The sequence below is a fragment of the Hymenobacter sp. ISL-91 genome, from assembly GCF_018613725.1.
Classification (GTDB): Bacteria; Bacteroidota; Bacteroidia; order Cytophagales; family Hymenobacteraceae; genus Hymenobacter.
The window spans coordinates 1-55,149 of the sequence record NZ_JAGGPS010000037.1; the positions used below are offsets into that span (position 1 = coordinate 1).

Annotated in this window: 59 protein-coding genes, 4 tRNA genes and 2 pseudogenes (1 of these 65 only partly in view); 5 read left to right on the forward strand and 60 right to left on the reverse strand. The window is 56.4% G+C overall.

All coding sequences use genetic code 11. The annotated features are described in order from the left end of the window. A partial coding sequence (locus J7E24_RS14140; protein ID WP_215138803.1) for a hypothetical protein occupies positions 1-194 on the forward strand: 194 nt, incomplete at its 5' end. Between the two features lie 78 nt (positions 195-272). Here J7E24_RS14140 and J7E24_RS14145 read toward each other — a convergent pair. The 7 genes from J7E24_RS14145 to J7E24_RS14175 form a co-directional block, all read right to left on the reverse strand. After that, positions 273-1,130 carry a murein L,D-transpeptidase catalytic domain family protein gene (locus J7E24_RS14145; protein ID WP_215138804.1) on the reverse strand — a complete coding sequence of 286 codons (858 nt, stop codon included), beginning with the start codon at positions 1,128-1,130 and terminating at the stop codon, positions 273-275. A gap of 291 nt (positions 1,131-1,421) precedes the next feature. Next, on the reverse strand, positions 1,422-1,631 hold the full coding sequence (locus J7E24_RS14150; protein WP_215138805.1) for a hypothetical protein: 210 nt from the start codon (positions 1,629-1,631) through the stop codon (positions 1,422-1,424). Positions 1,632-1,742: 111 nt separating this feature from the next. After that, on the reverse strand, positions 1,743-4,025 hold the full coding sequence (locus J7E24_RS14155; RefSeq protein ID WP_215138806.1) for a TonB-dependent receptor: 2,283 nt from the start codon (positions 4,023-4,025) through the stop codon (positions 1,743-1,745). Between the two features lie 131 nt (positions 4,026-4,156). Continuing rightward, a complete protein-coding gene (locus J7E24_RS14160; protein WP_215138807.1) occupies positions 4,157-4,543 on the reverse strand; it encodes a hypothetical protein in 387 nt (128 codons plus the stop codon). Positions 4,544-4,752: 209 nt separating this feature from the next. Further along, entirely contained in the window at positions 4,753-5,418 is a 666-nt protein-coding gene (locus J7E24_RS14165; protein ID WP_215138808.1) for a HupE/UreJ family protein, read from the reverse strand. A 175-nt stretch (positions 5,419-5,593) separates the two neighbouring features. Further along, the gene (locus J7E24_RS14170) at positions 5,594-6,919 is read right to left on the reverse strand and encodes a tetratricopeptide repeat protein (protein WP_215138809.1); all 1,326 of its coding nucleotides are present in this window, start codon (positions 6,917-6,919) and stop codon (positions 5,594-5,596) included. A 179-nt stretch (positions 6,920-7,098) separates the two neighbouring features. Then, the gene (locus tag J7E24_RS14175; protein WP_215138810.1) at positions 7,099-9,189 is read right to left on the reverse strand and encodes a DUF4331 family protein; all 2,091 of its coding nucleotides are present in this window, start codon (positions 9,187-9,189) and stop codon (positions 7,099-7,101) included. 494 nt (positions 9,190-9,683) lie between these two features. Here J7E24_RS14175 and hscA point away from each other — a divergent pair, with 494 nt between their 5' ends. Both hscA and J7E24_RS14185 read left to right on the forward strand, forming a co-directional pair. Further along, a complete protein-coding gene (gene hscA / locus J7E24_RS14180) occupies positions 9,684-11,546 on the forward strand; it encodes a Fe-S protein assembly chaperone HscA (RefSeq protein WP_215138811.1) in 1,863 nt (620 codons plus the stop codon). Positions 11,547-11,704: 158 nt separating this feature from the next. Beyond that, the gene (locus J7E24_RS14185) at positions 11,705-12,916 is read left to right on the forward strand and encodes an anhydro-N-acetylmuramic acid kinase (protein ID WP_215138812.1); all 1,212 of its coding nucleotides are present in this window, start codon (positions 11,705-11,707) and stop codon (positions 12,914-12,916) included. Here the strand turns inward: J7E24_RS14185 and J7E24_RS14190 are convergent. From J7E24_RS14190 to J7E24_RS14450, 53 genes and pseudogenes are all read right to left on the reverse strand, one after another. Beyond that, a complete protein-coding gene (locus J7E24_RS14190; RefSeq protein WP_215138813.1) occupies positions 12,913-13,353 on the reverse strand; it encodes a hypothetical protein in 441 nt (146 codons plus the stop codon). The genes J7E24_RS14185 and J7E24_RS14190 overlap by 4 nt on opposite strands. A gap of 13 nt (positions 13,354-13,366) precedes the next feature. After that, positions 13,367-13,681, reverse strand: a complete 315-nt coding sequence (locus tag J7E24_RS14195; protein ID WP_215138814.1) for an FtsB family cell division protein — start codon at positions 13,679-13,681, stop codon at positions 13,367-13,369. 191 nt (positions 13,682-13,872) lie between these two features. Then, complete coding sequence (gene eno / locus J7E24_RS14200) at positions 13,873-15,144, reverse strand: phosphopyruvate hydratase (protein WP_215138815.1); 1,272 nt, start codon at positions 15,142-15,144, stop codon at positions 13,873-13,875. Positions 15,145-15,321: 177 nt separating this feature from the next. Next, positions 15,322-15,921, reverse strand: coding sequence for a 50S ribosomal protein L17 (gene rplQ, locus J7E24_RS14205; protein WP_176897685.1), 600 nt, complete (start codon positions 15,919-15,921; stop codon positions 15,322-15,324). A 211-nt stretch (positions 15,922-16,132) separates the two neighbouring features. Continuing rightward, entirely contained in the window at positions 16,133-17,122 is a 990-nt protein-coding gene (locus J7E24_RS14210) for a DNA-directed RNA polymerase subunit alpha (RefSeq protein ID WP_215138816.1), read from the reverse strand. Between the two features lie 148 nt (positions 17,123-17,270). After that, complete coding sequence (gene rpsD / locus J7E24_RS14215; RefSeq protein ID WP_176897690.1) at positions 17,271-17,876, reverse strand: 30S ribosomal protein S4; 606 nt, start codon at positions 17,874-17,876, stop codon at positions 17,271-17,273. 53 nt (positions 17,877-17,929) lie between these two features. Beyond that, on the reverse strand, positions 17,930-18,322 hold the full coding sequence (rpsK, locus tag J7E24_RS14220) for a 30S ribosomal protein S11 (protein WP_019946149.1): 393 nt from the start codon (positions 18,320-18,322) through the stop codon (positions 17,930-17,932). Between the two features lie 79 nt (positions 18,323-18,401). Then, positions 18,402-18,779 (reverse strand): 30S ribosomal protein S13, encoded by a 378-nt coding sequence (rpsM, locus tag J7E24_RS14225; RefSeq protein WP_019946150.1) that lies wholly within the window; start codon positions 18,777-18,779, stop codon positions 18,402-18,404. A gap of 114 nt (positions 18,780-18,893) precedes the next feature. Next, positions 18,894-19,010 carry a type B 50S ribosomal protein L36 gene (ykgO, locus tag J7E24_RS14230; RefSeq protein ID WP_092767990.1) on the reverse strand — a complete coding sequence of 39 codons (117 nt, stop codon included), beginning with the start codon at positions 19,008-19,010 and terminating at the stop codon, positions 18,894-18,896. A gap of 110 nt (positions 19,011-19,120) precedes the next feature. Beyond that, positions 19,121-19,339 (reverse strand): translation initiation factor IF-1, encoded by a 219-nt coding sequence (infA, locus tag J7E24_RS14235; RefSeq protein WP_019946152.1) that lies wholly within the window; start codon positions 19,337-19,339, stop codon positions 19,121-19,123. Positions 19,340-19,346: 7 nt separating this feature from the next. Beyond that, positions 19,347-20,129 carry a type I methionyl aminopeptidase gene (map, locus tag J7E24_RS14240; protein WP_215138817.1) on the reverse strand — a complete coding sequence of 261 codons (783 nt, stop codon included), beginning with the start codon at positions 20,127-20,129 and terminating at the stop codon, positions 19,347-19,349. 3 nt (positions 20,130-20,132) lie between these two features. Further along, on the reverse strand, positions 20,133-21,446 hold the full coding sequence (gene secY, locus J7E24_RS14245; protein WP_176910065.1) for a preprotein translocase subunit SecY: 1,314 nt from the start codon (positions 21,444-21,446) through the stop codon (positions 20,133-20,135). 14 nt (positions 21,447-21,460) lie between these two features. After that, the gene (rplO, locus tag J7E24_RS14250; protein WP_215138818.1) at positions 21,461-21,904 is read right to left on the reverse strand and encodes a 50S ribosomal protein L15; all 444 of its coding nucleotides are present in this window, start codon (positions 21,902-21,904) and stop codon (positions 21,461-21,463) included. Between the two features lie 13 nt (positions 21,905-21,917). Continuing rightward, the gene (gene rpmD, locus J7E24_RS14255; protein ID WP_215138819.1) at positions 21,918-22,097 is read right to left on the reverse strand and encodes a 50S ribosomal protein L30; all 180 of its coding nucleotides are present in this window, start codon (positions 22,095-22,097) and stop codon (positions 21,918-21,920) included. A gap of 6 nt (positions 22,098-22,103) precedes the next feature. Continuing rightward, positions 22,104-22,712 carry a 30S ribosomal protein S5 gene (gene rpsE / locus J7E24_RS14260; RefSeq protein WP_246285486.1) on the reverse strand — a complete coding sequence of 203 codons (609 nt, stop codon included), beginning with the start codon at positions 22,710-22,712 and terminating at the stop codon, positions 22,104-22,106. A 9-nt stretch (positions 22,713-22,721) separates the two neighbouring features. Then, positions 22,722-23,072, reverse strand: coding sequence for a 50S ribosomal protein L18 (rplR, locus tag J7E24_RS14265; protein ID WP_215138820.1), 351 nt, complete (start codon positions 23,070-23,072; stop codon positions 22,722-22,724). A gap of 9 nt (positions 23,073-23,081) precedes the next feature. Then, a complete protein-coding gene (gene rplF / locus J7E24_RS14270) occupies positions 23,082-23,636 on the reverse strand; it encodes a 50S ribosomal protein L6 (protein ID WP_215138821.1) in 555 nt (184 codons plus the stop codon). A gap of 20 nt (positions 23,637-23,656) precedes the next feature. Beyond that, positions 23,657-24,055 (reverse strand): 30S ribosomal protein S8, encoded by a 399-nt coding sequence (rpsH, locus tag J7E24_RS14275; RefSeq protein ID WP_088462454.1) that lies wholly within the window; start codon positions 24,053-24,055, stop codon positions 23,657-23,659. A 261-nt stretch (positions 24,056-24,316) separates the two neighbouring features. Next, the gene (rpsN, locus tag J7E24_RS14280) at positions 24,317-24,586 is read right to left on the reverse strand and encodes a 30S ribosomal protein S14 (RefSeq protein WP_092738469.1); all 270 of its coding nucleotides are present in this window, start codon (positions 24,584-24,586) and stop codon (positions 24,317-24,319) included. After that, entirely contained in the window at positions 24,579-25,139 is a 561-nt protein-coding gene (rplE, locus tag J7E24_RS14285) for a 50S ribosomal protein L5 (protein WP_116939098.1), read from the reverse strand. The genes rpsN and rplE overlap by 8 nt, the downstream gene beginning before the upstream one ends. A 26-nt stretch (positions 25,140-25,165) precedes the next feature. Further along, positions 25,166-25,411: pseudogene (rplX, locus tag J7E24_RS14290) on the reverse strand (50S ribosomal protein L24); the annotation flags it as partial. Positions 25,412-25,413: 2 nt separating this feature from the next. After that, positions 25,414-25,782, reverse strand: coding sequence for a 50S ribosomal protein L14 (gene rplN, locus J7E24_RS14295; protein WP_116939099.1), 369 nt, complete (start codon positions 25,780-25,782; stop codon positions 25,414-25,416). Between the two features lies 1 nt (position 25,783). Continuing rightward, positions 25,784-26,077, reverse strand: a complete 294-nt coding sequence (gene rpsQ / locus J7E24_RS14300) for a 30S ribosomal protein S17 (RefSeq protein WP_092767976.1) — start codon at positions 26,075-26,077, stop codon at positions 25,784-25,786. A 2-nt stretch (positions 26,078-26,079) separates the two neighbouring features. Then, positions 26,080-26,295, reverse strand: a complete 216-nt coding sequence (rpmC, locus tag J7E24_RS14305) for a 50S ribosomal protein L29 (RefSeq protein WP_317170909.1) — start codon at positions 26,293-26,295, stop codon at positions 26,080-26,082. Next, positions 26,295-26,720, reverse strand: a complete 426-nt coding sequence (gene rplP / locus J7E24_RS14310; RefSeq protein WP_116939101.1) for a 50S ribosomal protein L16 — start codon at positions 26,718-26,720, stop codon at positions 26,295-26,297. Before rplP ends, rpmC begins: the two co-directional genes overlap by 1 nt. A 39-nt stretch (positions 26,721-26,759) precedes the next feature. Then, positions 26,760-27,620, reverse strand: coding sequence for a 30S ribosomal protein S3 (gene rpsC, locus J7E24_RS14315; RefSeq protein WP_215138822.1), 861 nt, complete (start codon positions 27,618-27,620; stop codon positions 26,760-26,762). A gap of 152 nt (positions 27,621-27,772) precedes the next feature. Continuing rightward, positions 27,773-28,108: pseudogene (rplV, locus tag J7E24_RS14320) on the reverse strand (50S ribosomal protein L22); the annotation flags it as partial. A gap of 2 nt (positions 28,109-28,110) precedes the next feature. Next, on the reverse strand, positions 28,111-28,389 hold the full coding sequence (rpsS, locus tag J7E24_RS14325) for a 30S ribosomal protein S19 (protein ID WP_088462464.1): 279 nt from the start codon (positions 28,387-28,389) through the stop codon (positions 28,111-28,113). A 3-nt stretch (positions 28,390-28,392) separates the two neighbouring features. Continuing rightward, complete coding sequence (gene rplB, locus J7E24_RS14330; RefSeq protein WP_215138824.1) at positions 28,393-29,220, reverse strand: 50S ribosomal protein L2; 828 nt, start codon at positions 29,218-29,220, stop codon at positions 28,393-28,395. 37 nt (positions 29,221-29,257) lie between these two features. Further along, positions 29,258-29,545, reverse strand: coding sequence for a 50S ribosomal protein L23 (rplW, locus tag J7E24_RS14335; protein ID WP_019946172.1), 288 nt, complete (start codon positions 29,543-29,545; stop codon positions 29,258-29,260). Further along, the gene (gene rplD, locus J7E24_RS14340; RefSeq protein ID WP_116939105.1) at positions 29,545-30,183 is read right to left on the reverse strand and encodes a 50S ribosomal protein L4; all 639 of its coding nucleotides are present in this window, start codon (positions 30,181-30,183) and stop codon (positions 29,545-29,547) included. Before rplD ends, rplW begins: the two co-directional genes overlap by 1 nt. Positions 30,184-30,192: 9 nt before the next feature. Next, a complete protein-coding gene (gene rplC / locus J7E24_RS14345) occupies positions 30,193-30,813 on the reverse strand; it encodes a 50S ribosomal protein L3 (protein WP_019946174.1) in 621 nt (206 codons plus the stop codon). Between the two features lie 322 nt (positions 30,814-31,135). Next, complete coding sequence (rpsJ, locus tag J7E24_RS14350; protein ID WP_019946175.1) at positions 31,136-31,441, reverse strand: 30S ribosomal protein S10; 306 nt, start codon at positions 31,439-31,441, stop codon at positions 31,136-31,138. 20 nt (positions 31,442-31,461) lie between these two features. After that, on the reverse strand, positions 31,462-33,606 hold the full coding sequence (fusA, locus tag J7E24_RS14355; RefSeq protein WP_215138825.1) for an elongation factor G: 2,145 nt from the start codon (positions 33,604-33,606) through the stop codon (positions 31,462-31,464). A gap of 100 nt (positions 33,607-33,706) precedes the next feature. After that, on the reverse strand, positions 33,707-34,174 hold the full coding sequence (gene rpsG / locus J7E24_RS14360; RefSeq protein WP_019946177.1) for a 30S ribosomal protein S7: 468 nt from the start codon (positions 34,172-34,174) through the stop codon (positions 33,707-33,709). Between the two features lie 86 nt (positions 34,175-34,260). Then, on the reverse strand, positions 34,261-34,683 hold the full coding sequence (gene rpsL / locus J7E24_RS14365) for a 30S ribosomal protein S12 (protein ID WP_019946178.1): 423 nt from the start codon (positions 34,681-34,683) through the stop codon (positions 34,261-34,263). Between the two features lie 537 nt (positions 34,684-35,220). Continuing rightward, positions 35,221-35,568 carry a DUF3467 domain-containing protein gene (locus J7E24_RS14370; RefSeq protein WP_215138826.1) on the reverse strand — a complete coding sequence of 116 codons (348 nt, stop codon included), beginning with the start codon at positions 35,566-35,568 and terminating at the stop codon, positions 35,221-35,223. Positions 35,569-36,083: 515 nt separating this feature from the next. Next, the gene (gene rpoC / locus J7E24_RS14375; RefSeq protein WP_215138827.1) at positions 36,084-40,436 is read right to left on the reverse strand and encodes a DNA-directed RNA polymerase subunit beta'; all 4,353 of its coding nucleotides are present in this window, start codon (positions 40,434-40,436) and stop codon (positions 36,084-36,086) included. Positions 40,437-40,687: 251 nt separating this feature from the next. Further along, positions 40,688-40,957: a hypothetical protein gene (locus J7E24_RS14380; RefSeq protein WP_215138828.1), complete on the reverse strand. Its 270-nt coding sequence runs from the start codon at positions 40,955-40,957 to the stop codon at positions 40,688-40,690. A gap of 59 nt (positions 40,958-41,016) precedes the next feature. Next, entirely contained in the window at positions 41,017-41,595 is a 579-nt protein-coding gene (locus J7E24_RS14385; RefSeq protein WP_215138829.1) for a hypothetical protein, read from the reverse strand. Between the two features lie 67 nt (positions 41,596-41,662). Beyond that, entirely contained in the window at positions 41,663-45,538 is a 3,876-nt protein-coding gene (gene rpoB / locus J7E24_RS14390) for a DNA-directed RNA polymerase subunit beta (protein ID WP_215138857.1), read from the reverse strand. Positions 45,539-45,856: 318 nt separating this feature from the next. After that, complete coding sequence (rplL, locus tag J7E24_RS14395) at positions 45,857-46,234, reverse strand: 50S ribosomal protein L7/L12 (RefSeq protein WP_215138830.1); 378 nt, start codon at positions 46,232-46,234, stop codon at positions 45,857-45,859. A gap of 141 nt (positions 46,235-46,375) precedes the next feature. Then, the gene (gene rplJ / locus J7E24_RS14400; RefSeq protein WP_215138831.1) at positions 46,376-46,930 is read right to left on the reverse strand and encodes a 50S ribosomal protein L10; all 555 of its coding nucleotides are present in this window, start codon (positions 46,928-46,930) and stop codon (positions 46,376-46,378) included. 18 nt (positions 46,931-46,948) lie between these two features. After that, the gene (gene rplA, locus J7E24_RS14405) at positions 46,949-47,644 is read right to left on the reverse strand and encodes a 50S ribosomal protein L1 (RefSeq protein ID WP_215138832.1); all 696 of its coding nucleotides are present in this window, start codon (positions 47,642-47,644) and stop codon (positions 46,949-46,951) included. An 18-nt stretch (positions 47,645-47,662) separates the two neighbouring features. Further along, positions 47,663-48,106 (reverse strand): 50S ribosomal protein L11, encoded by a 444-nt coding sequence (gene rplK / locus J7E24_RS14410; protein WP_116939114.1) that lies wholly within the window; start codon positions 48,104-48,106, stop codon positions 47,663-47,665. Positions 48,107-48,292: 186 nt separating this feature from the next. Further along, complete coding sequence (gene nusG, locus J7E24_RS14415) at positions 48,293-48,862, reverse strand: transcription termination/antitermination protein NusG (protein ID WP_176897730.1); 570 nt, start codon at positions 48,860-48,862, stop codon at positions 48,293-48,295. A 20-nt stretch (positions 48,863-48,882) separates the two neighbouring features. Further along, entirely contained in the window at positions 48,883-49,077 is a 195-nt protein-coding gene (gene secE, locus J7E24_RS14420; protein WP_215138833.1) for a preprotein translocase subunit SecE, read from the reverse strand. Positions 49,078-49,140: 63 nt separating this feature from the next. Next, positions 49,141-49,214 (reverse strand) — tRNA-Trp (locus J7E24_RS14425). A 129-nt stretch (positions 49,215-49,343) separates the two neighbouring features. After that, positions 49,344-50,531, reverse strand: coding sequence for an elongation factor Tu (gene tuf, locus J7E24_RS14430; RefSeq protein ID WP_215138834.1), 1,188 nt, complete (start codon positions 50,529-50,531; stop codon positions 49,344-49,346). A 174-nt stretch (positions 50,532-50,705) separates the two neighbouring features. Beyond that, positions 50,706-50,777: transfer RNA gene (locus J7E24_RS14435), tRNA-Thr, on the reverse strand. A 109-nt stretch (positions 50,778-50,886) separates the two neighbouring features. Then, positions 50,887-50,959, reverse strand: a tRNA-Gly gene (locus J7E24_RS14440). A gap of 102 nt (positions 50,960-51,061) precedes the next feature. Beyond that, positions 51,062-51,141: transfer RNA gene (locus tag J7E24_RS14445), tRNA-Tyr, on the reverse strand. A 240-nt stretch (positions 51,142-51,381) separates the two neighbouring features. Next, a complete protein-coding gene (locus tag J7E24_RS14450) occupies positions 51,382-53,979 on the reverse strand; it encodes a M1 family metallopeptidase (protein ID WP_215138835.1) in 2,598 nt (865 codons plus the stop codon). A 98-nt stretch (positions 53,980-54,077) separates the two neighbouring features. On the opposite strand from J7E24_RS14450, the gene J7E24_RS14455 reads away from it, so the two are divergent. After that, positions 54,078-54,587 carry a biotin/lipoyl-containing protein gene (locus tag J7E24_RS14455; protein WP_215138836.1) on the forward strand — a complete coding sequence of 170 codons (510 nt, stop codon included), beginning with the start codon at positions 54,078-54,080 and terminating at the stop codon, positions 54,585-54,587. A 45-nt stretch (positions 54,588-54,632) separates the two neighbouring features. Then, positions 54,633-55,149 carry the 5' portion of a UMP kinase gene (pyrH, locus tag J7E24_RS14460; RefSeq protein WP_176909878.1) on the forward strand. 212 nt of this gene lie beyond the right edge of the window, so only the first 517 of its 729 coding nucleotides appear in the window; it begins with the start codon at positions 54,633-54,635; its stop codon lies off the right edge, out of view.

Consider the following 55,149-nt stretch of genomic DNA (forward strand, 5'->3'; position numbering starts at 1 on the left):
TACTTATGCAACACTACTTAACCGCCACCCTGCGCCTCGTCAACCTGACCGGACGCCTCGTGCACGAGCAGTCGGTGCGGCTATACCCTGGCTCCAACGAGCAGCGCCTGACCCCGGGCCGGGCCCTGCCCGCCGGCGTGTACCAGCTCAGCGTTCCAGAGCTGAACTTGAGCCGGAAAGTAGTAGTGCAGTAAGCTGACCCAATTTTCTACAAGCAAGAGGCCCGCTGGACTATTCCAACGGGCCTCTTGCCTGTAAAGAAGCGAAGCGCATCACAACCACCCCTGCGCCGCTAGCCGCTGAGCTGCACCGGCTCCGTCGAGCCACTGCGACTCCAGGCCGGGGCCGCTGAGGTAGAGGCAGCCACCTTCGCCCACGCTGCTGATTATGGCCCGGTACTGGTTGGGGGGCAGGGCGGGGCAGCCGCGGCTGTTGCCGGCCTGGCCGTGGCGCTCCAGATAAGCGGTGCTTACGTAATCGGCGCTGTGCAGCACCACATAGCGGCGCAGGGCGTTGTCGTTGAGGCCGGCATCGAGGCCGCGCAGGCGGCGCGAGAGGCCGTGCTTGCCCCGGTAGGTATCCTGGGTGCGGTAGAAGCCCAGCGAAGTGCAGGCCGATTTGATAGTGTTGGAGAAACGGCGGGCCCGCAGGCCCTCGCCCGAGCCACGGCCGTGGGCCACGGGGCTGCGGTGCAGCACCTGGCCGGCCCGCAAATCAAGCACCCACAGCCGGGGTTCAGAGGAAGGCAGATCCATGTCGACCACGGCCAATACGCCCGGACGGCTGATGCGGCCGGCCCGGCGCAGGTTCAGGTAGCCCACGCAAGCCCGCTCCAGCACCTCTGGGCGCAGGGCGGCGGCTTGCGGGCCCAGCCTCGTGCGCAACTCCGCTACGGCCGTGCGCAACTCCGGCGGCACATCGGGAAGCGGGGACAGCGGCGTGGGAGCCAGCGAATCGGCGGCTGGTGCTGGCATCGCCAAAGGCACTGGGGCCGCTACGGCTACTGCTGCACTTTGGCGGGCTGCGGCCACCTCGCCCCCGGCCGACTGGCACCCGGCCAGCAATCCGCCCATTCCTAGCAGGGCCAGCAGCAGAACAGGAAGACCGGGCAAAGAGGCGGGAAAAGTCATGGGCAGCGGCTGGTTGGAAAGCCAAAATTCGCATTTATGCCCCCGGATGCAAGTGCCATTCCTACCTCATCCGCCTTCGAGCCATAAAAAAGCCGCTTACCAGATCGGTAAGCGGCTTTTTCGTGATGCCTCAGGTTGTGCAGAACGGCGTAGGGGCGGGGCTTGTCCCCGACCACCATTAAACGGTTTCTACGCGGGTCGTTCAACGGTGCAGATAAGTCGTTCGACGGCGGGCGGGGACAAGCCCCGCCCCTACACCGTTCCAACACCTTGTTCCTCAACGCCAATCAGCTACCAGCGTTTCGCCGAGCTGTGGGGCGCGGAGCGGGCGTGCATGCGGCAGTGCGCCTGGGCCCGCTCTTCGCGGTGCCGACGTTGGGCGCCCAGCGGCAGCGGTGGCGGGGCTCCTGCGTCGAGTGTAGGTAGAAAGGTAGTGCCGGCCAGAGCCTGACGAACGGGCGAAGCTGGGCTGGCGGAAACTGGAAGGGAGAAGAAAGACATACGTCAGTTGAGTTGAAGTTGGGAAATAAGCCGGCAACGACTGGCTCGGCCAGTTGCGGATACGCGGGCCATCGGCTGGCAGAGGCCACGAGGCCGGCTCTCTAGGGAAGCCTAGAAAAACACGCTGGCGTTGAGCTTGGCGTAGAAGGGCGTGCCGGGTGTGAAGTGCAGTTCCGACACCGGCGCGGCCTCGTTGCGCAGCCGGGTGGTGGTGTCGAACTGGGCCTGGTTCCACTCCACGTTCAGCAGGTTTTCCACGGAGGCACCCACCTGAAAGCGGCTTTTGGTGTAGCTCAGCACGGCATCGAGCAGGAAGTAGCCTTTCGCCCGCACCGAGTTGTCCTCGTTGGCCGCTCGCGAATCGATGTGGCGATAGCGCAGGCTGGCCCCGAGGCCGCCGGGAGCCCGCAGCGTGAGGCCGCCAACGCTGGTGAGGCTGGGCGCCAGGGGAATCCGGTTGGCGCCTTCCGGCTCGTCTACCAGTCGGCCACGGCTCAGGTTCAGGTCTACATCAGCAAAGAGCAGACGCGTGAGCTGGTAGCGGGCCGAGAGGTCGAAGCCCAGGCGGCGGGTGCGGCCGGCGCTTTCCACTACGCCCTCGTCGCCTACGTACACCAGTTCGTCCTGAAGGTGCAGCGCCCACAGCGCGGCATTTACCACCAGCGCGGGCGCCGGCTTAAAGGTGCCGCCCACCTCGTAGCCGATGGCCCGGGGCAGCACGTTGGCCGTGGCGTTAGTCACTACGGCCCTTGCGTCGTTGGAGTGGAAGCCAAAGCCCGAGCGCACGAACAGCTGCACAGCCGGGTTCACGTCGTAGTACAGGTTCAGCTTGGGGCTTACGCGCCCCTTGCCCGCCCGGCCCGATACCGAATCGGCCGCTACCCGGTCTTCGCGAAAAGCAAAGCGAAAGTAGTCGGCCCGCAGCGCGGCGTTGAGCGTGAGCCGGTCGGTGAGGCCGAGTGTTCCTTCGAGGTAGCCGTTGAAGTTCTGCTCGTACACCCGGCCCGAGCGAATCGTATCGAGTACTGCGCGTTGCGCCGAGTTGCGCAGGGCGATGTGGGTGTCGTCGAGGCGGGTGCCCAGGCCGGCCACTGTGCGCAGCGTGCGGCTGCCCAGTTGCAGGTCGCGGCTGTAAGTGCCGGTGTAGCCGTATAGGTTTCGCGCGTCCGTCTGCCGGATTCCGTCGCCGTTTACCGGGTCGTTAAGGAAAAACGTGAAGTTGGAGTACAGGTTGAAATCGTAGCGTGTGTAGTACGCCTGCTGGCGCAGCACGGCGTTGTGGGGCAGGTCGGTGGTGAGCACGGCTGTGGCGTTGGTGCGGCTGGTCGAGCCGCCCTCGGTGGGGTCGATGCTGCCGAAGCGCGAAATCGTGCCGTCGTCTACACCACGCTCCGGAATCTGGCCCGAGGCATCCCACTTCGAGCCGAATTGCGAGCCGAGCACCATCAGCGAAGAGCGGTCGGAGAGCTGGCCGGTGTACTTGGCCAGCCCATTGAAGCGGCGGAAGTCCTGCTTGGCGTCGAAATACGAGTTGGTGAACATATACTCGCCGGCCACATAGGCGGCAGCCGCACGCTGGCCCGCGGCCCGCACCGGCAGCAGATTCAGCAGCGCCACTGCCCGGCGGGTGTCGAACTGTCCCACTTCCAGCTTCACCTGGCTTTGGTCGAGGCGGGTTTTGGTGGTGAACTCGCCCGCGCCGGCCGTGGCAAAATCGCCAAACCGGGCCGTGTAGGGGCCTTTGTACACCCGCAACTGGTCCACGGTTTCCGGTATCACAAAGTGGAAATCGGCGTAGCCCTGCCCGTGGGCGTGGCTGACCATATTCACGGGTAGCCCGTCAACGCTCACGTTGAAATCGGTGCCGTGGTCGGCGTCGAAGCCGCGCACGAAAATCTGCTCGGCCTTGCCGCCGCCTGCGTGCTGGGCAATTACTAGGCCCGGCACCAGCGGCAGCAGGTCCTGGGCCGAGTTCACGGGCCGCAGCAGCTTATCGATATTGGAAATAACAGCCAGCGACTGGTTGGGGTCGTAGGGCTGGGCCACAGTTACTTCGGAAAGCGCCAGGGCAGCAGTTGGCAGACGAAGGGACAGGGCGGCGGTTTCGCCGGCAGCTACGGTGGCCGTTTGCTGCCGCGCTGCCAGGCCCAGGCCGCTGGCCCGCACCACGTAGGTTCCGGCCGGCACCGCCAGCCGGAACCGGCCCAGCTCGTCGGCCACGGTGGCCTCGCTGCGGCCGGCCAGGCGTACGCTCACCCCACTCAGGGGTCGGCCGGAAACCGAATCGGCCACGGTTCCGCGCAGCACGGCGGTGTTCTGGGCGTGGGCTTCGGACCCGCTTCCCCACGCCACCAGAACCGTACCGGCAGCGGTTATCCAATAAAAAAGGCGCATATAGCCGCAATACAACACGCCGCGCCCGGCACAGGGGCCTTTTGGCGGCACGTCTAAGTCAAAAGATAAGTTGGCAACGGCCCGTGCCAACAGCACCGGCCCGCCTCCCTGGTTTGGGGAGGCGCATCCACTTATCCGCGACGGGGCGGCTGTTCCGGAATCGGGCGGTTTCCGGCTGCTATGGCCGGCTCGGTGGCCGGCTGGTACCCCACAAGCTGCCCGAACCACGCCGCTTGCAGGCAGGGCGTTTCGGGCAGGCAATGCAGGTCGATGCTCTTGGCCGATGCCAGCAGCTGGGCCGGCGTCGTGCGCTTAGTCTGTGCCTCTACCGCCGACTGGTTGCCGTTGCAGGTATCAAAGCAGTCGAGGCGCAGGTAGTTTTCGTGCTGGCAGGCGGCGCTATGTACGTAGGGGTGCGCCGCCGTGGGCCCCGGTGCCTCGGGCCGCCCCACCAGGCCCGCACCAATGCCTCCCAGGTAGGGTAGCAGCAGTAATAGCAGGAGCAGGTGGCGGAGCATTCAATTAAGGGCTTTAGGGCTTAGAAAAGTAACGTCATGCTGAGCGAAAGCGAAGTATCTCTGCCGCTTCGTTGCAGTAGTAGTAATGCAGCAATAGGGTTACCATTGCGGTAGAGATGCTTCGACTCCGGCTTGCGCCTTCGTTCAGCATGACGTTCTTTCTGTTCTGTTCTGTTCTGTTCTGTTCTGTTCTGTTTGATCCCGTTCATTCAACTCAATCGTTCGAAAGTCCAGTAGGCGGCCATAAGGGCAATAACCACCGAGGCAGGCACCAGAATGCGGCGCTTATACCAGGGTTTGCCGGCGGCCCAGCGGCCAATCAGCAGCCAGGCCAGCAGAATAACCGAAACCTGCCCCAATTCTACCCCAATATTAAAGGCTACCAACGACTCCACGAACATGTTGGGCGGCAGGCCCAGGCCCGTAAGCGCCCCGGCAAAGCCCAGCCCGTGCAGCAGCCCGAACCCGAACACCACCACAATGCGCCACGGATTCAGGTGCTCGACCACGATGTTCTCAAGGGCCACAAACAGAATCGACAGCGCAATGAGCGGCTCAATCAGGCTGGCCGGCGGCGACACTACGCCGTACATGGCCAGCCCCAGCGTGATGGAGTGCGCTACCGTAAAAGCCGTGGCCTGCCAGAGCACTGGTTTAAGGCGCGGCTCCAGCAGGTACAGACACAGCACGAACAGCACATGGTCGATGCCCAGCGGCAGAATATGCGTGTAGCCGAGCTGCAGATAAGTAAGGAAGATATCGGTGCGCGAGAGTTTGCTCAGGTCCTCATCCAGCACGTGCGCGCCGGCCATCCCCGGCAGCAACAGCAGCGCGACGAGAAGTGGCAGGAAGCGAGCGAGGCGAATGGCGCGCATGAAAGGTGTTAATGTGAAGGTTGGGTTGGTATTGGATTACCCGTCATGCTGAGCGCAGCCGAAGCATCTCTACCGCCATGCTAATTCTGGCATTGGACTGCCATTACAACGAAGCAGTAGAGATGCTTCGGCTGCGCTCAGCGTGACCGTTACTCATTTAGCAGGTACCTCACTCCTACCGCACTGCCAGTAGCTGGCGGCCTTCCTCGGCCAGGCCGAGACTTAGGTAGGGGTTGATGGCCAGCGCCTGCTTGATGAGGGCCTGACCGGCGGCGGGGTTGCCGTTTTTGGAAGCAATCAGGCCGGCGCGGCACAGCAGCACCGGGCTTTGCGAGTTGGTGCGGCGGGCCGCCTTCATATAGGTAGCGGCGGCCGGATACTCGCCGCGCTTGTACGAAACCCAGGCCAGGGTTTCATTCACGTCGATGTTGTCCGGACGCCGGTCGTATTCAATTTTGGCGTGTTCGAGGGCTTTATCCAGCTCTCCGGTTTCGAGGTAGGCGTAGGCCAGTTCCCGGTCGGCGTAGTGGCCCAGGTCCTCGTTCTCGTCGGCAGCGTTAGCATCTGAAGCGAGCATGGCTATGGCTTCGGCTTTCATTTTGCGGGCCTCGGCGGTTTGGTTGTTGAGCTGGTAAAGGGTCGCCAACTCCTCGGCAAACGTGTAGTCCTGTACTGTGTTGCGGGCCTGTTCCAGGTACTTAATAGCCTCGGGGTAGTTCTGGCGGGCCTGTTCTACCCGACCCAATCCGGCCAGCGCGTAGGCGTAATACGGGCGAGCCGTCAGCGCCATGCGGTACGCCTGCTCGGCATTGGTCAGGTCGCCGGTAGTTTCGTAGAGGTGGCCCAGCGTAATGCGGGCCCACTCGGTTTGTTCCAGGCCGGCGTAGCCAGCCTGCACGGCCATCCGCATGGCCTCAATAGCTCCCGGCAGGTCGCCGTGGATTTCGCGCAGGTACGAAACCCGCGAGTAGGAGCGCAAATCGGGTCGTACGGCATTCATCTTATCGGCCATCTTTATGGCCTCCTCATAGCGGCCCAGCTCCACGTTGGCGTCGCAGAGCAGCCCGTATACGAAGGCGTTGTTCGGGTTCAGGGCCACGGCTTTTTCAGCAATGGCCAGCCCTTCCGAGAAGTGGTGCTGGGTCAGGCTCAGCGAGGCTTTGCAGCATAGGGCCTCAAAGTTTTCGGGCTCATCGCGCAATACTTCGTTTAGCAGCTGCATGGCGGCCGTATCGTAATACGCGTGGTCGCCGGTTACGCGGGCTTCCTGCATGTAGGCCTGGGCCAGCAGCACTTTCGATTTCGTGTCGTCGGGTTTGGCGCGCAGGTTGGCCAGCAGGCCTTCAATGGCCGCTTTGGTGTTCACCCATTCGCCGCCGGCCGCCAGGTCGCCGCGCCGGGCCCGCAGTTGCGGTACGGGGTCGGGCGTGCGGGTGAGGTAAATGGTTACCCCAAGGGCCAGAAACAACAGGATAAGGGACGGGTAGAGGTATTTTCTCACGTACTCAGCGTATAGGTTCCAGTGAATTAGGAAGCGGTTAACAGCCGCAAAGGGAACCGGCCTGGTGGCCGGCTCCCCCGTCGGCAGCCAGTAAGATAGGCAGACTCACCCAGGGCCCGGCTATCCGTCAGCAACTGGCCGGCACGGGCAGTACCCGCGCCGGCCAGCATCAAACCGACTTACTGGTTATGCACCAGCTTCATCGATTGCAACACGGTTTTGCCCGTGGCAATAGTCAGCACGTAAGTACCGGCGGCCACTTCGGGGCCAGGCTTCCAGTCGAGTTCAAACTTCCCTACTTTGTGGTTTCTGCCCTCCATCAACGTGGCCACGCGGCGGCCCGTCAGGTCGCTCACAAACATGGTCAGCGGGGTTTTAGTGGCTACCTCGTAGGTTATTGTGGTAACCTCATTGAACGGGTTCGGGTAGTTCTGGGCGGCGGCCACAATCTCCGGCTTCAGGCTGAAACCGGCCGCGCCGAACTGCGAGGTAATCGTGCCCTGCGCTTTGGTGCCCGACCAAGGCAGCTGCATGTATGGGAAGCCCGTGCGGAAGGTCGTATCGTTTGCCTCGATACCAGTACGGAAGGCAAGAGCCCCGCCCAGGCCCGGCGAGCCGGCCTCGTAGGGCAGGCCAATGGCCGCCAGCACAATGCCCCCCACAGCCTGCAATTCAATGCGGGTGATGTCATCCTCTAAACGACGTCCGTTCGGGAAGCCGTCCATGTTCGGGATGAACTCCAGGTTCGTATTCCCATTGAAGCGCGTGTCAGTCAGGCCGAGCACAGCAGCAGCCAGCAGGCCCTCCGAGCTGAAGTCGGCCGAGCTACGCGACGTTGTTGGTACGGCCATGTTCAGGCGCAGCATGTCGCCACCTACCCCAGCCGGAGCACCCACGTTGTCGATGAGGGGCATGAAATTATTGACGAACGGCTTACCCGGAGCCAGTGGCTGGCCGGCTGGCTTGCCCGTGGCCAGCTGGTAGGGCGGCAGGTTGGGCACACCCGTATGGAAAATGGGCAGAATATCCACCGAGCGGGGCTTGCCCGGGCGCAGTAGGTATTCGGCGAAACCACCGTTGGCCACTTTGGCGAAGGCCGTACCGGCTACAGTAGCAGCAGGTGCGTTCAGCAGCGCCGAAACACCGTTTTTGCCATTGGCGAAGTCAAACATACCCAGCGAATTACGCTGAATGCGCAGCTGGTTGAAACCGGGTACTGCCGTTCCGAAGTAGCCCGCGCCCTCGGCCATGTACAGAGCCAGCTCGGGGTTCGAGAGGTAGTCTTCGGTGCTGGCCTGCTCGGTGTAGGGGGTGTCGTAGTTCCAACGGTCCTTCGAGCCGATGGGCTGGATTACCTCGTTGGTGAGTGGCATGCCCAACCGCGAAACCTGCACCCAGGTGCCGCTGTGGGCCTGCGTGCCATCGGTGGTATTGATGGTGCGGATAGACTGGCGGCTGGCCGAGGCCCACACACCAATAATGTAGTCAGCGTCGAGAATGTTGGCAGCCTGTGCGCCCGTCTTGCCATCCTTCTGGAGCTTGGCAATCGGAATCTGCAGGGCAATGGTATGGGTGTTCTTGCGGGCTACACCGTCGCGGGCCGAGGCCGTGCGGATGCCGCCGAGGTCGAAAATACCGCCCAGATCCACGAAGAACGGGTCATCGACGGGTCCGCAGAATACTTTTATGTCGCCGTCAACCGTCTGAATTGCGCCTGTGAAGAGGCTCTCGTAGCTCGGCGCACCCAGGCCGGCGGCTCCGGTAATAGAGCGCGGCCCCACATTGGGCGGCGGCACCACGCCATCGGTTTTCAGGGTTGTGAAAGCGCCACCGTTTACGCTGCGCTCCATTGTATAGGTGGCCTTCAGGTTCTGCTGGCCCAGCCGAATGTTAAAGAACGTGGTAGGGTCTTCGTTTACGCGCTTAAAGGTGAAGCGGTAGGTGATGTCGTCGGCGTTGGGCTTGCTGCCGTCGTTTTTGATGTGAATTTCGTAGCGCACGTTTTCGCCGAACGTGTTGTAGTTGGGGCCGCCCTGGGGTAGCTCCAACGGCACGTAGTTGGCGATAAGGTTGACCATTTCCGCGTTGTTGGGGTCGCGGAAGGCATACACGTCGGTGTTGTCGGCCAACGGGTCATCGGCAATCAGCGGGGCCTCGCGGTGGCTCGATGCTTCTAGCGTCGTTTGCTGGGCCGTCCAGGCCATTAGGCCCGCCACGGTAGCGGCAGCCAGCGCAATGGGCAGAATAGGGCGAGTAAGAAATTTGGGCATGATGAAAGGGATAAAAAAATGGAAAAATGAACCGGCCACAGCAGCCGGAACAGCAGATAAGACCTTTTAAAAAAGGTCTGAAAGACAAGTGCAACCGAGCCGGCAATGGCCTATAATAATGATGTGCTTAAGCTGGCTACGCAGCCTTTGGCCGATAATGAATAAGCGCGGCAGTAAGGCCCACCAAATCGTACGCCACCCAGCCTGACACTGGATTTAAATAGCCATAATTATATACCATTTATTTATCCAAAAACGCAACTCTTATCGTCAAATCTGATTATCAACTCTCTGAATGGCACTTTTCATTGCTAATCTGATAATTGCGCTTGGCAACTGGTGTGGAAAAGCAGCCATGAGGTGAGGTTGGGGCAACCCGGACGGGCCGGACTTTTGTTGTGTAATTTTGGTCCTTTCGGGCGGGCAGCTATTGTAGCAGCCAAGCCCATCTGTTTCTCTGCTTTCTGTGCGGCCCCGCCGCCTCGTTGTTCCCTATGGCTAAAGTTGCAATCAACCTTTCTACCGGCAGTATTCAGCAGGAGGAAATTATCGTGGGCATCGACCTGGGCACCACCAACTCGCTGGTCGCCTATATCCACCCCGAAAACCGCCAGCCGCTGGCCATCAACGACCAGGGCCGGGGCACGATAGTGCCTTCAGTGGTGCACTTCCCGCAGGGCGGCGAGTCGCCGCTGGTAGGCACCGAAGCCAAGGAGTATCTGCTCTCTGATCCGCAAAACACCATCTACTCGGTGAAGCGCCTGCTGGGCAAAAGCTACCACGACCTGACCCAGCACGCCGGCGCACTGGGCTACAAGGTGATTGACGATAACTCGGAGGGCCTGGTGAAAATCCGGGTCGGCGACCGGTTTTACTCGCCCATCGAGCTGTCGGCCGAGATACTAAAGGAGTTACGCGCCCGGGCCGAGCACGCGCTCAAAACGCCCGTCAACAAGGCCGTCATTACGGTGCCGGCCTATTTCAACGATTCGCAGCGCCAGGCCACCCGCGACGCCGGTCGCCTGGCCGGGCTGGAGGTGCTGCGCATCGTAAACGAGCCCACGGCGGCAGCCCTGGCCTACGGCATCGGCCTGAACCCCGACGAGGAAAAAACGGTGGCCGTGTACGATTTGGGCGGCGGCACCTTCGATGTGAGCATTCTGAAGCTGCACCAAGGCATTTTTGAAGTCCTGAGCACCAATGGCGACACCTATTTAGGTGGCGACGACCTCGACCGTGCCGTGGCCGAGCACTGGACCCAACAGCACGACCTCACGGCCCAGCTGGCTGCCAACGACTCGCTGCAGCAAGAGCTGCGGCTACTGGCCGAGTCGGCCAAGCGCTACCTGAGCCAGCACGACGATTTCGCCGGCAACCTCGGCGACGAGGTGGTGGTGCGCCTGAGCCGCACGGAGTTCGACGAGCTGGCCCGCCCACTGGTGGAGCGCACAATTGATTCGTGCCGCCGCGCCCTGCAGGATGCCGGCCTCAATGCCGAGCAGCTCGACGCCGTGCTGCTGGTGGGCGGCTCCACCCGGGTGCCGCTGGTACACGAGTCGGTATCGGCCTTCTTCGGACAGGAAGCCAACAACTCGCTCAACCCCGACGAAGTGGTGGCGCTGGGCGCGGCCATTCAGGCCGATATTCTGGCCGGCAACCGGCGCGACGTGCTGCTGCTCGACGTAACGCCGCTCACGCTGGGCATTGAAACCCTGGGCGGCCTGATGGACCCAATTATCCCGCGCAACTCCAAAATCCCGACCAAGGCCGGCCGCCAGTACACCACCAGCGTTGACGGGCAGGTAAACCTGAAGATTTCGGTGTACCAGGGCGAGCGGGACGTGGTGAAGGAAAACCGCAAGCTGGCCGAGTTCGACCTGCGCGGTATTCCGGCCATGCCCGCCGGCCTGCCCAAAGTCGATGTTAACTTCCTGCTCAACGCCGATGGCATCCTGAAAGTAGAGGCCATTGAGCTGCGTTCCGGCACCCGCCAGGAGGTAGAAATCAAGCCCCAGTACGGCCTCACCGACGAACAGGTGGAGCAGATGTTGATGGATTCGCTCACCTACGCCCGCGAAGACGTGGCGGCCCGCATGGTGATTGAAGCCCGCACCGTAGCCGAGCAGATGCTCTACCAGGTGGAGCGTTTCGTGGCCAAAAACGGCCAGCACCTCACCCCTGACGAACTTACCCAGACCCAGGCCGGCGTAACGAAGCTGAAAGACGCTTTGCAAACTCAGGAAAAAGATGTGATGCTCAAAGCTGTGGACGAACTGGAAGAACTCACCCGCCCCTTCGCCGAGCGCGTGATGAACATCAGCATCAGCCAGGCCATGGCCGGGAAGAAGATTGAGTAAGCGTTAAGAATCAGGGAAGAACGTCATGCTGAGCGCAGTCGAAGCATCTCTACCGCATTGGTAAATCTGTCATCAGATTACTACTGCAACGAAGCGGTAGAGATACTTCGGCTGCGCTCAGCATGACGTTCTTCTATTACTCACCGACCACAAAAAGCATGCATCGCCTCGCCCAACTTGCCCAGCAGCCCAGCCGCCGCATCATCGGGCTGATGTCGGGTACCTCGCTCGATGGGCTCGATGTAGCCCTGTGCCGCCTGCACGGGCACGGCCCGGCTACGCGGCTGGAGCTGGAGCACTTTGCCACGGTACCGTACAACGACGAATTCAGGCGGCGGGTGCGGCAGGTATTCGCCCGCGAGCAGGTGAGCCTGGAGTACCTGACGCTGCTCAACCCCTGGATAGGTCAGCAGCACGCCCGCATGGTGCTGGCCTGCCTGCATGGGTGGCAGGTGGCTCCGGCCGAGGTCGACCTGCTGGCCAGCCACGGGCAGACGGTGTACCACGCCCCCGCCCACCAGCACCTCCACCCCGATTTCCCCGGCCTCAACGCCACCCTGCAGCTCGGCGACGCCGACCACTTGGCCGTGGGTACCGGCATCATCACCGTGGGCGACTTCCGCCAAAAACACATAGCAGCCGGTGGCGAAGGCGCGCCACTGGCTACCTACGGCGACTTCCTGTTGCTCAGTAGCCCCACCGAGGAGCGTTTAATGCTCAACCTGGGCGGCATTGCCAACTTCACTTACCTGCCCCGCACCAGCTCTGAGAACACCCAAGCTGCCAGCGCCGCTTTCAGCACCGATACCGGCCCCGGCAACACCCTGCTCGACGCCGTGGTGCGCGCTCATTTTCCGCAGCTGGCTTTTGATGAGGACGGCAGGCTGGCCGCCGCCGGCACCGTGCACCCAGGTCTGCTAGCCGAACTGCTGGCCCAGCCATTCTTCGCGGCCTCGCTACCCAAAACCACCGGCCCCGAGCTGTTCAGTCTGGCCTACCTCCACGCTACCCAGACCCGCACCGCAACGCTCGACTTGCCAGTTGAAGACCTGCTGGCAACGCTGGCGGAGTTGAGCGCAACGGGCGTGGCGCAGGCGGTACGGCTGGCCCTGGGCGAGCAGCCGGACGTAGCCGTGTACGCCAGTGGCGGCGGCGCGCATAACCCCATACTGATGGCTGCGTTGCAGCGCCATTTGCCCACTTGCCGGTTTGCCAGCACTGCCGTGCTGGGCGTGCCGCCCGACGCCAAGGAAGCCATTCTGTTCGCGCTGCTGGCCAACGAGGCGGTAGCCGGCCAGCCCTTCAGCATGGGGGTTGGTCGTCAGCACGTGCCGGCCATCCGGATGGGCAAAATCTCGCTGCCCGATTAAGGCAAACTAGTGTTCTGCACCACCCGAAAACTTTGCACCTGGCGAGCCGCGGAGTCCTGGAAGCTGACGTGCAGTTGGTAGTGCGGGCGCACAGCCAGCGTATCGGCGCGGAAGCTGTAGGTGACGAAGGTTTCGGGTACGGCCGTTTCGCGCAGCCGAAAGCCCAGCTTATAGAGGTCGATGGCCGGGCCAAACCGGCGCACCGGGTCCCGTAGCTGCCGGATGGACTGCCGGAATTGCTGCGGGCTCATTGCAGCGCGGGCGGCGGGAGTAAGCCAGCGGTAAGCCGGCCGCCACTCCTGCCCTACGGCGGCCAGCCAGAACTGCCGCGCCACCTGTACCTGAGAGTTCGTGCGCTGCTGGGCCAGCCCGGGCGCAGCCAGTAGCAGGCCTGCGGCTAGCAGAGCCGCGGTCAGTAAGCCGGTTCGCGCTTGCATCAGCTGGGCAGGGTTAGTTCTCCTCCTGGGGCACGAGCACGAATACGTCCTCTCCCGGCCGCTTCATAATGTATTTCTCGCGGGCAAATTTCTCCAGCAGCTCGGGGCTGCTCAGCAGTTCGGCGCGGTCCTTCTTCACCTTGTCAATCTCTCGCAGGTAGTATTCCCGGTCGCCCTGCAGCTCCTGCCACTTGGCATACATATCGTACTGTCGCACTAGGTCGTTGGCATCGAACAGAAACATCCAGATCAGAAACGCCAGCCCGGTCAGGAAATAGAAGTTGCGCAGAAACCGGGGAATGCGGCCGAATAACTCTCCTACTTTCATAATTCACAGGTGGTACAGGTTTCGTCCAACGCCACAGCTACCGACATCAGCACAACAAATATCCGTTATTTCAGCCAACTACCCTATCAGGTCAACGCAGCCATTTTCGACCTTCGTACCAGCAAAAACCAAAACGGTACCACTCCCAAAGGAGTGGTACCGTCTGCCAGCAAAACACAAAAGCCTGCTGATTACATTTTGCGGCCGGGGAAATAGGCAATTTCGCCCAGCTCTTCCTCAATGCGCAGCAACTGGTTGTACTTCGACATCCGGTCGGAGCGCGAGGCCGAACCAGTCTTGATCTGGCCGGTGTTCAGAGCCACGGCCAGGTCGGCAATGGTGTTGTCCTCGGTTTCGCCCGAGCGGTGGCTCATGATGCTCTTATAACCGTGGCGGCGGCCCAGGTTGATAGCGTCGATGGTTTCCGACAGCGTACCAATCTGGTTTACCTTGATGAGGATGGAGTTGGCAATCTGCTCATCAATTCCGCGCTGCAGGCGGTCAACGTTGGTCACGAACAGGTCGTCGCCCACGAGCTGGGTGGTTTTGCCGATGCTGTTGGTCAGGTCCTTCCAGCCGCTCCAGTCGTCCTCGTCCATGCCATCCTCGATGCTGATGATGGGGTACTTCTTGGTCCAGTCGGTCCAGTAGCTTACCATCTCCGATGAGGTCAGCTTGTCGCCGGTGCTCTTCTTGAAGTGGTAATGGCCATCGGAATAAAACTCCGAAGCCGCGGCATCCATGGCAATCATCACGTCGTCGCCGGGCTTGTAGCCGGCCTTCTCAATGGCCTGCAGCACAATCTTGATAGCGTCTTCATTGCTCTTGATGTTGGGCGCAAAACCGCCCTCATCGCCTACGTTAGTGCTAAAACCCTGCTTCTTGAGCACTTCCTTGAGGTGGTGGAAGATTTCGGTGCCCCAACGCAGCGCCTCTGAGAAGCTGGCCGCGCCCACCGGCATAATCATGAACTCCTGAAAGTCGATGCTGTTGTCGGCATGCGAGCCACCATTGAGGATGTTCATCATCGGCACGGGTAGCGTGGTGGCGTTTACGCCGCCCACGTAGCGGTACAGCGGCATGCCCGCCTCGGCGGCAGCGGCACGAGCCACGGCCAGCGAAACGCCCAGAATGGCATTGGCGCCTAAGTTGGCCTTATTGGGCGTACCGTCGAGCTCCAGCATAATTTTGTCGAGCAGGCCCTGCTCGAACACCGAAAAGCCCACCAGCTCCTCGGCAATGGTCGTGTTCACGTTCTCCACAGCCCGCAGCACGCCTTTGCCCATGTACATCGCCTTGTCGTTGTCGCGCAGCTCTACGGCTTCGTGTTTGCCGGTGCTGGCACCGCTGGGTACAGCGGCGCGGCCTACGGTGCCACTGTCGGTGGTTACGTCCACTTCCACGGTCGGATTGCCGCGCGAATCAAAAATCTGGCGTGCGTGGATTTCGGTGATAATGCTCATGAGAATGGGTTAAGGAAACGGATTACAGGTTCTACAACGGCTTTACGGCCATCCTCCTGCAAGGTAAATAGTATCCCCGACGTTTCGCCTCGCTACTATAATACTACCTGCACTCCCAGCCCACAAAAAAAGGCCCGCCAAATGGCGGGCCTTCTTCAAATCTGGTAGGTCGTAGGACTACTCGGCAGCCTTCTCCTCGCGGGTTTCGCCATCCTTCAGCGTCTCCGTGTCGGTGTCCTCGGGGGCCGAAACCTCCGTGGTAGCAGCCTTGGCCTTTTTAGCGGGCTTAGCTTCAGCAACTACTTCAGCCGACGAATCGCCTTCGGTAGTGGTAGCATCAGCCTTCTTGCCACCGCGACGCGAACGACGGGTAGTAGCCTTAGCTTCGCCGGCGTTTTTAGCCTCCAGCATCGTGTCGTTGAAGTCAACCAGCTCAATAACGCACATCTCCGAGTTGTCGCCGAGACGGTTCTGGCTCAGCTTAATGATGCGGGTGTAGCCACCTGGACGGCCGGCAATTTTAGCCGCAACATTGTCAAACAGCTCCTTCAGCACCTCCTTCTGGCCCAGGCTCGAGAAAACAAGGCGGCGCGAGTGCGTCGTATCGTTCTTGGCTTTGGTCAGCAGGGGCTCCACGTACTGGCGCAGGGCCTTAGCCTTAGCTACCGTAGTCGTGATGCGCTTGTGCAGGATGAGTGAGTTGGCCATGTTGGCCAGCATCGCGTGGCGATGCGAGGTGGTGCGGCCGAGATGGTTGAAAGATTTACCGTGACGCATAAAAAAGAAAAAAATGTACGCTTGCGGACAACGACCACGGCGGAAAGCGCCTTTCGGCTGGCCTTCTCATTAGAACCGTTGCCCCGAGGGCGCACTATGAGAAAAGTGAAAAAGTCTGCAAATGTACGCAATAGTCAGACACAAAAAATGTGCTGCCGTGAATTGTGCCAAAGCACTGGTTTCACCGAAAGCACATTCCTGCGCTTACCTTCTATTCTTCGTCGAGCTTGTACTTGCCCAAGTCCATTCCGAAGGTCAGGCCCTTTTCCTCCACGAGGTTCTCCAGCTCCGTGAGCGACTTCTTACCGAAGTTGCGGAACTTCATCATGTCGGCCATGTCAAGCTGCACCAAGTCGCCGAGGCTCTTGATGTCGGCGGCCTTGAGGCAGTTGTAAGCACGCACGCTCAGGTCCATGTCGGCCAGCGGCGTCTTCAGCACCTTGCGCATGTGCAATGTCTCCTCGTCCACAATTTCCTCCTCTTCGGCTTTCACCGTCTCGAAGGTCATGGTGCTGTCAGAGAACAGCATGAAGTGCTGAATCAGGATATTGGCGGCGCCTTTCAGTGCCTCCTCCGGATGGATAGAACCGTCGGTGTGAATCTCGATAACGAGCTTCTCGTAGTCGGTCTTCTGCTCCACACGGGTGTTTTCCACGCTGTACTTCACATTTTTGATAGGCGTGAAGATGGCGTCGATGGCAATCTGACCGAATACCTGGTCGAGCGGTTTATTCTCCTCAGCAGGCACATAGCCACGGCCCTTCTGAATAGTGAACTCAAACTCGAGTTCCGTTCCGGGGTCAACGTGACACACGATCAGGTCGGTGTTCAGTACCTGGAAGCCGTTGGTGAAGTTATTGATGTCGCCAGCCCTGAATGAATCTTGGCCTTTAATGCGCACCGTGATTTTATCCTCAATAGCATCGCTCACCTTCTTGAAGCGAATCTGCTTCAGGTTGAGGATGATTTCGGACATATCCTCCAGCACGCCTTCGATGGTCATGAACTCGTGCAACACACTGTTGGTGCGCACCGAGGTAATGGCGTAGCCCTCCAGCGACGACAGCAGGATGCGGCGCAGTGCGTTGCCGATCGTGACGCCGTAGCCTTTCTCAAGCGGTTTGAATTCAAACGTGCCGTAGAAGTCGTCGGATTTCTCCATCACCACTTTCTCCGGCATTTGAAAAGCTAAGATTGACATAAGTGGGGCGGTTGGTTAAAATTGAGTAAAAGGTATCAGGTAAAAGGATGCGTTTGCAGCGGCCTGATACCCAATACCCAATACCTGAATTCAATAAAAAAAGCAGCGAAGCCAACGAGCGGCCCGGGCGTCCGGGCCGCTTCGTTTATTACTTCGAGTACAGTTCGACGATGAGCTGCTCCGTGATATTCTCCGGAATCAACTCGCGCGAAGGAGCATTGAGGAACTTGCCCACCATGTCCTTGCCGTCCCACTCCAGCCATGCGTAAGCACGGGCATTGCGGGCGCTCAGGCTCGTAGTGATGGCCTCCAGCGACTTCGACTTCTCGCGAACGGCAACAATGTCGCCAGCACGCATTTTGTACGAAGCAATGTTCACAATCTCACCGTTCACGGTGATGTGCTTGTGCAACACCAACTGACGGGCGGCGCGACGCGTAGGGGCAATGCCCAAACGGTACACCGTGTTGTCGAGGCGCGACTCCAGCGCAGCCAGCAGGTTGTCGCCGGTGATACCGGGAGCAGCTGCAGCCTTGTGGAACAGGTTCTCAAACTGCTTCTCGAGCATGCCGTACATGTACTTCACTTTCTGCTTCTCCATCAGCTGGATAGCGTACTCGCTTTGCTTCTTACGACGACCACGGCCGTGCTGGCCAGGAGGGTATGCTTTCTTGGTGAGTGCCTTGCTTGGGCCGAAAATCGGCTCATTGAAGCGACGGGCAATCTTGGTTTTGGGACCAGTATAACGTGCCATTTCGGATTTGTTGGGGGTTGAAGGGGGCGCGACAGAAGCCAGCGTGGTGCAAACTAAACGCGACGGCGCTTAGGAGGGCGGCAGCCATTGTGGGGAAGTGGGGTCACGTCCTTAATGGTCGTTACCTCAATGCCCACATTACCCAGCGTCCGGATAGCCGACTCGCGGCCCGCACCCGGACCCTTCACGAACACCTCTGCCTTGCGCATGCCCAGGTCGTGGGCAACTTTCCCGGCATCCGACATCGCCATTTGGGCGGCGTAAGGAGTGTTCTTCTTCGAACCCCGGAATCCCATCTTACCAGCCGAAGCCCAAGAAATAACTTGGCCATTGTTGTTGGTGATGGAGATGATGATGTTGTTGAAAGAGGCCTTAATGTGGACCTGCCCTACGGGCTCAACAACGACAACGCGCTTCTTGGCTTTGTCTTTTCTTTTCTGTGCCATTTGGTTATCGCAAAAATTACTGCGGAAGGTGTTAGGCTGAAAGCTTTTCGCAACCCATCGGCCTGATTCCCGCTACAGATTATTTAGTGGCTTTTTTCTTACCAGCAACCGTCTTGCGTTTGCCCTTACGGGTACGCGAGTTGTTCTTGGTGCGCTGACCACGAACGGGCAGACCCTTACGGTGACGCAGACCACGGTAGCAACCGATGTCCATGAGCCGCTTGATGTTGAGCTGAACCTCCGAACGCAGAACGCCTTCAGTTTTGTAAGTGCTGGCGATGATGCTACGGATTTCGCCGGCCTCCTCTTCCGTCCAGTCCTTCACTTTCTTGTTCAGGTCTACGCCTGCCTTCGAAAGGATTTGCTGAGCCGAAGCTTTGCCAATACCGAAAATGTAGGTCAGCGAGATTTCGCCGCGCTTGTTGTCTGGGATGTCTACCCCTGCAATACGAGCCATGTGATGAGTTTGGGTTGTTGGCGAGTTAGGGTCTTGGGGTTCCGCTGCTGGTTAGCTCCGGCTGTCAGAACACACAGCAAGCTGCCATGCTCCAAAGACCCCAATTTCCAATAATTATCCCTGACGCTGCTTGAAGCGGGGGTTCTTCTTGTTGATTACGTAGAGCTTACCATTGCGACGAATAATCTTGCAATCGGCGCTACGCTTTTTGATGGACGTTTTTACTTTCATGGTAGTGAGTTGTTAGGGTCTGAGGTTCGGAGGGTCTGAGTTTGCAAGGGAAGCCGAACAACCTGGTTGAACCTCAACCTAGTTCCCCGGACCCCAAGTACCCCACACCCTTACTTGTAACGGTACACGATACGGCCCTTCGACAAATCGTAGGGCGACATTTCGAGTTTCACCTTATCTCCCGGCAGAATTTTAATGTAGTGCATCCGCATCTTGCCCGAAATATGGGCAATCAGCTGGTGCCCGTTTTCCAGCTCCACGCGGAACATGGCGTTGGATAAGGCTTCCAGGATGGTACCGTCCTGCTCAATGGAAGTTTGTTTGGCCATATGGCTACTATAAGGTTTTTGCTTGTAAGGCTTTTTCTATGTAATCAAAGGAAGTCAGAATTTCTGCCTTGTCTTTGCGAACAACTATGGTGTGCTCAAAGTGCGCTGAGGGCTTAAAATCCTTAGTGCGGATAGTCCAGCCATCCTTTTCTTGAACTACACTTTTTGTACCGAGATTAACCATCGGCTCGATAGCCAACGTTAGTCCACTTTGCAGCTTAAGGCCTGAACCACGTTTACCGTAGTTGGGCACTTCTGGCCGCTCGTGGAGTTTCTGTCCGATACCGTGGCCGACCAACTCACGCACAACACCGTAACCCTGCTTCTCCACATAATTCTGGATAGCGTAGCTCACGTCGCCAAGGCGGTTGCCTGCTATAGCTTGCTCTATACCTAAGTAGAGTGACTTTTTAGTTTCATCCAACAGAGCCAAAACCTCCGGTGCCACCTCCCCTACTGGGTATGTATATGCACTGTCGGAATGGTAACCGTTGAGTTGTACACCACAGTCAATCGAAACGATGTCACCACTTTTCAGCACGTAATCGCCCGGGAAACCATGTACTACTACCGCGTTGGGCGATATGCAGAGACTGTACTCAAAACCGTTATACCCTTTGAAAGAAGGTAGACCACCATTGTCGCGGATGAATTCTTCCGCTCGCTGATCCAGCGCCCGGGTCGTAATTCCTTCCCCAATCAATTTCGCTACCTCTCCATGAGCCTGAGCCAGCACTTTCGCGCTGGCCTTCATCGAGTCAATCTCTTCCTCAGTTTTGTAAAAAATCATTTTTTACGAAGCGAGAGCAATGTTTTGCGAGCGGCCCCGAGTCTTGCCAGTCTTCATCATGCTGTCATAACGACGCATGAGCAAGTAGCTCTTCACCTGGTTCATGGTATCAAGTACTACACCCACCATAATGATGAGCGAAGTACCGCCGTAGAACTGGGCAAAAGGACCGGTTACGCCAGCAACAGTGGCTATGGCAGGAAGAATAGCAATGATGGCCAGTGCTACGGCTCCAGGCAGTGTGATACGAGTCAGTACTTCATCAATGAATTCTGACGTATCACGGCCAGGCTTCACACCGGGAATAAACCCACCGCTCCTTTTCAAATCATCAGCAATCTGGTTAGGATTAACGCTGATGGCTGTATAGAAGTAAGTGAACACAACGATGAGCAACCCAAACACAACGTTATACACAACGTGATTGGGCTGAAACCAAGTACCGATCATGGTAGCTGCCTCACTGTCCTTGTTCCAAGCGGAAGCAGCAATAGCTGGCACGAACATCAACGACTGAGCAAAAATAATCGGCATTACACCGGCCGCATTTACCTTCATCGGGATGTACTGGCGCTGTGAGCTCAAAGAAGCCGCTCCACCTACCTGCTTTGCGTATTGCACCGGAATCTGCCGCACAGCCTGTGTGAGGATGATAACGGCCATTACAACAAGGAACAGCACTGCCATTTCAATCAGGAAAATCAATGAGCCACGCATCGAGCGGGCTGTAGCCTCTCCAATCAAAGCACCCGGCAGGCGCGACACAATACCAATCATGATCAGCATCGAAATGCCGTTACCAATACCCTTATCAGTTATTTTCTCTCCCAGCCACATGCAGAACAACGTTCCGGCAGTAACTATAAGAGCCGTCGAAACGGTGAAGAAAACACCCGGATTCATTATGGCTTCCGCATTAATGGTGGCAATAAAGCCAACCGATTGCGCTGCTACAATTGGAATCGTAAGGATACGAGTGTACTGACTGATTTTATTACGGCCCGACTCTCCTTCCTTTTGCAATTTTTGGAAGTAAGGCACTGCAATAGTCAGCAGCTGCAATACAATGGAGGCGGAGATGTAAGGCATAATACCCAACGCGAAGATGGATGCATGGCTAAAAGCCCCACCCAGCAACGTGTCAAGAATACCTAATACACCACCTTGACCAGTGTCGAGGCGAGTAGGATCAATACCCGGTAGCACCACGAAGGAACCTAGCCGGTAGATGGCAATGAAAAAAAGCGTATTGAGAATCCGCGTACGCAGATCCTCAATCGCAAATACATTCTTTATCGACTCGATAAGTTTTTTCATTGCTGCTTTGATGCTTAAAGCGTCACTGCTTTTCCACCTGCCTTCTCGATGGCTTCAACAGCCGACTTCGAGAATGCGTGGGCGTGTACTTCCAGCGCCGTGGTGATTTCACCGCGACCCAGAACTTTGATTTTGGCGCTCTTCGAAGCCAAACCGGCAGTTACGAAGTAGGCCGCGTCGAAAGTGGTAGCACCACCTTCCGCCAGAGCAGCCAGTACGTCAAGGTTGACGGCTTTGTACTCAATGCGGTTGATGTTTTTAAAGCCAAACTTAGGCACCCGACGCTGCAGGGGCATCTGGCCGCCTTCGAAGCCCGACTTCTTGGAGTAACCCGAGCGGGACTTGGCACCTTTGTGGCCACGCGTCGATGTGCCGCCGCGGCCGGAACCCGTACCACGACCCACGCGCTTTACATTGCGGGTGGAGCCAATGGCGGGCTGGAGATTGCTGAGATTCATGTTCGGGAAATTCCTAGAGTTCGGTTACTTCCAACAGGTGCTGAACGGCTTTGATCATGCCAGCAATTTCGGTTGTGTTTTCCACAGTCCGAGTGCTGTTCATTTTGCCGAGGCCCAATGCCTGCACGGTACGCTTCTGACGCTCGGGGCGGTCGATAACGCTTCTTACGAGTTTGATTTGGAGCTGCGCCATCGTTCTTTATCCGTTAAAAACTTGGGCGAGAGTGATGCCACGAGCCTGAGCAATCTGCATCGGGTCGCGCATTTTCAGCAGGGCATCGAAGGTCGCCTTTACCACGTTGTGGGGGTTCGACGAGCCTTTCGACTTAGCCAGTACGTCTTTGATACCAGCGCTTTCGAACACGGCACGCATAGCGCCGCCCGCAATTACACCCGTACCAGCGGCGGCCGGCTGAACCAGCACAAAACCACCCGAGTACTTGCCTTCCATTTTGTGAGGAACCGTGTGCTTGTACAGAGGTACTTTCACCAAGTTCTTCTTCGCGTCGTCAATGCCTTTGGCAATAGCGTCGGTTACTTCGTTGGCTTTGCCGAGGCCGTAGCCTACGGTGCCGTTACCATCACCTACTACCACGATGGCCGAGAAGCTGAAGCGACGACCACCTTTTACCACTTTGGCAACACGGTTGATAGCAACTACTTTCTCTTTCAAGTCAGAGTCGCCGGTGCGCGAATCGTTGTCTTTGTTGCGGTCGTTGCCGCCCTTACGGTCATTGCCACCACCCCGACGGTCATTGCCGCCGCGGTCGTTACCACCACCCCGAGGGCCGTTGTTAAATTCTGCCATGAGGATAGATTAGAAATTGAGGCCGCCTTCGCGGGCTCCTTCTGCCAATGATTTTACGCGGCCGTGGTAGAGGTAACCGGAACGGTCAAATACCACTTTCGAAATTCCTTTTCCAGTAGCACGGGCGGCAAGCTCTTTGCCGACTGCGGCGGCGAGGGCGACTCCGTTGCTCCCTTCCACCGAAACGTGCTTCGAGGAAGCAGACGCCAACGTGTGGCCGGTAGTGTCGTCAATAATCTGAGCATAAATGCCCGTATTGCTGCGGAACACCGACAAACGCGGACGCTCGGACGTGCCAGCCACCTTGGTGCGGATGATGCGCTGGATCCGTTTTCTTCTAGTTGCTTTATCGAAAGCCATGGTGCGTTATTATTTCGAAGCTGTTTTACCAGCCTTACGACGAATCTGCTCACCCACGAAACGCACGCCTTTGCCTTTGTAAGGCTCAACTTTGCGCAACGAGCGAATCTTTGCGGCTACCTGGCCCAGCAACTGCTTGTCGATGCTGGTGAGGGTAACGATGGGATTTTTACCTTTTTCGGTAACAGCCGTAGCAGTTACTTCGGCTGGCAGGGCCAAGAAGATGTTATGCGAGTAGCCCAACGACAACTCTAGGGTGGTACCAGCCATAGCGGCTTTGTAACCTACACCTACCAGCTCCAGCTTCTTTTCGAGGCCATTGCTCACGCCATCAATGGCGTTGTTTAGCAGCGAGCGGTACAGACCGTGCATGGCCTTGTGGCGCTTCTGCTCCGTGGGGCGGGTCACCACTAATTGGCCTTCCTCAGTAGCCACGTTAATGTCGCGGTCTACGGGAACCACCAGTGTGCCCTTCGGGCCCTTTACGGTTACGTTGTTGTCTTTGCTCACTTCAATCTGCACGTTGTCGGGCAGGCTGATGGGCAGTTTACCAATGCGTGACATAGTTTCTGTTTCCTTTCAGATTAGTAAACGTAGCACAGCACTTCGCCGCCCACGTTCTCCGCCTTCGCCTCTTTCTCTGTCATTACACCTTTCGACGTAGAGAGGATGGCAATGCCGAGGCCGCTGAGTACACGCGGCATGTTGCCAACGTGCGCATACTGGCGCAGGCCGGGCGAGCTCACGCGCTGCAGCTTGGTAATAGCCGGCACCTTCGTGGTGGGGTTGTATTTGAGGGCGATTTTAATCGTACCCTGCACGGCAGCATCGTCAAAACGGTAGCTCTGAATGTAGCCCTTCTTGTAGAGCACCTTCGTAATCTCCTTCTTGATGTTGCTGGCCGGAATCTCCACCACCCGATGGTTTGCCTTGATGGCATTGCGTACCCGGGTTAGGTAATCGGCAATTGGATCTGTGTTCATTCGATTGTAAAAATGAAGCGCCCTTTTTTAGGGAGCCGCAAAGATAGGAAAATTTCGCCGCCACGGAAAGTGGTAACGAAATTTTCGGTTAAGACTACTCAGCTCGGCTTGTTACGGCTCGGCCAATGGTTTCTTTCGGCAACCTGCCAAATTTTTAGTAGTGAATAGTTAATAGTGAATAGAGAAATGATGAATAACCAATCCTGAAAGGACTACCGATCATCACCTATCTACTCACTACTAAACATTCAATACTGATACTTACCAGCTCGACTTGGTTACGCCGGGAATTTTACCGGCGAGAGCCATTTCGCGGAAGCGTACACGGCTGATGCCGAACTTACGCATGTATCCACGAGGACGACCGTCAATTTTGTCGCGGTTGTGCAAACGCACGGGCGACGCATTACGCGGCAGTTTGTCAAGGCCTTCGTAGTCGCCGGCCGCTTTCAGGGCCTTGCGCTTCTCGGCGTAACGGGCAACGGTAGCAATACGCTTCCGCTCCCGTGCTTTCATGCTCTCCTTAGCCATTGTTTTCTTTCTTAGCGTTGGCGAATGGCATTCCGAAAGCCTTGAGCAATTCGTAGCTCTGCTCGTCGTTTTCGGCCGACGTCACGAAGGTGATGTCCATGCCGGCAATCGACTTGATTTTATCAATCGAAATCTCCGGGAAAATGATCTGCTCCTTCACGCCCAAGGTGTAGTTACCCCGGCCATCGAAGCCTTTATCGTTGATACCTTTAAAGTCACGTACCCGGGGAAGGGCAATGGTCAGCAAACGGTCAAGGAATTCGTACATCTGCTCACCACGCAACGTTACACGGGCGCCGATTGGCATACCCTCACGCAGCTTGAAGTTCGATACCGAACGCTTGGCGATAGTTGGAACAGCTTTCTGACCGGTGATGATGGTCAGTTCGTCTACTCCGTTATCCACCAACTTCTTATCTGCAACTGCCGCGCCAATGCCGCGGTTGATGCAGATTTTGGTGATGCGTGGTACCTGCATGATGCTCTTGAACTGGAATTTCTCCTGGAGCGCGGGTACTACTTCGTTGTTATATTTCTCTTTGAAACGAGCCATGTCGGGAGCGGTTAGGCGTTAGCCGAGTCCACACGCTTCACGTTGCTCACGTGAATGGGGGCCTCGATCTTGGTGATGCCGCCCTGGGGGTTCTTCGCACTGGGTTTGTTGTGCTTGGTTGCCAGGTTCAGGCCTTCCACGATGACACGCTGGGTCGAACGGTTAACCGACTTGATGGTGCCGGTTTTGCCTTTCTCGTCGCCGGCAATCACCAGAACGGTGTCGCCGGTTTTCACGTGCAGTTTCGTAGGCGTTGCTTTTTTCGTTGCCATGATTAGATAACTTCAGGAGCCAGCGAAACAATCTTCATGAACTGACGCTCACGCAACTCGCGGGCTACAGGGCCGAAGATGCGCGTACCACGCGGCTCGTCGTTATTGTTGAGCAGCACGGCAGCGTTGTCGTCGAAGCGAATGTAGGAGCCATCCTTGCGGCGAACTTCCTTCTTCGTGCGAACAACAACAGCGCGGGAAACCGTGCCCTTTTTAGCATTGCCGGAGCCAATGGCCGACTTGATCGAAACGACAATCTTGTCGCCTACGCTGGCGTACTTCTTGCCCGTGCCACCGAGGACACGAATGCAAAGAACTTCTTTGGCGCCGCTGTTATCAGCGACGGTCAGACGGGATTCTTGCTGTATCATCTTACTTGGCGCGTTCTAGAATTTCAACCAGTCTCCACCGCTTCAGCTTGCTGAGGGGGCGAGTGCTCATAATGCGCACCGTGTCGCCTTCGCCGCATTCGTTGTTCTCGTCGTGGGCCATGAATTTGGTCGACTTGGTAACGAACTTGCCGTAGATCGGGTGCTTCATCTTGCTTTCCACCATCACCGTGATGGACTTGTCCATCTTGGATGAGGTTACACGGCCGATGATTTCTTTGCGCAGGTTCCGCTCAGTGGTAGCGGCAGTGCCCTGCTGTTCTTCGTTATTTGCCATCGTTAGTTAGCAGTGTTAGTAGCCTGCTCATTCTCGCGACGCTTCAACTCAGTCAGCAGACGGGCGACGTTTTTGCGGGCTTGCTTCAGACGGAGCGGGTTTTCCAACGGCGAGATGGCGTGCGCGAAGCGCATGGTCTGGCCCGAGGTCTGCTCGGTCTTCAATTGATTTTTGAGGTCCTCTAGCGAGAGGTTACGGATATCGGCGTTCTTCATCATTACTTGCTTTCTACGTAGTCACGACGAACAACAAACGACGTCCGCACCGGCAGCTTCTGGGCCGCGAGGCGCAGGGACTCCTGAGCTACTTCCAGCGTCACCCCGTCCGATTCGAACATGATGGTGCCCGGCTTCACGCAGGCCACCCAATATTCGGGCGAACCTTTACCCTTACCCATTCGCACTTCAGCAGGCTTCTTGGTAATGGGCTTGTCGGGGAAAATGCGGATCCATACCTGACCTTCGCGCTTCATGGCGCGGGTCATGGCGATACGGGCAGCCTCAATCTGGCGAGCCGTAATCCACGCTTGTTCCAGCGACTTGATAGCGAACGAACCGAAGTCGATGGAGCTGCCGCGATGGGCTAAGCCATGTATGCGACCCTTTTGCATCTTGCGATACTTGGTCCTTTTCGGTTGTAACATGAGTTATACTGTCTTAAAATTCGAGAGAAAGGGAGAGGACTAGCGACGCGGTGCGCCACCGCCACGGTTGGCGCCACCGGCACCACCAGCACCCGGTCCACCTGGACCCCGGCGCTGACCACCACGGCTGTCGCCACTCCGGTCACCACCACGGCTGTCACCACCCCGGTCGTTCCGGTCGCGACGTGGGCCACGCTCACCACGCGGACCACGGTCGTTGCGGCTGTCGCCACCTTGGGCGTTAGCGGGCTGCTGGTTAGGCGAGAGGTCGGGCTTGCCGAATACCTCACCACGCATGATCCACACCTTGATGCCGATCTTGCCATATACCGTCTGAGCTTCCGACAGCGCATAGTCAATATCAGCGCGCAGCGTGTGCAGCGGCGTACGACCTTCTTTGTACTGCTCGGACCGGGCGATTTCAGCACCGCCCAAACGACCACCGCACTGAATCTTGATGCCTTCAGCACCAACACGCATTGCAGCCTGGATCGACATCTTCATGGCGCGACGGAACGAAATCCGGGCAGCCAACTGCTGGGCGATGCTCTCACCTACCAGCTTAGCGTCCAGCTCGGGGCGCTTAATCTCGAAAATGTTGATCTGAACGTCTTTGCCGGTGATCTGCTTCAGCTCGTCCTTGATCTTGTCCACCTCGGCACCGCCTTTACCAATCACTACGCCCGGACGGGCCGTGTTGATGGTAATGGTCACGCGCTTGAGCGTGCGCTCGATTACAATGCGGCTGATGCCACCTTTTGGAATACGAGCGTTTATGTATTTGCGGATCTTCTCGTCTTCAACCAGTTTGTCGGCAAAGTCCTTGCCGCCGTACCAGTTCGAGTCCCATCCTTTGATGACGCCCAGACGGAAGCCAACCGGATTTACTTTCTGTCCCATAGTGCTTATGCGGTGGCTTCTGCCTTGGTTTCAGTTGATTTCTTGGTGCTGCGACGCGAATTCTTCTTAGGAGCTGCATCGGCCGAAGCCTCAGTGCCCTTCGTCTCGGCAGCTTGCTGAGCGGCAGCTTTGCTACCGAGCGGCTCAACTTTCGAGTCGATGATCAGCGTCACGTGGTTGCTACGCTTGCGGATGCGGTGACCACGACCCTGAGGGGCAGGGCGCAAACGCTTCAGCATGCGGCCTTCATCCACGAAAATCTCTTTGATGTAGAGATTAGCATCCTCGATGCGCTCATCCTCATTCTTAAGTTGCCAGTTGGCCAGAGCCGACAAGAGCAACTTTTCGATTTTAGGAGCACCCGAGTTGGCCTCAAATTTCAGCAGGCCGAGGGCCCGGGTCACTTTCTGACCACGGACCAGGTTGGCCACCAGGCGCATTTTGCGCGGCGAGGTGGGCACGTTCCGGAGTTTAGCTACTGCTTCCATAATTAGCGCTTGCCTTTATCTTTCTTGGCGATATGGCCGCGGAAGTTACGGGTTGGAGCAAACTCACCGAGTTTGTGTCCTACCATGTTCTCCGTGACATACACCGGGATGAACTTATTGCCGTTGTGCACAGCGAATGTGTGGCCAACGAAGTCGGGCGAAATCATCGAGCGGCGCGACCAAGTCTTCACCACCGACTTTTTGCCGGATTCTTCCATTGCCGTTACTTTCTTCTCGAGCCGGAAGTCAATGTACGGCCCTTTTTTTAGTGAACGTGCCATTGCTTACTTCTTGCCTTTACGGTTGACGATGAGCTGCTCGGAATACTTGTTCTTGTTACGGGTCTTCTGTCCTTTCGAGAAGATACCGTTACGGCTGCGTGGGTGACCACCCGACGACTTGCCTTCACCACCACCCATTGGGTGATCGACAGGGTTCATGGCTACACCACGAACACGTGGACGACGACCCAACCAGCGGTTGCGGCCAGCCTTGCCCAGACGAACATTCATATGGTCGCCGTTGGAAACTGTACCAACCGTAGCCATGCAGGTTACGAGAACCATACGCATCTCACCGGAAGGTAGCTTCAGGGTAGCGTAACGGTCTTCGCGGGCTACGAGCTGGGCGTAGGTGCCGGCCGAACGAGCCATAGCAGCACCAGCACCCGGCTGCAGCTCAATGGCATGCACGATGGTACCGAGGGGAATCTCGCGCAGGGGCAGGGCATTGCCTACCTCAGGGGCCACTCCCGTACCCGAAACGATTACCGTACCCACAGCCAGACCGGCCGGAGCAATGATGTAACGCTTCTCACCATCGGCGTACTGCAACAGGGCAATACGGGCGGTGCGGTTGGGATCGTATTCAATCGTCTTCACCGTGGCAGGCACGGAGGCCTTGTCACGCTTGAAGTCGACGATACGGTAACGGGCTTTGTGTCCGCCGCCCATATAGCGGTTCGACATTTTACCCGAATTGTTACGGCCACCGGAGTTTTTGAGGGGTGCCAACAGCGACTTCTCCGGCGTCGACGCAGTTAGCTCGTCGAAGGCCGGGGCGATGCGGAAGCGCTGACCCGGTGATGTTGGTCTTAGTTTTTTGAGTGCCATTACTCTTGCTTAAACTTTTGGCGGGAGATAAACTGGCTTACAGGCCGCTGTAGAAGTCGATGATGTCGCCTTCTTTCACGGTTACCACGGCCTTCTTGCCGTGGGGCCGACGGCCCGAGATGGAGCCGCCTTTGGTGAACTTGGACTTCACCTTGCCAATGGTGCGCATCGTGCTGATGCTGGTGATTGTTACGCCGTACAGCTGCTCAATCTCCTTCTTAATCTGCACCTTGTTGGCATCGATGGCTACGTCGAAGGAATACTGTCCTTTGTCATTGAGGCTGGTAGCCTTTTCTGTTACGATGGGTTTTTTCAGAATGCTCATTACTCAGCAGTGGTATAGAGTTGTTCCAATGCCGTCAGCGCATCCTCCGACAGCAAAAGCGTATCGGTGTTCAGCAGGTCGTGGGTGTTGAGGGCTACCGGAGTAGCTACGCTCACGCGCTGAATGTTGCGGGCCGACAGGACTACGTTCTTTTCAACCGCACCCGTTACGAGCAGGGTCTTCTTGCCGTTGTTCAGCTTCAGACCAGCCATGATGGCGACGAAGTCTTTGGTCTTTACGGCCGACATGGTGATGTTCTCCACTACCGATACCTTGCCGTCCTGAGCCAAAGTCGAAAGAGCCGACAGACGGGCCAGACGCTTGGTTTTCTTGTTGAGCTTGAAGCCGTAGTCGCGGGGCTGAGGACCGAACATACGGCCACCACCTACGAATACGCCCGACTTCATGGAGCCGGCACGAGCACCACCGGTGCCTTTCTGCTTCTTCAGCTTCTTGGTAGTACCGTGTACTTCGTTGCGCTGCTTCGACTTGTGCGTTCCCTGGCGCTGGTTGGCCAAGTACTGCTTTACGTCGAGGTACATCACGTGCTCATTCGGCTCGAGTCCGAAGATGGCGTCAGACAGGGTGACCTTACGGCCGGTGTCTTCGCCTTTGATGTTGATTACTGACAGTTCCATCTTGCTAGGTTATTTTTCCAGGACCACGAAAGAGTTCTTGGCACCGGGAATCGAGCCGCTCACCACGATGAGGTTTTTGTCGGCTACAATGCGCATAACCTTCAGGTTCTGCACTTTCACCCGGTCGTTGCCCATGCGGCCACCCATGCGCATTCCTTTGAATACGCGCGAAGGCCACGAACAGGCACCGATAGAACCAGGGTGACGAGCCCGGTTGTGCTGGCCGTGCGTCTGGCCACCTACACCGGCAAAGTTGTAGCGCTTTACAACGCCCTGGAAACCTTTACCCTTCGACGTACCAACAACGTCAACGAATTCGCCTTCTTCGAAGAGCGAGGTGTTGATTTCGCTGCCAGCAGCAAAGTTGGCAGCGTCGTCGGTGCGGAACTCAACGAGTTTTTTCTTAGGAGTGGTTCCGGCTTTAGCGAAATGACCAGCCAGAGGCTTAGTCGTATTCTTCGCTTTCTTCTCGCCGTAACCGAGCTGGATGGCTAGGTAGCCGTCCGTTTCGATGGTCTTAACCTGCGTCACTACGCACGGACCCGCCTCGATGAGCGTGCAGGGAATGTTCTTCCCGTCCGGAGTGAAGAGGCTTGTCATACCGATTTTTTTACCGATGATGCCAGGCATTCAATTGGGGTTTTAAAAAAAGACACACTCGAAAACGCCCGCGTGGCATTTTCGCAAATGGAGTGCAAAGCTAGGAAATTGTTGCCGCAATATCTAAGGTGGCTCCGAAATATTTTCAGAATTAGATAGTTAGCCTGCCATTCCCGTCCTGAATCGTTTGGCCTCCGAACAGAAGATATCCAATAGATATAGTTATAGGATAGTTCCTTCCCTCCTGCCCTAATGCCGGTTTGCAGCTAATTACCCGTTCAACCAAAAACTCCCCATCGGCTCCGAAGAGACGATGGGGAGTTCAGGTCAATCAGCTAACGGAAACCGGTCCTCAGACTTTGATTTCAACGTCAACACCGCTAGGCAACTCCAGCTTCATCAGGGCATCTACGGTCTTCGACGAAGTCGAGTAGATATCCACGAGGCGCTTGTAGGTGCAGAGCTGGAATTGCTCCCGGCTCTTCTTGTTCACGTGGGGCGAACGGAGCACGGTGAATTTTTCCTTTTTAGTGGGCAGGGGAATTGGACCGCTAACGATAGCGCCCGTAGCCTTCACCGCCGTCACAATCTTCTCCGACGATTTGTCCACCAAGTTGTGGTCGTAGGATTTGAGCTTGATGCGAATTTTCTGATTCATGTCGATTAGTGAAAAGCGGGTTAGCGGATAGCGTTGCCCTTCTGCTTGGCGATGATGGCTTCGGCGAGGTTGTTTGGTACCTGGTCGTAGTGCGAGAACGTGAGCGAAGCCGAAGCCCGACCCGACGTAATCGTCCGCAGCGAGGTTACGTAGCCAAACAGTTCCGACAACGGAACGTCAGCCTTGATAACGTTGGCACCCGCTTTGGTGTCCATGCCCTTCATCAGGCCACGGCGACGGTTCAGGTCGCCCGTTACCGAGCCAGTGTACTCATCCGGCGAAACAACTTCAACAGCCATAATTGGCTCGAGCAATTTCGGACCAGCCTGGCGACCAGCCTCACGGAAACCACCACGGGCGGCAAGTTCGAACGACAGGGCGTCCGAGTCAACATCGTGAAAGGAACCGAAGAACAGACGCACGCGCATGCCCTCAATGGGGAAGCCAGCCAGCGGACCATTCTTCATAGCCTCGTCGAAGCCTTTCTGGATTGGGGCAATGAATTCGCGGGGGATTACACCACCCGTGATATCGTTGACAAACTCCAGTCCTGGCTTCTCCGGCTCGGTGAGCTTCGGACCCAGCTCAAACACGATGTCGCCGAATTTACCGCGGCCACCGGTCTGCTTCTTGTAGGTCTCACGGTGTTCCACCGTTTTGGTGAGTACCTCTTTGTAAGCTACCTGAGGAGCACCCTGGTTGATTTCCACTTTGAACTCGCGACGCAAACGGTCAATGATGATTTCAAGGTGCAACTCACCCATGCCCTTAAGTACCGTCTGGCCCGTCTCGGGGTCGGTCTGTACCACGAGGGTGGGGTCTTCTTCCACGAGCTTGGCAATGGCCATGCCCATCTTGTCCACGTCGGCTTGCGTCTTGGGCTCGATGGCGTAACCAATAACCGGCTCAGGGAACGACATCGATTCGAGCACAATTGGGTGCTTTTCGTCGCTCAGCGTATCGCCGGTCTTGATGTCTTTGAAGCCTACGCCGGCAGCAATATCGCCAGCCTGGATGCGCTCGATTGGGTTTTGCTTGTTGGAGTGCATCTGCATGAGGCGCGAGATACGCTCCTTCTTGTTCGTGCGGTTGTTGTGCACATACGAACCAGCATCGAGCACACCGCTGTAGCAGCGGAAGAAGCACAGACGGCCCACGAAGGGGTCGGTAGCAATCTTGAAGGCCAGGGCCGTGAAAGGCTCCGAGTTGTCGGGGTGACGCTCGATTTCCTCCTCCGTCTCGGGGTTTTTACCGATGATGGGGGGCATATCGAGGGGCGAGGGCAGATAGGCCATTACGCCATCCAGCATCGTCTGTACACCTTTGTTCTTGAAGGCTGAGCCACACATAACGGGCGAGAACTTCATGTCGATAACCGCTTGGCGGATAACGACCATCATTTCCTCACGGGTGATGGAGTCCGGGTCATCGAAGAATTTCTCCAGCAAAGCATCGTCATACTCGGCAACGCTTTCCACGAGCTTCTGGCGCCACTCGGCAACCGTCTCAACGAGGTCCTCGGGAACGGGGATTTCGCTGAACGATTTGCCCTGGGTAGCGTCATCCCACACAATGGCTTTGCCAGTGAGCAGGTCAACTACACCTTTGAAGGTCTCTTCAGCGCCAATCGGAATCTGCAGCGGCACGGGGTTAGCACCCAGCTTCTCCTTGATTTCGTTTACGGCCTTGAAGAAGTCAGCACCGGCGCGGTCCATCTTGTTGACGAAGCAGATGCGGGGCACCTTGTACTTGTCAGCCTGACGCCAAACCGTTTCCGACTGTGGCTCTACACCCGATACGGCGCAGAACAGTGCCACAGCACCGTCGAGCACGCGCAACGAGCGTTCCACCTCTACGGTGAAGTCTACGTGGCCGGGAGTATCAATCAGGTTGATTTTGTACTGTTTGGTATCTTCAACCGAGTCACCGTTGGAGTCGGTTGGGTAGTTCCAGAACGTAGTAGTAGCGGCCGAGGTAATGGTGATACCCCGCTCCTGCTCCTGCTCCATCCAGTCCATCGTGGCGCCACCGTCGTGAACCTCCCCGATTTTGTGGGTTTTGCCGGTATAGTAGAGAATGCGCTCCGACGTGGTGGTTTTACCAGCATCGATGTGCGCCATAATCCCGATATTCCGGAGGTATTGCAGATCTTTATTTACAGCCATTGGGTCGATAAGTGAATGAGTGAATCAGGGAATGTGTGCGGCGAGGGAATAGTTCAGTTGCTGAATCAGTCCTCAAGCCCACATTCGCTCATTCATCGGCTTAGAAACGGAAGTGCGAGAAGGCCTTGTTGGCTTCAGCCATCCGGTGGGTGTCGTCCTTCTTCTTTACGGCAGCACCTTCACCTTTCGCAGCAGCAATGATTTCGCCAGCCAGCTTGTCCTTCATGGTTTTCTCACCACGACGACGAGCGTACTGAATCAGCCACTTCGAACCTACCGCAATACGGCGGTCGGGGCGAACTTCGATGGGAACCTGGAACGTGGCACCACCTACGCGGCGGCTCTTCACCTCCACGGTCGGCATTACGTTGTTGAGGGCTTTGCGCCACATCTCCACGCCGCTTTCCTTGGTCCGGGCTTCAACCAGCTCGCAGGCGTCGTAGAAGATGGTGTAGGCCAGGTTTTTCTTGCCGTCATACATCATGTAGTTGACGAACCGGGTTACCAGCGTCTCCTTGTACTTAGGATCGGGCAGGAGGATGCGCTTCTTTGGTTTTGACTTTCTCATGAGAGTAGAAATGGGTTGCTGTAGCGGGAAAGTGGGATAAGAACCATGTGCTATCCAGCACTTCGCACTACCTCACCCGGCTTCAATTACTTTTTCTTCTTAGCGGGAGCACCTTTGCCGGCCGCGGCTGCCTGACCGGGCTTGGGGCGCTTGGCACCGTACTTCGAACGACGCTGGGTACGGCCGTTTACACCGGCGGTATCGAGGGCACCGCGAATGATGTGGTAACGCACGCCGGGAAGGTCTTTCACCCGTCCACCGCGGATCAGCACGATGCTGTGCTCCTGCAGGTTGTGGCCTTCGCCAGGGATGTAAGCGTTAACTTCTTTGCCGTTGGTGAGGCGCACGCGGGCAACCTTACGCATAGCCGAGTTCGGCTTCTTGGGCGTGGTGGTGTACACGCGGGTGCAAACGCCGCGGCGCTGCGGGCACGAATCGAGGGCCGGCGACTTCGACTTGGTCGTCAGTTTCTCGCGGCCTTTTCGTACTAACTGGTTGATAGTAGGCATTTACGGAAATGGTTTGTCCAGGGAGGGTTCTCTCCCAAAAATTAGGCTTGCAAAGGTAGAAAAGTTGCGCGGCAATAGCAAACGAGTTGAGATAGTTTGTTTTAGGAAGCCGAAACGAGCCTATCCAAAACGGTGTCATGCTGACGAAGGAAGAATCTCCACTGCCACACTATTGTCATGCTGACGAAGGAAGCATCTCGCGTGCTGACGAAGGAAGCATCTCGCGTGCTGACGAAGGAAGCATCTCGCGTGCTGACGAAGGAAGCATCTCGCGTGCTGACGAAGGAAGCATCTCGCGTGCTGACGAAGGAAGCATCTCGCGTGCTGACGAAGGAAGCATCTCGCGTGCTGACGCAAGGGTTGGGTTGGCTTGGCAACGAAGCGGTAGAGACGCTTCGACTCCGCTCCGACACTGGCTTGATGCGCCACATGCTCAGCATGACGCCCTTTCTATACTGTGCCCTATCACCAAACATAACAGCAGCTTCCACCGCTACAGTAGAAGCTGCTGCCATTGCTTTCGATTCAATCTGGGGCCTACGCCTCCCCTATTGCGCCGCCGAAGCCCATCGGGTAAGCGGGCGTTTCCTGCTGGGCTTTGATGGAGCCGTTGGCCTGCTCGAACCGCTCAATATTCTCAGCCAGCGCCGCCTGCAACCGCTTGGCGTGCTCGGGTGTGAGGATGATGCGCGACTTCACTTTGGCCTTGGGCACCCCCGGCATCAGCCGGATAAAGTCAATCACGAATTCGCTGCTGCTGTGCGCAATCATGGCTAGGTTGGCGTATTCGCCTTCGGCCATTTCTTCCGACAGCTCGATGTTGATGGCGTTCGGGTCCTGGGGCTGGACCGCGTCGGTGTTCTGGGGCTCGGTGGGTTGGTTCATGGTTTCGAACTGTTGATTTTGTTACTAAGCGGTATTACGACCGTTGTTTTATGATTTCTTTTAAAGCTTCATAACTAATTAGATAAGCGGCGACAATAAGCCCAAGTAAAATCAAAACACCTATTGGTCCCATGTATAGAACTACTGTCGGAAGCATCAGCATTGTAAGCAACTCATCCCACAAACTATTTGGATGAGCCCCTTGAAAGAGCTTGACACCTGACAGGAAATCCAAGACTAGTAGCGAAGCCCATATTCCAGGAAGTAGACGTAAAAGCAGTAATACTTGTCTTACAATACGTTCAGTTCTCCTATAGATTTCAGAGTTTTTAAATCTCTCTATGGTTGAGAAGCCGTCACTCAGTATCCTTGATGACAAAAGGATTATCATCCATAAACGGCTTTTTCGCATAGCAATGCTTCTATTGACGAGCTACGTCTTCATTCAAAGTTAGAAAAGAAAAAGCCGACTAGATTTCTCTAGTCGGCTTCTCTCATTTACTCACTTCTGCAGATTACTCTGCCGACACTTCGCGCTTGGCGCGCGAGGGACGCTTGGCAGGCGCGGCAGCCTCTTCAGCTTTGGCGGCTTGGGCGGCTTCCATCTCTTCCTTCGAGCCAACGATCTGGCGGGTGTACTCGCGCAGACCGGTACCGGCCGGGATGAGGTGACCTACAATCACGTTCTCCTTCAGGCCCAGCAGTTCGTCGGCCTTGCCACGGATGGCGGCTTCCGACAGCACCTTGGTCGTCTCCTGGAAGGAAGCGGCCGAGATGAACGACTGAGTGCCCAACGAGGCCTGGGTGATACCCTGGAGGGTCGGACGCGAAACCGAAGGTTGGGCGTCGCGCACTTCCACCAGCTGCAGGTCGCGGCGGCGCAGGCTGCTGTTCTCGTCGCGCAGGCGACGAGCCGTCACAATCTGACCGGGCTTGAAGTTGCTGGAATCACCGGCGTTGGTGACCACCTTCATGTCGATGATGGTGTCGTTCTCCTCCATGAAGATAATCTTGTCGATTACCTGATGTTCGAGGAACGACGTGTCACCGGCGTCAAGGATAACTACCTTCTGCATCATCTGGCGGACGACCACCTCGATGTGCTTATCGTTGATTTTCACGCCCTGCAAGCGGTATACTTCCTGAATCTCGTTCACGAGGTACTCCTGCACGGCACCGGGGCCCTGAATGCTCAGGATATCGGAAGGCGTGATGGCACCATCCGACAGCGGTGCACCGGCCCGGATGAAGTCGTTGTCCTGCACCAGAATGTGCTTCGACAGCGGCACCATGTATTTCTTCTTGACGCCGTCCTTCGACTCGACGAAGATTTCACGGTTACCACGCTTCACCGTACCGTAGGTTACCACGCCGTCGATTTCGGCCACTACGGCCGGGTTCGACGGGTTGCGTGCCTCGAACAGCTCGGTTACGCGAGGCAGACCACCCGTAATGTCGCGGGTTTTGCCCACGGCACGCGGAATCTTAGCCAGAATCTGGCCGGCCTTGATTTTCTGGCCGTTCTCCACGTTCAGGTGGGAACCTACCGGAATGCTATAGCCCTTCTGCCCCTCCTCGTCGCCCTTTTTGCCGGGGCGCACGATGATGGCGGGGTTCTGGTCTTTGGCCGACTTGGACTCGATAATTACTTTCTCGCGGTGACCCGTCTGCTCATCCGACTCCTCGCGGTAGGTTACCCCGTCCGTGATGGCGTCGTATACAATGGTACCATCGAACTCAGCCAGAATAACGGCGTTGTAAGGGTCCCAGTTGTTGAGCTCCTGGCCCTTCTCAACCTCCTGACCCTCTTTTACGAGCAGGAATGAGCCATAAGGCACGTGGTTCGAGATGAACACTTTACGCGTTTCCTTGTCCACGATACGGACTTCGCCCGAGCGACCCATTACCACGTTCACAGCTTCGCCATCGGCGCTGGCTGTCTCCACGGTCCGGATGTCTTCGAACTCCACCACGCCGGCGAACTTGGCACGGATGCTGGCCTCTACCGCAATGTTGGAGGCCGTACCACCTACGTGGAAGGTACGCAGCGTGAGCTGGGTGCCTGGCTCTCCAATCGACTGAGCGGCAATTACACCTACTGCCTCACCACGCTGGACCATGCGGCCAGATGAGAGGTTACGGCCGTAGCACTTGGCGCAGATACCACGCTTGCTCTCGCAGGTCAGTACCGAGCGAATCTCCACCGACTCGATGCTAGTTGCATCAACGCGGCGGGTAATCTCCTCGGTGATTTCGTCGCCAGCCGTCAGGATAACCTCGTCCGTGAGCGGGTCGATGATATCATGCACGGCTACGCGGCCCAGGATACGCTCGGCCAGGGGCTCCACGATGTCCTCATTATCCTTGAGGGCGAAGGTTTCGATACCGCGCAACGTGCCGCAATCGGGCTCGTTCACGATAACGTCCTGCGATACGTCTACCAAACGACGGGTCAGGTAGCCAGCGTCAGCCGTTTTCAGAGCCGTGTCAGCCAGACCTTTCCGGGCACCGTGGGTCGAGATGAAGTACTCGATTACGTCCAAGCCTTCTTTGAAGTTAGACAGAATCGGGTTCTCAATAATCTCACCTACCGAACCCTGCAGCGACTTCTGCGGCTTAGCCATCAGACCCCGCATACCGCCGAGCTGACGAATCTGCTCGCGCGAACCACGGGCACCGGAGTGCATCATCATGTAAATCGAGTTGAAGCCCTGGTTCTCCTTTTCGAGGCGACCCATGAGGGTTTCAGTGATTTGGTTGTTGATGCGCGTCCAGATGTCGATAACCTGGTTGTAACGCTCGTTATCGGTAATCAGACCCATCTGATAGTTCTGGGTTACCGCGGCAACGTCGGCCTGCGCCTGCTTCACCAGCTCATCCTTCTCCTTTGGAATCTGGATGTCGCCCAGACCCATCGACAGACCACCTTTGTAAGCCGACTGGAAGCCCAGCGTCTTGATGTCGTCGAGGAACTGCGCGGTGCGGGCCATGCCCGTGCGCTTGAAGACCATCGAGATGATCTGCTGAAGCTTCTTCTTGGTCAGCAACTCATCTACGAAACCTACTTCGGCGGGCACGAGCTGGTTGAAGAGCACGCGGCCGGCAACAGTTTCGATGATTTTCGTCACGAGGTTATCGTCCTCATCGCGAATCGGAGTGCGCACCTTTATGTAGGCATGCTTCGAGAGCTGGCCTTCATTGATGGCAATTACTACTTCCTCATCGGAGTAGAACACGCGGCCTTCGCCCTGAATGCTCTCCTCTTCGGTGCTGCGCTTGCCTTTGGTTACGTAGTACAGACCCAGAACCATGTCCTGCGACGGTACCGCGATGGGCGCGCCGTTGGCCGGGTTCAGGATGTTGTGCGAGGCCAGCATGAGCATGGAGGCTTCCAAGATGGCGGCCGGGCCGAGGGGCACGTGCACAGCCATCTGGTCACCGTCAAAGTCAGCATTGAAGGCCGTACAAACGAGGGGGTGCAGCTGGATAGCCTTGCCCTCGATGAGGCGTGGCTGGAACGCCTGGATACCCAGACGGTGAAGCGTTGGAGCCCGGTTAAGCAATACTGGGTGGCCTTTCAGCACGTTCTCCAGAATGTCCCAAACAACAGCGTCCTTGCGGTCCACGATTTTCTTGGCCGACTTCACCGTTTTCACGATACCACGCTCGATGAGCTTGCGGATGATGAACGGCTTGAACAGCTCGGCTGCCATGTTTTTGGGCAAACCGCACTCGTGCAGCTTCAGCTCGGGGCCTACCACGATAACCGAACGGCCGGAATAGTCGACACGCTTACCGAGCAGGTTCTGACGGAAGCGGCCCTGCTTGCCTTTCAGCATATCGGACAGCGACTTCAGGGCGCGGTTGCCTTCGGCGCGCACGGCATTCACCTTGCGCGAGTTGTCGAAGAGCGAATCCACGGCTTCCTGCAGCATGCGCTTCTCGTTCCGCAAAATCACCTCCGGCGCCTTGATTTCGATCAGGCGCTTAAGGCGGTTGTTGCGGATGATAACGCGACGGTACAGGTCGTTCAGGTCGGAGGTAGCGAAACGGCCACCGTCGAGCGGAACGAGCGGGCGCAGTTCCGGCGGAATAACGGGCACCATGCGGATAACCATCCACTCGGGCTTGTTTTCCACGCGGGTAGCGGCGTCACGGAAAGCTTCCACCACGCGCAGACGCTTGAGGGCTTCCGCCTTCCGCTGCTGCGGGGTTTCGGTGGCGGCAGAGTCACGCAGCGAGTAGCTCAGCTCATCAAGGTTGATGCGCTCGAGCAGCATTTGCAACGCCTCGGCACCCATGCGGGCGATGAACTTGTTGGGGTCATCGTTCGGCAGCATCTGGTTCTCGCGGGGGAGCTTGTCGATGATGTCGAGGTACTCGTCTTCGGTCAGGAAGTCGAGCTGCTGCACGCCTTCCTCAGCCAGCGTACCCGGCTGCACCACGGCGTAGCGCTCGTAGTAGATAATCTGGTCGAGCTTCTTGGTGGGCAGGCCCAGCAGGTAGCCGATTTTATTGGGCAGCGACTTGAAGTACCAGATGTGCGCCACGGGCACCACCAGTTCGATGTGGCCCATCCGCTCCCGGCGAACTTTCTTCTCGGTCACCTCCACGCCGCAACGGTCGCAGATGATGCCCTTGTAACGGATGCGCTTGTATTTGCCGCAGTGGCACTCCCAGTCCTTCACCGGACCGAAAATCCGCTCGCAGAACAAGCCGCCCATCTCGGGCTTGTACGTCCGGTAGTTGATAGTCTCAGGCTTGATGACTTCGCCGTTCGACCGTTCCAGAATGGATTCGGGCGAGGCCAGCGAAATGGTCACTTTTGAGAAGTCCTGAACCAGTTTCTTGTTTTTTGCAAATGCCATGTAGGGAAGCTGTTATTAGCTGGTGGCTTGTTTTCTGTTCGTTATTTCTACCAGTCTTAAGACGGGTTAGAAAGAGCGTAACAGTTCGACTCTGCGAAAAGTGCTCTGCGGGTCGGATAGGTACGCCGCGCAGTAGATTTTGCTAGATCTGGGTATTTACCTTCAAGAAGAAACTCCTCTCACCTATTACTATTCTGACCTATCTCGGAACAGCTGTCTCGTGGTGAGGCTTTACTTCTTTAAAATATTATCTATTCCTCATTTCCACCTTCAAGCTCCCACAAATCAAGGTTCACACGGCAGCCGTCTTCTAAACGTTTGATCTTACTAAGGATGTTTTTAGGCGAAGAATCAGAAAATTCTACACGGTATCCATAGACCATGTCATCGTTACCAGTGTCGGATTCGATTTCATAAACCAACTGACTCAATTCGTCGCTGGTGATTCCAAGAATAGAAGCGAGACTGCTGTCTTTCTTATCATCATTCAACTCCATCGCAATGTCTTTCCAGTGGCCCATGTTGTATGCTTAAATTCTAAAAGAAAATGTTTTTTTTTAATTTGACGACTAATTGATTATTACAAATCTTTTAGTGCCTGTTGATTTTGAGTATTTTTTCTACGCTGTAACAACATCTGTTCGTTTTTATCGTCCCTAAACATTTCATCATATATTCCTTTACAAGCGTAGCTAATTAACGAAAGATCACCTCCTGGCCATTCAACAACCGATAGTTCGACCTTTTTGCCAAACCATTCACGACCGTTTGTATCACTTTTAGTCTTCGTGCCATCCAATACTTGTGTTGGATGGCCATAAAGCCTCTGAAGTAATTCAAGTATACCATTTGAATTAACCATATCAGCTTCTAACTGTATATGCATAAGTTTATCTTTATAAAACTCATAAGTTATATTTTTAAGTTTATAAGGACCAACCATTAAATCTTCATCTTTCTTCTGATATTTAACTATATATTTATTATCATACGGATCTTTCTTTAGCTTAACCAGTCCAGCTATCATAGATGAACTGAGGCCAAATTTATATTGCCTAAACCCATACTTTGCATCTAGCGCAGCTACGCTTTGTGCATCGCAAGCGAAAACCACAAAGAGTAACAAAGCAGAAAATATTACATGAAATATCTTTCCCATTATATTATTATACTATTCTACCTCTGGCTATTAGTGTAGCCAGAGGCAGACAATAGAACTTCAAACCTTAGTCAAGCGTAATTTCCAGGGCCAGACCACGTAGCTCATGGATGAGCACGTTGAACGACTCGGGAATGTTGGGCTTGGGCAGCACGTCGCCTTTTACAATGGCTTCGTACGCCTTGGCCCGGCCTACCACGTCATCCGACTTCACGGTCAGGATTTCCTGGAGCACATTGGAAGCGCCAAAGGCCTCCAAAGCCCATACCTCCATCTCGCCGAAACGCTGACCACCGAACTGGGCCTTACCACCCAGCGGCTGCTGAGTAATGAGCGAGTACGGGCCGATGGAACGGGCGTGCATCTTGTCGTCCACCAGGTGACCCAGCTTCAGCATGTAGATAACGCCCACCGTTACCGGCTGGTCGAAGCGCTGACCCGTCAGGCCATCGTGCAAGTAAGCACGTCCCCAATCGGGCAATCCGGCTTCGGTCAGCTCCTTGGCTACTTCGTCCTCGGTCGCACCGTCGAAAATCGGGGTAGCGTAGGTACGGTCCATTTTCAGACCGGCCCAGCCGAGTACGGTTTCGTAGATCTGACCAATGTTCATCCGGCTAGGTACACCAAGCGGGTTGAGCACGATGTCCATCGGGGTGCCGTCGGGCAGGAAGGGCATGTCTTCGTCGCGCACGATGCGGGCTACTACACCCTTGTTACCGTGACGACCGGCCATCTTGTCACCCACCTTCAGCTTGCGCTTCTTGGCGATGTACACTTTGGCCAGCTGCACGATGCCGGCAGGCAACTCATCACCTACTTCCAGCGTGAACCGCTCCCGCTTGAAGCGAGCCGTTACCACGTTGCGACGCTTGGCGTAGTTTTTCACCAGCTCGCCTACCATGGCATTCACGCGGGCATCGGCTGTCCAGCCGTCCAGCACGAGGTCCTTGAACAGATTGGCCTCTTCGGGAACAGCGTAGTTGCTCTCGTCGCGGTACGGGTTCTTGTCAGGGAACAGGTTCTCAGCCACGTTCTTCTTGCCGAATTTCACGCCTTTCGACATGATTTCCTCACCGAACTTGTGCTTGATACCCTGCGACGTCTTGCCTTCAAGCAGAGCGGTCATCTTCTCTACCATGATGGCGCGGATGCCCCGCAACTCGCGGCTGTAGGCATCCTTCAACTCTTCTACTTCCTTCTTCGACTTGGCCCGCAGGTTTTTGTCTTTCTTAGGACGCGAGAACAGCTTGGTGCCGATAACCACACCCTGCAACGACGGTGGCGCTTTCAAGGAAGCATCCTTCACGTCGCCGGCCTTGTCGCCGAAAATGGCGCGGAGCAGCTTCTCCTCCGGAGTCGGGTCAGTTTCGCCCTTGGGCGTAATCTTACCGATCAGGATGTCGCCTTCCTTCACCTCAGCACCCAAACGGATTACGCCGTTGTCGTCGAGGTTGCGCACAGCTTCTTCGCTCACATTCGGGATTTCCGAAGTCAGTTCTTCCTCGCCGCGCTTGGTTTCGCGCACTTCCAACTCAAACTCCTCAATGTGAATCGAGGTGAAGATGTCGTCGCGTACTACCTTCTCCGAGATGACGATGGCATCCTCGAAGTTGTAGCCCTGCCACGGCATGAACGCCACCTGCATGTTGCGGCCCAAGGCGAGTTCGCCCTTGTTGGTACCGTAGCCCTCGCACAGTACCTGGCCCTTGGTCACCCGCTCACCCTTCTTCACGAGAGGCGTCAGGTTGATGCAGGTGTCCTGGTTGGTACGACGGAACTTGATGAGGTCGTAGGAAATCCGCTCAGCGTCGAAGCTTACGAGGACTTCATCCGGCGTCAGGTCGTACTTTACTACGATGCGGTTAGCATCGACGTAATCTACTACACCAACACCTTCGGAAACGACCAGCGTACGCGAGTCGGTAGCTACGCGGCCTTCGAGGCCGGTACCCACGATGGGGGCTTCGGCTTTCAGCAGCGGAACCGCCTGACGCTGCATGTTCGAGCCCATCAGTGCCCGGTTGGCGTCATCGTGCTCCAGGAACGGAATCAGCGAAGCAGCCACCGATACAATCTGGTTCGGGGCTACGTCCATGTAGCTGTACTCGTCGGGACCAACCACGGGGAAGTCACCTTCGAAACGGCCTTTTACGAGGTCGTTAATGAATTTACCATCATCGTCAATCAGGGCGTTGGCCTGGGCGATGTGGTGGGTGTCTTCTTCCTCCGCGGTCAGGTACTTCACGTTCTCCGTCATGTCCACCTGGCCGTTGGCGGCCGTGCGGTATGGCGTTTCGATGAAGCCCATCGAGTTCACCCGGGCATGCACGCACAGCGACGAAATCAGACCAATGTTTGGTCCCTCCGGCGTTTCGATGGTGCAGAGGCGGCCGTAGTGGGTGTAATGAACGTCACGTACTTCGAAACCGGCACGCTCCCGCGACAGACCTCCTGGCCCGAGTGCCGATACGCGACGCTTGTGCGTCACCTCGGCCAGCGGGTTGGTCTGGTCCATGAACTGGGAGAGCTGGTTCGTACCGAAGAACGAGTTGATAACGCTCGACAGGGTGCGGGCGTTAATCAGGTCAACCGGCTTGAAGTCCTCGTTGTCGCGCACGTTCATGCGCTCCTTGATGGTACGGGCCATGCGGGCCAGACCTACACCGAACTGGGCATAGAGCTGCTCGCCTACCGTACGCACCCGGCGGTTGCTCAAGTGGTCAATGTCATCGACAATAGCCTTCGAGTTGATCAGACCAATGAGGTACTTCACGATGAGCACGATGTCCTCGTTGGTCAGCACGCGGGCCTCCCAGTTGGTCTCGATGCCCAGCTTTTTATTGATGCGGTAGCGGCCTACGTCACCGAGGTCGTAGCGCTTATCCGAGAAAAACAGCTTTTGAATGATGTCGCGGGCAGTCTCCTCATCGGGCGCTTCAGTGTTCCGCAGCTGACGGTAGATTTGCTCCACGGCCTCCTTCTCCGAGTTGGAGTTATCCTTCTGGAGGGTGTTGTAGATGATGGCGTAGTCCGCAATGTTCACGTTCTCGCGGTGCAGAATCACCGACTTCGCCCCGGCATTCAGGATGATGTCGATGTCCTCCTCCGAAATTTCAGAATCGCGCTCCATCAGTACCTCGTTGCGGTCGATGGAAACTACTTCGCCAGTGTCCTCGTCCACGAAGTCCTCCGTCCAAGTGCGCAGCACCCGGGCGGCCAGCTTGCGGCCAACCGCTTTCTTGAGATTTTTCTTGTCAGCCTTCACCTCCTCCGACAGCCCGAACAGGTCTAGGATGTCTTTGTCGGTGCCGTAGCCGATAGCACGCAGCAGCGTGGTAACCGGGAATTTCTTCTTCCGGTCGATGTAGGCGTACATCACGTTGTTCACGTCCGTCGCAAATTCAATCCACGAGCCCTTGAACGGGATAATGCGGGCCGAATACAGCTTGGTACCGTTGGTGTGCTTGCTCTGAGCAAAGAATACGCCCGGCGAGCGGTGCAGCTGCGATACAATAACGCGCTCGGCACCATTGATAACGAACGAGCCCTTTTCGGTCATGTACGGGATGTTACCCAAGAACACTTCCTGCTCAATCGTCTCGAAATCCTCATTGTCCGAATCGTTGCACACCAGCCGGAGCTTGGCCTTCAACGGCACGGAGTACGTCAGGCCGCGGTCAATGCACTCGTCAACCGAGTATTTGGGCGGGTCAACGTGGTAATCGAGGAAGGTCAGAACGAAGTTCTCGCGCGAGTCCGAAATCGGAAAGTTCTCGGCGAATACTTTGAAAAGGCCTTCATCGGTCCGGTTCTCAGCAGCCGTTTCCAACTGGAAGAAATCCTTGAACGAGCGTACCTGCACGTCGAGGAAATCCGGGTACTCAATAACCTTTTTAATCTTGGCGAAGTTGATCCGCTCGTCAGCAGCCTGCAATTTTTGCAGCCCTGTCGGCACCTGAAGTGCTTTCGGTTCTTTCGATGTAGCCAATGTATGTGGGGTTAGGAAATGGAGACTGGGAGAATCCAAGCCAGGCTGAAAACAATGTTAGCAGCTTGGCAACTCATTTGGGTAATCAGTGGACACGCCAAAGCGCAAAGCACTACTAGTAGCAATTTGCGCTGGACCATCCGTAGCCGCGAAAAGCCGCAAAGCGGCGCGTAAACGAACTTCCGACTAGTTTGTTGCCTACAAACAGGAAAAGACCTGGCTTAGTTGCCAGGCCTCTCCTAATTTGTTGGCTCTTAGAGCGGGCCGCAGAGATTACTTAACCTCTACCTCAGCACCAGCCTCTTCCAGCTGCTTCTTCAGGCCATCGGCCTCATCTTTCGAAACACCTTCTTTAACGGCCTTTGGGGCGCCGTCAACCAGCTCTTTGGCTTCCTTCAGGCCGAGGCCAGTCAGGTCTTTCACCAGCTTCACAACAGCCAGCTTCTGGCCACCAGCAGCCTTCAAGATTACGTCGAACGACGTCTTCTCCTCAGGAGCATCAGCAGCACCAGCGCCACCGCCAGCCATCATCATCGGAGCAGCAGCTGCTGGCTCGATGCCGTACTCGTCCTTCAGGATAGTAGCCAGTTCGTTTACTTCTTTTACCGTCAGGCTAACGAGCTGCTCGGCGAATGCTTTCAAATCTGCCATTTCTGTAGATTGTTAAAAAGGGGGGTTGTTGAAGAAAATTATCAGTATTGAGTATTAGGTATTTAGTATTGAGATTGAAGACTGTTGTCTAATTACTCACTACTCCATACTTGCTACTCTTTTGAAAAAGATGAGCAGTGGTTAGCCTGCAACCTCTTCTTTTTCGGAAAGCGTTTTGAGGATGCCAGCCAGCTTGGTACCGCCGCTCGAAAGAGCCGAGATAACATTTTTGGCGGGCGACTGGAGCAGACCGATGATTTCACCGATGAGTTCCGTCTTACCTTTCAGCGTAGCAAGCGTGCCGAGCTGGTCGTGGCCGATGTAGATGCCAGCATCTACATAAGCACCTTTCAGGGCTGGGCGAACAACGGCCGTTTTGCTGTAGTTCTGTGCCTTGTGAAAGTCCTGCATCAGCTTAGCCGGCGCATTGCCCGACTCTTTCGAGAACAGGATGCCCGACTGGCCTACCAGTGCCGCGTCCATCTCCGTCGTGTCTACCTCGAGGGTATCGAGCGCCTTACGGATGAACGTGTTCTTGTACACCTTGAACTCCAGGCCACGGTTGTAGCACAACCGGCGGAATTCGTTGATTTTCGCCACCGACATTCCCGAAGCATCGGCAATGTAGAACGCGTTGTGCGATTGAAACTTCTCGCTCAACTCGTCGACGAGGGCTTGTTTTTCTTCCCGGATCATACGTCGTGTTGATTAAGGTTAGGCGGAAGTTACCGACGTGTCGACCGGTACGCCGGGCGACATCGTGCTCGAGAGCGTAATGCTCTTGATGTAGGTGCCTTTAGCCGAAGAAGGCTTCAAACGCAGCAGCGTCTGGATTACTTCGATGGCGTTTTCGGCCAGCTTCTGGTCGTCGAACGATACTTTGCCAACCGAGCAGTGGATGATACCGGTTTTGTCAACTTTGAAGTCGATTTTACCAGCCTTCACTTCCTGTACCGCTTTGGCAACATCGGTTGTAACTGTACCCGACTTAGGATTCGGCATCAGACCACGGGGGCCCAATACGCGGCCCAGACGGCCCACCTTGGCCATAACAGCCGGCATGGTGATGATTACGTCGATGTCAGTCCAGCCCTTCTCGATCTTGGCGATGTAATCGTCCAGGCCAACGAAATCAGCACCAGCTGCAGTAGCTTCGGCTTCTTTGTCGGGCGTTACGAGAGCCAGAACGCGAACGGTTTTGCCAGTGCCGTGGGGCAGCGTAGCAACGCCACGCACCATCTGGTCGGCTTTGCGGGGGTCAACACCCAACCGAACGTCGATATCCACGGAGGCATCGAATTTCGTGTAGGTGATGTCTTTCACAACCTTCGCTGCTTCTACCAGCGTCCGGATTTCGGTCAGGTCGTGCTTGGCCAGGGCTTCCTGGCGCTTTTTGCTGATTTTTGCCATGTCTTCTCCGTCGTTTAATTAAGCTGCGAAAGGAGAAGCACCTGACACGGTGATACCCATGCTCCGCGCTGTGCCGGCAACCTGTTTCATGGCCGACTCCACCTCGAAGGCGTTCAAGTCGGGCATTTTGGTTTCGGCAATAGTGCGAACCTGGTCCCACGTAACCGACCCAACCTTGTTCCGGTTAGGCTCTTTCGAACCGCTCTGGAGCTTGGCGGCGTCCTTCAGCAGAACGGGCACCGGGGGGGTCTTCACCACAAAGTCAAACGACTTGTCGGTGTACATGGTGATGAGAACAGGACAAACTTGGCCGGCCTTATCCTGGGTGCGAGCGTTGAACTGCTTGCAGAACTCCATGATGTTAAGGCCTTTGCTACCAAGTGCAGGTCCAACCGGCGGTGCGGGGTTCGCGGCGCCTCCCTTTATCTGAAGCTTCAGATAACCTCTAATTTCCTTGGCCATTTGGTTTGTAAGGCTTCGGATGCCGCGACGTAACTCGCAGTATCCTCAGTTTTCTAATTGCTCCGAAGTGGAAGCACCACCGGTCCGGAGCGGATAACCGATGACGTTTTTCTTTCATTGTTAATGGTTCGTTGTCAGTTGTTAGCCGAACACTTTGACTAACAACTGAAAACGAATCACTAACAACTACTCTATTTCTTTCTCGACTTGGGTGTAGCTCAGCTCCATGGGCTGGCTACGGCCGAATATTTTCACGATTACGTTGAGACGCTTACGGTCCTCGTACACCTCGGCCACATTGCCCGACATGCCGGCAAAGCCTCCGTCCACGATTTTCACCAGCTCGCCCACCACGTAGGGGGTTTCCAACGTTTCGGTCTGTTCTTCCGACTCATCGACAATGCCGAGGATGCGGTTCACTTCCGAAATGTGCAGTGGCACAGGCACCGTGTTCTGGTTGGCCGCCTTACCCTCCTTGTCGGAAAGAAAGCCAATGATGCCCGGAGTGCTGGTGATGATGTGGTCGACTTCACCATGGGTCAGGTCGGCGTGGATGATGATGTAACCGGGATACAGGTTCCGCTCACGCACACGCTTCTTGCCGTTGCGCATCTCAAACACCTTCTCCACCGGAATTAGTACCTGCGGTACCAACTCGGAGAGGCCATGACGGCCAATTTCAGTTTCGAGGTAGGTTTTAGCCTTTTTCTCCTGTCCGCTCACCGAGCGAACCACATACCATTTCAATTCGCCCATTTTAGTCGCTTCTGTACCGATTAAACGAACGAGTTGTAAAACATCTCCAGGACCTCTTTAAAAGCGACGTCCATCAATCCTACAACTACTGCAAAAATCAATGAGCCGAGTAGCACAAGGCCGGCACTCTTCTGCAGCTCTTCCAGCGAAGGCCACGTTACCTTGTAACGCATCTCATCCGATGTTTCCCGGAAGTAGTTGGTCAGCTTGCTCATGCTACAGGACCTGCTGGTGAGAGTGAATAAAAGAACGGCTGCCGAAGCAGCCGGACATTCTGATGGCACGGGCGGAGAGATTCGAACTCCCATCAAAGGTTTTGGAGACCTCTATTCTACCCTTGAACTACGCCCGTGGATGCGTCCCTCTCAGCCCTAAAGCCGGATTGGGACTGCAAATGTAGGTAACTCTTTAGACAAAACAAATCCGCCCCCGAAAATTTCGGGGGCGGATTGTCTTATTTCAGCAGTTTTTCGAAAGAAAACTACTCGGTGATTTCGGTTACCTGACCGGCACCTACCGTACGGCCACCCTCACGAATAGCGAAACGCAGGCCTTTCTCCATAGCTACCGAGTTGATCAGCTCAACCGAGATAGTTACGTTGTCGCCGGGCATTACCATTTCTACACCCTCGCCCAGCATGATGATGCCGGTTACGTCGGTGGTGCGGAAATAGAACTGGGGACGGTAGTTGTTGAAGAACGGCGTGTGACGGCCACCTTCCTCTTTCGACAGCACGTACACCTCAGCCTTGAACTTGGTGTGAGGCTTAACGGAACCTGGCTTGCAGATTACCATACCGCGACGGATGGCTTCCTTCTCGATACCACGGAGCAGCAGACCAACGTTGTCGCCAGCTTCACCACGGTCAAGAATCTTGCGGAACATCTCCACACCGGTTACAGTCGACTTCAGGTTCTCAGCACCCATGCCGAGAATCTCCACCTGCTCACCCGAGTTTACAATGCCACGCTCGATACGGCCGGTAGCAACCGTTCCACGACCCGTAATCGAGAACACGTCCTCAACAGGCATCAGGAAGGGCAGGTCGGTCAGACGAGCAGGAATCGGAATGAACGAGTCAACAGCGTCCATCAGCTCCTCGATCTTGGGAACCCAGTTGGCATCGCCATTCAGGCCACCCAGGGCCGAGCCCTGAATTACGGGGATGTTGTCGCCGTCGAAGTCGTAGAACGAAAGCAGCTCACGGATTTCCATTTCCACCAGCTCGAGGAGCTCTGGATCGTCCACCATGTCAACTTTGTTCATGAACACCACCAGCTGGGGAACACCAACCTGACGAGCGAGCAGGATGTGCTCACGGGTCTGGGGCATTGGGCCGTCGGTAGCAGCTACCACGAGGATAGCACCGTCCATTTGGGCAGCACCGGTAACCATGTTCTTCACGTAGTCAGCGTGACCGGGGCAGTCAACGTGAGCGTAGTGACGGTTCTCGGTAGCGTACTCTACGTGCGAGGTGTTGATGGTGATACCACGCTCTTTTTCTTCGGGCGCATTGTCGATCGAAGAGAAGTCGCGCTTAGCAGCCAGGCCTTTGCCGGCCAGTACCTGGGTAATGGCAGCGGTGAGGGTGGTTTTGCCGTGGTCAACGTGACCGATGGTGCCGATGTTTACGTGCGGCTTGGACCGGTCAAAATTTTCTTTAGCCATTGTAAAGAGATTTAGAGGAATTTTGAGGTGAGAAGGGAAAACGCGACTTAAAACCTAACTATACAGAAGAAAGCGAAACACAGCTCTGATTAACCAGGGACTGCACGTCGCTTTACTTGGCTGACAGTTCCAAAACGGTGCAGTCGCGCTGCCCCGTTGGTACTCGTAATTCTGAGCCATTTATGGGATTTGAACCCATGACCTCTTCCTTACCAAGGAAGTGCTCTACCACTGAGCTAAAACGGCTGGTATTTTTTTTAGCCCGCTGGCGCGTAGCCGGGGTAAAGGTACGACACGAGAACAATTTTGCCAGCCTGAGCCGGCTTAATGTATCAACTGACGCACTGTTGCTGTGAGCGGGAGACGAGGTTCGAACTCGCGACCTGCAGCTTGGAAGGCTGCCGCTCTACCAACTGAGCTACTCCCGCGGAGATATTGAAATTAAAAATTGAGAATCAAAAGCTAAAAATCAGTTGAAGGATAATCCTCCATTCTTACTTTTTAATTCTCAATTTTTAATTCAAAAAATGTGGGGGTGAGAGGACTCGAACCTCTGAACCCGAAGGAGCTGAGTTACAGTCAGCCGCAATTGCCACTATGCGACACCCCCAAATCTATGGTTTCGACGCCGTTTGCGTGAAACCGCCCATTCCAACTCGTGGGCCGAAGCCGCGTTTTCTCGAATTGGAGTTGCAAAATTAGCGGGTTTCTGACGTAAGTCAAGCCCTGCATGAAAAAAGGTTTGAAACCGGCTGACTTTTTGAGCGACCCGAATGAATACGGCTGGGCTAAGCACCTGACTTCCTAGTGCTAAAGGCAAACTACTGTGTGGCTGACGAAGCAGAAAAATTTATTGCACCAAGCTGTACATAGCCTTCAGGTTGCTATCCTTCTCCTTATTTCGAATATCCTGAAGAGTAGTTTTGAGGGTAGGCATACTTCCCGTTAGCTCATTCAGGCCCTTGTAGGCCCCGAGGCGTACGTAGAGTTGCGGGTGGCTGCGAGCCAGATTTTCGAGCCGCTGGAGCCCTTTTTCGCGCTCTATGGGCGGAATGCGGTTCATGAGGCGACCAAAATTTTCGAGTAATACATAGAGTACTTCGGGCTGCGCATCCTGGCTGCGTTGCAAAAACCAGTCGTAATCGTCGAGGGTACCGTTGAGACCGTAGAAGCCAGACAGGGATTTGAGTAGCGCCGGATTACGGGTTTTCTGCAACTTGGCAACCTGGGTACGGGTAATAGGCGCAGGCGATTTAGCCAGGGCATCAACGGCGGCGGCAGCTACCAGGTAAGAGCTGTCGACCAGGGCAGCTTCGTACACGCTGGTAAAATTCTCGTTGGCAAACGACGACAGGACGTTGATGGCAGTGGCCCGCACAGTACCGTGCTTCTCGTTCAGGGCGACTTGCTGTAGATCTTTACGGACTACACTGCCCTCGGCTCCGCGGTAGCGGCGCAGGCCTTCGAGTGCAGCTACGCGGGTGGCCCAGAAGGGGTCGGTGAGGGTGTTGCGGAAAGCCGAGCTAACCAGCAAATCTCCTGACTTGCTTTTCAGCCCTTCTATGGCCTCAACTTTCTGCAGGTAGCCGCGTGCATGGCTGAGTTGGAACTGTAATTCTTCGGGAGTTTGCGCCTCGTCTATATCGGCCAGAAGGATTCCCTCATTGTCGAACTTAACCAGAGACGGGCGCTGAAGTGCAGGCAGGCGAAAGGTTTGGTCGGCCTTGGTGACAACCAAGCGATGCTCCGTAGACTGATTGCCATTCCAGACGGCCACCGTTACGGGCAGGCGGAACACGGGCTGGTACAGGGTGTCCTGCACCTGCCGTACGCGCAGTACTACGGCACTGCTTTCATAGCTGTGGGTTATGCGCAACTCGGGGTGGCCGCGCTGCAGAAACCACTGGTCGAAAAACCACGTCAGATCCTCACCGGTCGTTTCTTCGAATGCAGTGCGCAGCTTGGGCAGCTCGACAGCCGACAGTTTGTTCTGGTTGAGGTAGCGGGTGAGGGAGGCGAAGAAAGCGTCGTCGCCGACAAGGCTGCGCAGCATGTGCAGCACCCGGCCGCCCTTGTCGTACGAGTGGCGGTCGAACAGGTCTTCGTGGTTGTTGTAGCTGGTACGGATAAGCGGCTCACGCTTCGTTTGGGCCTCTTCGAGGTAGATACGCAGCTTGTTGCGCTGCACCAGCGCGGCAGCGTCGGGACCATACTTGTGCTCGGCCCAGAGCAGTTCTCCATAGTCGGCAAAAGCCTCGTTGAGCGGCAGGTTGCCCCATGATTCGTTGGTGACGTAGTCGCCGAACCACTGGTGGATCAGCTCGTGGGCAATAACCGATTCTGAGCCGTCGTAGGGCACATCGGCCAGCTCGCGGGGTGTGAACTGCACCAGCTGCTGGCCGAAGGTAGAGGCCGTGGTGTTTTCCATAGCGCCCGACACAAAATCGTGCACCGCTACTTGGGCGTACTTATCCCACGGATAGTCAACCCCCAGCTTCTTGGAGAAGAACTCCAGCATTTCGGGGGTATTGCCAAACACCTGCTTGGCCGTGTTTCGATAGGCGGGGTCCACGTAGTAATCCACCGCCTTTCCGCGCCACGTGTCTGATACGACAGTGAAATTGCCGACTGCCAGCATGGCCAGGTAGGGCGCGTGGGGCTGGCTAAGCTTCCAGGTATCGGTGCGGGTGCCATCGGGGTTGCGTCGCGACGATACGAGCAAGCCGTTGGACAGCGTTTTCTGGTCGGTTTCCACCGTCAGGCTGATTTCCTGGGTCATGCGCTGGTTGGGCCGGTCGATGGTCGGGAACCAGCAGGAGCTCCCTTCCGTCTCGCCTTGGGTCCAGAGCTGGCGGGGCTTGCCTTTCTCGGTACCGAGCGGATTGATAAAGTACAGGCCTTTATCGTCGATGATGGCCTCGCTCCCGCCGCCTCTTGGCAACTCGTTGGGCTTGGCCACATACTGAATGCGGACTTGGTACTGCTCAGTACGCTGGTAGGTGCGGTCGAGGGTGATGGTGAGCTTCTTCTTATCGTAGGTATACTTCAGGTCGCGGCCCTTGCGGCCCGCGCTGAGTAACTCTACCCCTTTGATATCGAAGCCCTTGGCATCGAGCACCAGCTGATATTGCGGGTAGAAGTGTGGGCGGAGCGTAAGCGTAGCCGTGCCCTGCAGCCATTGCCGGCTCCAGTCGGGGCGCAGGTCGAGCTTGGTGTCTACCAGGTTGTGGAGAATAGTAGCTGAGGGCTGCTGCGGGCGAGCCTGGTCGGGTAGCCAGTTGGGCAGGGGTGCCGCGGCAGGTGCCTGGTAGGGCGCCGTATCGGCCCCTTTTCGGGTGGGCGAATGTGGGCTGGCAGCACCGCCGCGACTTGGTTTAGCAGCCTGAGCAGCAGCTGGTAACTGCGCCGGCAGCCACAGAAAAAGAATACCGAGGAATAGGTATTTCATGCAATAAGGCACTAGGGTAATGGTTGGTGAAGTTCCGAATTTATTTCAGATTTGACCTATCTTTAAGCCCTTTTCTGCCCCACTCCCGCCCCATTCATATGCTGCAAATCCAATTGGCTGCGGCCAACCAGCTTCCGCAGGAAGTTGACTTCCAGCCCGCCGGTACTGTTACGCTCGGTGGCCAGCCCTTTGCCTGGGACCTTACCGCTCTTGGTGGCGGCCGCTACCACGTGCTGTACCAGAACCGTTCGTACACTGCTGAGCTGCTGGAAATCGACCACGCCGCTAAAACTGTGGCGCTAAAGCTAAATGGCCAGCGGCTGGAGCTACAGGCGAAAGACCGCCTCGATTTACTGCTGGATAAGATGGGCCTGAGCGCAGCTGTCAGCACCAAGGTAAATGAGCTGAAAGCCCCTATGCCGGGCCTTATTGTGGATGTCCGCGTAGAGCCAGGTCAGACGGTACAGAAGGGCGACCCGCTGCTGGTACTAGAGGCCATGAAAATGGAAAATATCCTGAAAGCGCCCGGCGAGGGTGTGGTAGCAGCCATCAAAGTAGGTCTGCGCGACAACGTAACCAAGGGCCAGGTACTGATTCAGTTCGCCTAAATAGCTGCCCTCTTTTTCTTCTACCTCTACTAGTTCCTCACTGCCTTGAAGTACAACCGAATTCTGCTGAAACTGAGCGGCGAGGCCCTGATGGGCCAGCAACAGTACGGCATCGATGCCAACCGGCTCATGCAGTACGCCGAGGAAATCAAAATTGCCGCCGAGACAGGCACGCAGGTAGCCGTCGTTATCGGGGGCGGTAACATCTACCGCGGGGTGCAGGCCGAAGCCTTTGGCCTTGATCGGGTGCAGGGCGACTATATGGGTATGCTGGCCACGGTCATCAACTCGATGGCCCTGCAAAGCGCCCTCGAAAAGCTGGGCGTGAACACCCGTCTGCTTTCAGGCCTCACTATCCAGCAGGTGTGCGAGCCGTACATCCGCCGCCGGGCCATGCGCCACCTCGAAAAGGGTCGGGTCGTTATTTTCGGTGCCGGCATCGGGTCGCCTTATTTCACTACCGACTCGGCGGCGTCGTTGCGGGCCATCGAGATTGAGGCGGATGTGGTGCTAAAGGGTACCCGTGTGGACGGTATCTACACTGCTGACCCCGAGAAAGACC

What these genes read in the sequence shown, in the direction of transcription:
- J7E24_RS14145 (WP_215138804.1), bottom strand. Translation starts at nt 1,130, where the DNA reads ATGACTTTTCCCGCCTCTTTGCCCGGTCTTCCTGTTCTGCTGCTGGCC.
- J7E24_RS14150 (WP_215138805.1), bottom strand. Translation starts at nt 1,631, where the DNA reads ATGTCTTTCTTCTCCCTTCCAGTTTCCGCCAGCCCAGCTTCGCCCGTT.
- J7E24_RS14155 (WP_215138806.1), bottom strand. Translation starts at nt 4,025, where the DNA reads ATGCGCCTTTTTTATTGGATAACCGCTGCCGGTACGGTTCTGGTGGCG.
- J7E24_RS14160 (WP_215138807.1), bottom strand. Translation starts at nt 4,543, where the DNA reads ATGCTCCGCCACCTGCTCCTGCTATTACTGCTGCTACCCTACCTGGGA.
- J7E24_RS14165 (WP_215138808.1), bottom strand. Translation starts at nt 5,418, where the DNA reads ATGCGCGCCATTCGCCTCGCTCGCTTCCTGCCACTTCTCGTCGCGCTG.
- J7E24_RS14175 (WP_215138810.1), bottom strand. Translation starts at nt 9,189, where the DNA reads ATGCCCAAATTTCTTACTCGCCCTATTCTGCCCATTGCGCTGGCTGCC.
- hscA (WP_215138811.1), top strand. Translation starts at nt 9,684, where the DNA reads ATGGCTAAAGTTGCAATCAACCTTTCTACCGGCAGTATTCAGCAGGAG.
- J7E24_RS14185 (WP_215138812.1), top strand. Translation starts at nt 11,705, where the DNA reads ATGCATCGCCTCGCCCAACTTGCCCAGCAGCCCAGCCGCCGCATCATC.
- J7E24_RS14190 (WP_215138813.1), bottom strand. Translation starts at nt 13,353, where the DNA reads ATGCAAGCGCGAACCGGCTTACTGACCGCGGCTCTGCTAGCCGCAGGC.
- J7E24_RS14195 (WP_215138814.1), bottom strand. Translation starts at nt 13,681, where the DNA reads ATGAAAGTAGGAGAGTTATTCGGCCGCATTCCCCGGTTTCTGCGCAAC.
- eno (WP_215138815.1), bottom strand. Translation starts at nt 15,144, where the DNA reads ATGAGCATTATCACCGAAATCCACGCACGCCAGATTTTTGATTCGCGC.
- rplQ (WP_176897685.1), bottom strand. Translation starts at nt 15,921, where the DNA reads ATGCGTCACGGTAAATCTTTCAACCATCTCGGCCGCACCACCTCGCAT.
- J7E24_RS14210 (WP_215138816.1), bottom strand. Translation starts at nt 17,122, where the DNA reads ATGTCAATCTTAGCTTTTCAAATGCCGGAGAAAGTGGTGATGGAGAAA.
- rpsD (WP_176897690.1), bottom strand. Translation starts at nt 17,876, where the DNA reads ATGGCACGTTATACTGGTCCCAAAACCAAGATTGCCCGTCGCTTCAAT.
- rpsK (WP_019946149.1), bottom strand. Translation starts at nt 18,322, where the DNA reads ATGGCACAGAAAAGAAAAGACAAAGCCAAGAAGCGCGTTGTCGTTGTT.
- rpsM (WP_019946150.1), bottom strand. Translation starts at nt 18,779, where the DNA reads ATGGCTCGTATTGCAGGGGTAGACATCCCAGACAACAAGCGCGGCGAA.
- ykgO (WP_092767990.1), bottom strand. Translation starts at nt 19,010, where the DNA reads ATGAAAGTAAAAACGTCCATCAAAAAGCGTAGCGCCGATTGCAAGATT.
- infA (WP_019946152.1), bottom strand. Translation starts at nt 19,339, where the DNA reads ATGGCCAAACAAACTTCCATTGAGCAGGACGGTACCATCCTGGAAGCC.
- map (WP_215138817.1), bottom strand. Translation starts at nt 20,129, where the DNA reads ATGATTTTTTACAAAACTGAGGAAGAGATTGACTCGATGAAGGCCAGC.
- secY (WP_176910065.1), bottom strand. Translation starts at nt 21,446, where the DNA reads ATGAAAAAACTTATCGAGTCGATAAAGAATGTATTTGCGATTGAGGAT.
- rplO (WP_215138818.1), bottom strand. Translation starts at nt 21,904, where the DNA reads ATGAATCTCAGCAATCTCCAGCCCGCCATTGGCTCCACCCGCAATGTA.
- rpmD (WP_215138819.1), bottom strand. Translation starts at nt 22,097, where the DNA reads ATGGCGCAGCTCCAAATCAAACTCGTAAGAAGCGTTATCGACCGCCCC.
- rpsE (WP_246285486.1), bottom strand. Translation starts at nt 22,712, where the DNA reads ATGGCAGAATTTAACAACGGCCCTCGGGGTGGTGGTAACGACCGCGGC.
- rplR (WP_215138820.1), bottom strand. Translation starts at nt 23,072, where the DNA reads ATGGCTTTCGATAAAGCAACTAGAAGAAAACGGATCCAGCGCATCATC.
- rplF (WP_215138821.1), bottom strand. Translation starts at nt 23,636, where the DNA reads ATGTCACGCATTGGTAAACTGCCCATCAGCCTGCCCGACAACGTGCAG.
- rpsH (WP_088462454.1), bottom strand. Translation starts at nt 24,055, where the DNA reads ATGAACACAGATCCAATTGCCGATTACCTAACCCGGGTACGCAATGCC.
- rpsN (WP_092738469.1), bottom strand. Translation starts at nt 24,586, where the DNA reads ATGGCTAAGGAGAGCATGAAAGCACGGGAGCGGAAGCGTATTGCTACC.
- rplE (WP_116939098.1), bottom strand. Translation starts at nt 25,139, where the DNA reads ATGGCTCGTTTCAAAGAGAAATATAACAACGAAGTAGTACCCGCGCTC.
- rplN (WP_116939099.1), bottom strand. Translation starts at nt 25,782, where the DNA reads ATGATACAGCAAGAATCCCGTCTGACCGTCGCTGATAACAGCGGCGCC.
- rpsQ (WP_092767976.1), bottom strand. Translation starts at nt 26,077, where the DNA reads ATGGCAAATAACGAAGAACAGCAGGGCACTGCCGCTACCACTGAGCGG.
- rpmC (WP_317170909.1), bottom strand. Translation starts at nt 26,295, where the DNA reads ATGATGAAGAACGCCGATATCCGTAACCTCTCGCTAGAGGACCTCAAA.
- rplP (WP_116939101.1), bottom strand. Translation starts at nt 26,720, where the DNA reads ATGTTACAACCGAAAAGGACCAAGTATCGCAAGATGCAAAAGGGTCGC.
- rpsC (WP_215138822.1), bottom strand. Translation starts at nt 27,620, where the DNA reads ATGGGACAGAAAGTAAATCCGGTTGGCTTCCGTCTGGGCGTCATCAAA.
- rpsS (WP_088462464.1), bottom strand. Translation starts at nt 28,389, where the DNA reads ATGGCACGTTCACTAAAAAAAGGGCCGTACATTGACTTCCGGCTCGAG.
- rplB (WP_215138824.1), bottom strand. Translation starts at nt 29,220, where the DNA reads ATGGCACTCAAAAAACTAAGACCAACATCACCGGGTCAGCGCTTCCGC.
- rplW (WP_019946172.1), bottom strand. Translation starts at nt 29,545, where the DNA reads ATGAGCATTCTGAAAAAACCCATCGTAACAGAAAAGGCTACCAGCCTC.
- rplD (WP_116939105.1), bottom strand. Translation starts at nt 30,183, where the DNA reads ATGGAACTGTCAGTAATCAACATCAAAGGCGAAGACACCGGCCGTAAG.
- rplC (WP_019946174.1), bottom strand. Translation starts at nt 30,813, where the DNA reads ATGCCTGGCATCATCGGTAAAAAAATCGGTATGACAAGCCTCTTCACT.
- rpsJ (WP_019946175.1), bottom strand. Translation starts at nt 31,441, where the DNA reads ATGAATCAGAAAATTCGCATCAAGCTCAAATCCTACGACCACAACTTG.
- fusA (WP_215138825.1), bottom strand. Translation starts at nt 33,606, where the DNA reads ATGGCTGTAAATAAAGATCTGCAATACCTCCGGAATATCGGGATTATG.
- rpsG (WP_019946177.1), bottom strand. Translation starts at nt 34,174, where the DNA reads ATGAGAAAGTCAAAACCAAAGAAGCGCATCCTCCTGCCCGATCCTAAG.
- rpsL (WP_019946178.1), bottom strand. Translation starts at nt 34,683, where the DNA reads ATGCCTACTATCAACCAGTTAGTACGAAAAGGCCGCGAGAAACTGACG.
- J7E24_RS14370 (WP_215138826.1), bottom strand. Translation starts at nt 35,568, where the DNA reads ATGAACCAACCCACCGAGCCCCAGAACACCGACGCGGTCCAGCCCCAG.
- rpoC (WP_215138827.1), bottom strand. Translation starts at nt 40,436, where the DNA reads ATGGCATTTGCAAAAAACAAGAAACTGGTTCAGGACTTCTCAAAAGTG.
- J7E24_RS14380 (WP_215138828.1), bottom strand. Translation starts at nt 40,957, where the DNA reads ATGGGCCACTGGAAAGACATTGCGATGGAGTTGAATGATGATAAGAAA.
- J7E24_RS14385 (WP_215138829.1), bottom strand. Translation starts at nt 41,595, where the DNA reads ATGGGAAAGATATTTCATGTAATATTTTCTGCTTTGTTACTCTTTGTG.
- rplL (WP_215138830.1), bottom strand. Translation starts at nt 46,234, where the DNA reads ATGGCAGATTTGAAAGCATTCGCCGAGCAGCTCGTTAGCCTGACGGTA.
- rplJ (WP_215138831.1), bottom strand. Translation starts at nt 46,930, where the DNA reads ATGATCCGGGAAGAAAAACAAGCCCTCGTCGACGAGTTGAGCGAGAAG.
- rplA (WP_215138832.1), bottom strand. Translation starts at nt 47,644, where the DNA reads ATGGCAAAAATCAGCAAAAAGCGCCAGGAAGCCCTGGCCAAGCACGAC.
- rplK (WP_116939114.1), bottom strand. Translation starts at nt 48,106, where the DNA reads ATGGCCAAGGAAATTAGAGGTTATCTGAAGCTTCAGATAAAGGGAGGC.
- nusG (WP_176897730.1), bottom strand. Translation starts at nt 48,862, where the DNA reads ATGGGCGAATTGAAATGGTATGTGGTTCGCTCGGTGAGCGGACAGGAG.
- secE (WP_215138833.1), bottom strand. Translation starts at nt 49,077, where the DNA reads ATGAGCAAGCTGACCAACTACTTCCGGGAAACATCGGATGAGATGCGT.
- tuf (WP_215138834.1), bottom strand. Translation starts at nt 50,531, where the DNA reads ATGGCTAAAGAAAATTTTGACCGGTCCAAGCCGCACGTAAACATCGGC.
- J7E24_RS14450 (WP_215138835.1), bottom strand. Translation starts at nt 53,979, where the DNA reads ATGAAATACCTATTCCTCGGTATTCTTTTTCTGTGGCTGCCGGCGCAG.
- J7E24_RS14455 (WP_215138836.1), top strand. Translation starts at nt 54,078, where the DNA reads ATGCTGCAAATCCAATTGGCTGCGGCCAACCAGCTTCCGCAGGAAGTT.